The organism is Cytobacillus citreus, from assembly GCF_018343665.1.
GTDB classification, from domain to species: Bacteria; Bacillota; Bacilli; order Bacillales; family Cytobacillaceae; genus Cytobacillus; species Cytobacillus citreus.
The window spans coordinates 179686-237356 of sequence record NZ_JAGYPM010000004.1 but is presented as its reverse complement, the minus strand read 5'-3'; the positions used below and the strand labels follow the sequence as shown (position 1 = coordinate 237356).

Here is a 57671-nt window from a genome sequence, read left to right as displayed (position 1 = left end):
CATAGCCATCCTCCACCTTTGGAATGATATAAGGAATAACCTTAACCTTTTTCGTTCCCTCTTTTAAAGGTGCATAAAGATAATCAAGATTTGCCTTTTCTATTCCGTTCTCTGTTTCACCATTTCCACTTGATCCAACGAAATCATACACATTTTCCTTTTCGTCTAAAATATAGAAATTTAACATATACGGATCAAAATCACTTTTTTCATCCACTGTAACATTGAACTTAAGATTTGTGCCTGCTGGACCAAGCTTTAAAGATGCCAGTTGTACTTCTGCTCCATCAATCATTTTTACATCCATTGGTCTGATGACAGTTACTTCATTCGACTGCTTCACCGGGAATTCAAACGCCCACTTTCCGGGAATGAGGCCGACAGCATCGATTCTCATTTTCATCTCAAACTCTTCTGGAAGCTCCTCAGTTGGAGTAATATCAATCGTTCCTTTATATTTTTGAGGGGTAATAAATTCTCCTGAATATCCTGAACTAAAGTTAATTTCCTTCCCGTTCACTTTTATCGTCGGCCGTTCGAGGTCTCCGATAGCGAAAAGTGATTCCTGCGTATACCCTAAGGTTAATCGTGTCCCATCATAAAAAACCTCATTTATCGTCAATGTGATGCCATTGTCCTTTGATGATTGATCAATGACCTGTGTCAATCCCTTTTTCCCGGCTATTCTTAGCCCTTCATCAGCAGAATCATTAAAAAATGTTCCTACTATCGGTATATGTGAAGCAACCTTCGCCATGGCTGGAGAAACAATTGCTGAGCCTAAAAACAGGCCAAACCCTACTACAGCAGCACTTAATGAATAGAAAACAATTTTCCTTTTTGATTTCTTAACCCTGTTTTCCCTAATTGTATCGGCAATAATTCGATCAAGCTTTTCTGCTGGTACCGATATCTTTTCCACTTCATTCTTAAACTCTGGGAATTGGCTATTCATTTACACAACCCTCCTTCATCTTTTCTCGCAATAGACTAATCCCTCGATGAATATTTGTTTTCACCGTTCCATCTGGACAATCTAGAAACTCAGCAATTTGTTTGACTGTAAAATCCTTATAAAAACGAAGAATTAAAACTGTCTTATATTTTTCATCTAATTCTGTAATCGCCTGCATCAAATCAGAATGATCTTCACTAGGCAAATAAGGAATGATTTTACTCTCCAACACTTCTCTTTCCATAGGAATGACTCTTTTTTTCTTGTTTAAAAGATCAAATGCCGTATTAATCAAGATTCGTGTTAGCCATGTAGAGAAATAACGTTCATCCTTCAAATTTTTAATAGAAATAAAGGCTTTATAAACGGTTTCTTGAAAAACCTCAAGCGTATCTTCCTCGTTTTTCATATAAACATAAGCTATTTTATAAAGTTTAATCTTTTCTTCCTCCATCAGCTCCTGAAAGGCTTTATGATTACCTTTCTTGGCACGTTGGACCTTCTTTATGTCTGCCAAAATGACTGCTCCTTCCTTCATCTTATCTAGCTTTTAGCATCTGCAATAAGCACAATTTCCAGGGAATACTCGGGATTATTACCAGCTTAATAAGGCGCCTTTCTAACTGTTAGACAAACGAGGTATGTAGAACGTTTCAATTTTTAATTTTTCTTTAATAATTCTGCTCCTTAGTATCATGATAAGAATATATATCTATAGGAAAGCACCATATTGGCGATACGGTACTACTCTTCATCAAGGAAGTGCCATGTTACAGTACGCAACATGGCTAACTTTAACAGCTGAAGGCATTGGAGCTACAGCACTAGAACCCAATTATTGATTAAGAAGTGAAACAAACTTGGGATATTCCAGGGGAATGGAGCCAGATGAACAACCGGGAGAAAGAACATTTTTACCTTTCGAAGATGTTCTTAAATTTCACTAATATTTATGTTTAGAACTATTCAATATAGAAATGTTCTTATTTTTTAATAGATGCTCGTGGAGTTATGTGCATGATGTAATACCCAATGATCAGAACCAAAATAACAAGTGAATAAAGCAAAGTATACAGCGGATTATCGTGATCAACAATAATTAGCCTTACCATCGCAGTAATGCCAATGTATATAAAGTATCGGAGTGGAAAATGATAATTTTCTTTAAAATACTTCACAATCATCGAGATAAATTCAAAATACAAAAAGAATATAAGAATATTGGTAAGGAAAAGCTTATAATCGTTGCTGTCACTTCCTATTAACATCTGAAAAAAAACAATTAACTCCTTTACTAATAAAACAGATAATATCCCTGCCAATACAACAAGGGAAACATTCAAAATGATCTGTAGAATCATAGGAATTATATTTATTATGTTTTCATAGTCTCTTTTCATTTTATTCATCATGTATTCCTCCTCACTTCTTGTCACTTTATTTTTAGAAGATTAAACGACAAAAAGATACCATCGTCTGGTAAAATTTATGTAAAAATATCTTAATTGCGGTGATAATGATGAATACCAGTGAAAAAGTGGACTTTATTCAGAAGGCTTTTCCTACTTTAAAAATGAATGAAATAATGGAAAATCATAGAGGCTGGGACAACGATATTATCATGATTAATCATTCGGACGTCTTCCGTTTCCCAAAAAACGAGAAAATCGCTTCTAAAATAGAAATAGAAAAACAATTGTTGGATCTTTTAAGCGAAAAAGAGCCTTTACTTAGCATCCCTGCCTACAAGCTTCTTAACGATAAAAACAAAAGACTTATTTGCACTCGTCATAAATACATTGAAGGTCTGCCGATGATCCAATGTCATGATCAAATAAATGAAAATGAAACAGCCATACTTCTTGGAGATTTTCTAACAAAATTACATAGCATCGAATATAAAAAGACAGGATTAACAACAATCCATACTAGCTCATATTGGAATGAGTTCTACTCATCTATTAAAAAAGAGGCCTTCCCTTTTTTAAACCAAGCTGAAAAGAACAATATTAATCATCTATTTAATCGTTTTTTCAAAACTTTTTCAAACATGGAAATAAACAAATGTGTGATCCATGGAGACCTTACAGGGGCTAATATGATCTATCACGCTGAACAAAATAAACTGACAGGAATTATAGATTTTACTGATGCTCAAATCAGTGATCCAGCATTTGATTTTGCAGGGATATATTGGGATTTTGGTGCTGCATTTACTAAAAAGGTTCTTTCCCATTATGAGGGACAAGAAAATATAGATTCTATTTTCCATCGAGTTAGTAGTTTCTATGGATTACAGCCCATTTTTCACGAATTGCTATACTCGATTAAAAATGGCGACAAGATTGACTTCCATGCTTCTCTAGCTAAATTGTTTAAGCTGCAGGAAACTCTTAATAATTGATTGAAAACAAAAAGTACTTGCAATGTAATAATAATAGAGGGGACGGCGATTTTAGCTGGTTGTTGGCTTCTTTAAGGCTCAATATGGACAGCTGCCGGTCTATTTGACTGGTTCGTGGCTTCTTTCGGGCCTCATTGTGGACAGCTTCCAAACTATTTGACTGGTTCGTGGCTTCTTCCGGGCTCAATGTGGACAGCTACCGGCCAATTTGACTGGTTCGTGGCTTCTTTCGGGCTCAATGTGGACAGCTACCGGCCAATTTGACTGGTTCGTGGCTTCTTCCCTAACTCAAATAAAATCATATTTTTAAAAAACGGTCATTATAGTCCACTATTAAGATTAGAAAATAACTAAAAAAAAAGAATTACCCGTCTCTCCAATAATATCAATACTACATTTGTTTATTTCACTCTGCGAAGCTCTAGTAATAATTCGTTCAATATGATTTTGTGATTGCCTACTCCATCCCCCCTTAATTTTTAAGGGGTATTTTTATAAAAAATAAAATAATTAAGACTTTTCTCTAACTTTCCATGTCTAACGAGTAGCAATAAATAAAGGGGGGTTCTTTTTTGGAAATAATAGAACTCATTAAAAATGCACAAAAAGGAGATGATCAGGCATTTTACGAATTAATGCAGATTCACAAAATTCGCTTGTTAAAAATAGCGATGTCTTATTTGAGAAATGAAGGAGAGGCATTAGAAGCCTTACAAGAGGTAACTTTCAGAGCATATCGCTCGATAAAAAAAGTACACCAAGCTGAATATTTTTCTACTTGGTTAATTCGAATTATGCTCAACTACTGCCATGATCAAATTCAAAAAAATAAGAGATATGGAGATAAAAGTTTAATAGAAAATATCGGAGAAACGGTGGATTACAGTAAAAGAATTGAAATTGAGGAAGCCTTAGAAAAAATAGATTCACACTCCCGTGAGGTCATTATTCTTAAGTATTATCATGACTTAAAGATTAAGGATATTGCTGATATTTTAGATAAGCCTGAAAGCACAATTAAAACATGGCTTTATAAAGGATTGCAAGCACTTCGAGAGCAACTTGAAGAAAGGAGCGAGTTGAATGTTTGATTTTGAAAAAGAAGAAAAGGAATTAGAAAAATCGCGAAATACTCTTCAGGATCTATCCATTTCAGATGATATTGCAAATCAGGCCATTTTAGAAGGAATGAAGCGTGCAAAAGCTATGAAGATGAGAAAGAAAAAATTTCTCCCCATAAAAGTATTTCTAGCTGCAAGTGTATTCATTATTAGCCTTATTACATCTGTAAAAGTTTCCGATACAATGGCGGATTACATTTCAAATGTACCAGGCATAGAAAAAATAGTGGAGTTTATCCGTCAAGATAAAGGTTTATTAGCTGCTGCTGAAAATAACTACTTTCAAAAAATTGAAACAACCGTTGAAAATGGCGAAGTAAAAGTAACGATAGATTCAATTGTTCGAGATGAAAAAGAACTATTAATATTCTTCAATTATAGAGCTAAAGGTGTAGTTGACCAAATCTTCCCAGAAGAAATATCATTACTTGATGGCAATAGAAATATTCTTCCTTATAGAGCATACTACTCAAACCTTAATCCTAATGGAGAAAAAAAATACGTTAATAAAGCGACAGCTAGAGTTCCCTTAGCTGATGGGGACATCTTACCCGAAGAGCTTATTTTATCCTTTGCATTTAGTGTAAATGATAAAATGCTTAATCAAAATATAGATATACCTCTTACATTAGATAAAGAAAAATTTGCAGCCAAAAAAGTTATAAACATGAACAAATCCGTTAAAGTTGAAGGTCAAGAGATAACAATAAAAAAAGTAACGATTTACCCTACTCAAACAACAATCGATATTATGGTTAATCCAGAAAACAGTAAAAAGATTTTTGGCTTTAATGATATTCATATAGAAGATGAAACAGGAGAAAAATGGGCGGAAATTGAACCTAATGATTTTACTTCATATGTTAATGAAAATGAAATGATCATTTACTTACAAAGTAACTATTTCTCTGACCCAAAAGAGCTTTACTTGGCTTTCAGCTCCATCCGTGCAGTCGATAAAGATGAGCTTTGGGTGGAAATTGATCCTGTTAAGGAAAAAATTATTAAAGCACCGAAAGATGGCAAATTATCAAGTGTATATAAAAGAAATGAAGAACTTGCCATTACATTAGAAACCAATCCGAATATTTTTGATAAACAAATTTTTATGTATGCAGAAGATTTTAATGGAAATATCATAGGTATGGGTAAACCAATTGGTGGGGGTGGTTTACCAAATAATAACTATGTGACCTATTATGTCCCTTATCCAGATGAAGAGGCTGTCGCTGGACCAATCAAGCTTAAATTATTAGATTACCCGGCCACTATCAATAAAAAAATCAAATTGAAAATAAAATAGCTATCATCATTTTTAAACTTCCAGAGAAGTATAATCAGCAGACCTTTTTACTCTCCAAAAAGGTCTGCTGATTTACTCATTAAAATATAATATTCATTTAAGATTCCACCAATCTCATACTCTTACAAACCTTCTTCCAACCTTCTCATTTCCTCTTCTAACAACTCTACATAATTTTCAATCATCTCTTCTCTCTTCAGCCCTTGCTTGTCTTCCTGAAATAATATTGGTTCCCCGAATACAACAATCGACTTTTCCTTAAAAATCCGCGAAAAGTTTGTCGGTCCTTTAAAGACTGCAGGCAATAATGGGGCGTTTGCCTTTATTGCAATCGTGACAGCACCTTTTTTTAATGGCACATCTTCACTAGTTCTTGTGCCGCTTGGAAAAATACCTACACATTTATTTTCCTTTAATAGTTTAAGAGGAATTTTCAAAGTGCTTGGTCCGGGATTTTCCCGATTAACCGGAAATGCATTAATCGATTGAAAAAATCGATTCTTCCATTTCCCTTCAAACAGCTGCTTCTTCGCCATATAGTGGACGGGGATGGGATATAATGCAACCGCCAGCATAATGACATCCACCCACCCTTTATGGGAACAAGTTACTACGTATCTTTGCCCAGCAGGGATATTTTCTTTTCCCTTAACTTCCAATCTATTAAACAGCTTTATGATAAAAAACAGAATACTGCTAAACAATTTATATAACATGTGTACCCTCCAGTTGAAAAACATATAATCCTAAAGTTAGTATCTGGTACTAATACTAAGTGTTGATAGTACAAAAGTCTATATTTTATTCGAAAAAAATATAGACTGTAAAAGTATTTCCCCCAATATCAAAGAAAAACAAGACCTTCAAAAAAGTCTTGTCTTCTTATTCTCTATTCAAATAAAATATCCTGATTTTTCTCCCGCCTCTTTTTCCAAATAAGCATGATAATAGGAGAAATAATGATCACGCAATACAAAACAGCCACTTTCAGCTGCGAACTGTAGATTAAAAAAGCCTCACTTAGCAGGGATCTATTAAAAATAAGCACGCATACGAGCACAAAGATGGGCAATTGAAAGCCGATGATGGCGATGTAGTTCTTGCAAATACTTGAAACATAAATCGCTACGAGAGATAAAGACAACGTTAGCACATAGGTTAACCCAATCGTTAAAATTATTAATTGCAGAAAAGTAAAGTCGTACCAATACACCGTGCCCATAAAGGAATTAATCCCACTAGCAAGAAACATCCCGATATCATTTGTAGCATAAATGCTGTAATATACAACCAAGAGAATCGTTGTAATCAAGAAGGCTGAAAGTGCCCCTGCAGCAACCTTTTTCTTAAATAAACTTCTTCCTGCCTTTGAGGTGTACTGTAAACCAATCATATTATTCTTATAGTCTCTAATAAAAATCGGTGAAATCATAAATAGAACACTTACTAGAATGGTGATTGTTATATTTTTACTAATTGAATGGAAGTTATCCTCCACAGGATAAGCAGGAAAAATAGAATTGACGGCACCAGTGTTGACCACTTCTTGAATCCTCCGCTCCTGGTCCTCTGTTGGTTGCTCAATATAACCATAGCCGTAGCGTTCTTTAACAAATTCAAAATCCTCAATTATGTCTTCTCTTGCAGGAATCTCCCAAAATAAATCAACACCTATATCAAATACTATTTTTGAATCTAGCTGACTAAAAACAGGATCCCTAACAACCTCATTTTTCATTTCCCGATATTCTTCATAAGTCGTAATGCCAAGCTCTGCAAATTCTTTGTCTGATTGAATGTATTCATCTGCTTTCTTGATTTCCTGCTGAAGCACCTCTTTAAAATCCTTAAATTCTTTTTCATCTAATTCATGACCATATTTTTCAACCATTTCAATGCCAATATGATAATGATCCGTCGCTGGTCTACCATTTGGAAAAACAGATATGTCAAAACCTATGAAAATATAATACATGAGCATATTTATTAAAACTAAAATCAGCAGCATGACCGGATTAAAAATTTTCTTCATTTCCTGCCATATGATCCTCAAAATATCCACTCCTCTACTTTAGATCACATTTACGAAAACTTCTTGCGCAAAAAAGAATGCCAAGTAGCAAAATTACAAACCAAACTCCAACTGTAATCACCTCAAAATATGGAGTAAACGTAACCGCTCTATGCATAAACCATACAAACGAATTTAGTACAAGATTAACTGGTGTAAAATATCCTAATAGGAAAGCTATATTACTACGTGGAATAATTCCTTGATTAGCAAAAATCACTCCAAAAAGACAGAGAAAAATAAAGAATACTAGATAGCTATTCCGTACATATCGAGCTAAAATAGCCGTCATCATAGTAAATAAAATGGTTAATACATAAGCTAACAAAATACAAGATGTTAAATACTCAATAAATGAGAGATTCCACCAAGACATAAACCATTCTTTTCCTGCATTGAAAAAACTGCTGATTGGTACATGCCAAAATTCCTTATAGGAAAACACGCTGAAGTAAGCTATCAGCCCGAGAACCAGTATGAAAGTGAATAGCAAAACATTGATGATTAGCGCAGCCCTTAGTTTATCTCCCCATAATCCTCTTCCTCTTTTTGAGCTATAAGCAATTAAATAAGTTCCTTTATCAAACTCAAAATTTATTATATAAGCCGTTACAAGGACTGTCAGAATTAGGCTTTCTATTAAGATTGCTTTAAACATCTTTTTAAATAGCAATAGATGTGTTTCAAACACTCTTTGCGATGGGAAAAGATGCTTATATTCCTTATTTTCAAGTACTTCCTGATAGCGTTCCGTAAATTTCCCATACTGACTTCTAATCAATTCTGCCGCCTGCCCACTAATTCCATACTGCTTTATCTCAAGTTCAGCGATTGCTATTGGATCAATGTTTTGAAAGCTTTCTTCTAAATGAAGACTAGTGAAATAGTAGTATTCAAGCAAAGCTATTTCATTAAAAAGCAAAAGCTCTTTTTCATTAAAATGATCAGCCGGATAAAAGGATTGATCAGAATAAAATTCGTCCATGCTTTCATAAGTCTTTGACAGAACTTCATTTGTTTTCTCATTTACCTTTTTCATCTGGGCTTCATAATCTTGCTTCATCTTGTCCAGCATTTCATCATTGATTTCCGTTCCATATTTATCAGCAAATTGATTTACCTTACGTAAATCATCCTTAATAAAGGAATTTTCATAGATTAAGAAAAAATTAAAGGCAATAAATACACCTAAAAGCCCGAGGATAATCGGCGAATGGAATGCTTTACGGATTTCATACAGCAGGACCCTCATACCTTTTGCTCAACCTCTTTATCCTGATATTGATAAAGAAAAACATCCTCCAGAGTAGGTTTCACACGCTTCCATTCTGGTCTTATGTTTTCTTCTGCAATGAATCGAATGTTCATCCTGCCATTGTCTTGCCTTTCAGAAAGAGATAAAAAATTCTTCCGAAAGGCCTTTACCTGATCAAAATCCATTTCTATTTCATACACTTTGCCATCAAGCTGCTGACAAATTGACTGGATGCTGTCTTTATAAAGAACACGCTTATCTTTTATCATAATTATTTCATTGGCAATGGACTCGACATCCGACACAATATGAGTGGATAAAATAACAATTCGATCTCGAGCTAAGTCAGATAAAAGATTTCGGAAACGAACACGTTCTTTTGGATCAAGACCTGCAGTCGGTTCATCTAGGATTAGGATTTTGGGATCATTCAGCATTGCCTGAGCAATTCCAACTCTTTGAATCATCCCTCCCGAAAACTTTCCCATCTTCTTTTTGATTGCATCCTCTAATGCAACAAGCTTGAGCAACTGAGGAATTTTTTCATTTGCAGCTTGCTTAGAAATCCCTTTAAGAGCGGCTAAATATTGTAAATACTGATTCGGATTGTAGTTCTTATAATAGCCAAAGTTTTGAGGAAGGTAGCCAATTAAATCACGATACCTCTCACCCATGCTAAAAATAGTTTGTCCCTCATATAGAATTTCTCCTTTTGTTGGAAACAGCAAAGTTGTCAGCATTTTGATTAAAGTTGTTTTCCCCGCTCCATTCGGGGCAAGCAAACCATATACTCCGTTCGAAAACTCAAGCTGGATATCCTGTAAAACTGGAAAATTCCCAAAATCCTTACTTACACTATTAACTGTTAACATAGCTGATTGCTCCTTCCCTTTGATTCTGAATAATGAACTCTTTTATCTTCTTCAAAAATAAATAGGCAGATAGACAAATGACAATTCCATATAAATACCATGGGACAGAAACAAGAAGTTGCTGGTAAACGACTGAATCAATAAAAACAAACAAAGCGTTAAGCCCTATCCAGCTCATGACCGCTGCCACCTTCGTAATCATCTTTTTTAAAACTGTAAACACATATAAAAACAATAAGGAGAAAATCAGCAAGGAAGTTGTCGAAATCATGAATGCCTGAACGAAATGCACAGTTGAAAATTTCATCGCCATAGCAAGTACCCATACCGTGTTTAATAGAAAACAAAACACGCTAAATATAAGCATTCGAAAAGCAGCTAGTTGATACAGGTTATATTTGCATGTCATCTCTACTTCAAATGTTCCGTTAATTTTACTGTGTAGAAATGGCAATAGTGAGAGCACACCATAAAGAATTGGTGAAACAAGCATGATAATACCGTAAAAACTAGAAGATGACTCATACCTCTCCTGACCACTCGTTAATACTGCAAACATCAAGATCACTGCCATCGTCACAGCAATTGAGATTTCCTTTCTATCCCGTATTAAAAAACGAACGCCAATTTGTCTGTACATACTGAGTAGTAGTCTAGGAAATGATTCTCTTTCAATCTTGCCTTTTTTAACAATCGCAGTTATTTCACGTTCAATAATTTTTTTATCAGGGTAAGAGAATTGCTTTTCATCATTCATCAGCATGAACCTCCTTCACTTCTTTCCGTACAAACCTCAAGCTTCGATAATACTTGGTTTTAACTGTCGATTCAGGGATTTGCAATGTTGCTGCAATTTCTTGAAAGGTATAATCCGCAAATAACTTAAGACGAAATATTTGCTGAAGAGAAGTTTCTAGTACATTGACAGCCTCCATAACAGTCCCTATCTCATCCTTCTGCAGCAGCATTTCCGTAAAGTCTTCATCCCCGCTGATTGCTATATCAGCAAGATCCTCCGAGAGATTGCGTATTTTATAATGCTTCGATCGAAAATAATCGACTATTTTATAAGTAGCAATCTTGTATAGCCATGTTCGAAATGAAGCCCTTTGCCCTTCAAACTGATTGAGTCCTTGGAGCATATTAATAAAGATTTCCTGCGTTAAATCGAGCGATTGCTCTTGATCAAGAGTCTGTTTGTAAACGTAATGGTATATTTCGCGGTAATAGATGGAAACAAGTTCATTCGCTGCCGCTTCACTTCCCTTTTTCTTTATTAATTTAATCAGCTTAAGCTCTTTGTCCATTTCTCACCACTCAATTTCTATAACATCATCTGTTTTATAAGCTTATACCTATTTATTCGTAAAACAATAATAAATAGTTTTGCCTTTTCGTACATTTTTCAAGAAAAGATTTTTGATCAAAAAAGACTTTATTACTTTTATTAAACGAATTTGCACAAACTATCCATCAGGAAACGAACGAATTCCTTATGGTATAATCAGACTAGTCATTCAGCAAGGAGGATTCACGTTTGATTACGGATTTATATAAAGATGCAGAAGAATTTATTCGAAACTGCTATTATGAGTTAAATAAGAGTGAACAAGAAATAGACAATCGTTTGCATCAAATTAAAAAGCAAATAAATAGAGTCGGATATTATGAGCACACTTCAGAAGAATTAGAGCATGGAGCTAAAATGGCTTGGCGCAATAGCAATCGGTGCATTGGAAGGTTATTTTGGGAAAGTCTAAAGGTGTTTGATAAGCGAGATTTAAGTACGGAAGAATCCATTCGAGATGCTTTATTTGAGCATATCGAATATGCTACAAACCAAGGGCGTATAAGGCCCACCATTACTATTTTCCGCCAAAAAAAGAACAAGGAATCAGTCAGGATATGGAATCATCAATTAATACGTTATGCCGGTTATAAAACAAAAGATGGCATTATAGGTGATCCTGATTCTATCGCATTTACCGAAATATGTACTGGACTTGGCTGGAAGGGGAATGAGACGCACTTTGATGTACTTCCTTTAGTTATTCAAATGAATGATAACAGCCCGCAAATGTTTGAAATACCTAATGAGCTTATCCTAGAGGTTCCTATACGTCATCCTCACTATGTGTGGTTTGAAGATATGCAGCTTAAATGGTATGCTGTTCCGATTATTTCGAGCATGAGTCTTGAAATAGGAGGAATTAATTATTCCGCCGCTCCTTTTAATGGTTGGTATATGGGTACTGAAATCGGAGCAAGAAGTCTAGCTGATGATTTTCGATATAATATGCTTCCGAAAATTGCCTCATTAATGGGATTAGATCAAAGCAGAAATAGTTCTCTCTGGAAGGACCGAGCATTAGTTGAGTTGAATGCTGCTATCATATATTCATACAAAGAGGCTGGAGTCAGTATCGTTGATCATCATACAGCAGCACAGCAATTTAAACGATTTGAGGAAAAAGAATCAGAGTGCGGACGATCTGTAACAGGAGACTGGACATGGCTCATTCCTCCAGTTTCTCCTGCTGCAACACATATTTTTCATAAGCCATATAATAATGAAACAAAATCACCGAATTATTTTATTCAGCCTTTACCTTATTAATTTTTTTGAAAAAGAAAAAGCCACATATTTTTGTTGGCTTTTTCTTTTTCTACTTGCAGATGCTCCATTCTTTTGCTAAAATCGTTTCATAGCTAACGATTGTGAAAACTTGAAGGATGATCAAATGAGTAACTTTAACAAAGATAGAGAATTACTTCCAAAGGAAATTGATACAAAAAATAGGTTAAGCAATATATCTTTACCATCATTAAATCTTAATGCCATTGCTGTCGCTACTAACATATATCGAAGTGCACAAGGGCTAAAGCTAAAGATGGAGCGAGAAGTTCTTGGACAATACGGATTATCGTGGACAGCCTTCTCCCTGCTATACGATCTTTGGATTTCAGGTTCTATGGAAACAAAAAAGCTATCTCAATCATTAGGAGTCACAAAAGCCACTGTAAGCAATATTACAAATACGTTAGAAAGAAAAGAATTCGTTACTAGAAAAGTCGATCACCATGATAGAAGAAATGTTTTTATTACCATTACACAAGCTGGTATAGAGGCAATGGAGGAATTATACCCAAAATTCCATCAAGGAGAAATTGACCTAGTCAGCCATCTATCCATTGATGAACAAGCATTATTAGCTACACTTTTAAGACGAATCATAAGAAGTAACAACTTTTAGATAACTAATTTTATAAAATGCAATGATAGGATAAAGTAGTTTATTATCTCCCTGTTTTAGAGAGCCGATGGCAGGTGCGAATCGGTACAAAGATAATAGCGAATTACCTCCTTGAGCTTTCTTTGTGAACCTAAGCTTTACTAGCAAAGAACGGACGAGCCGTTATTCGTATAAGTGGAAGAATTGAATTCTTCAACAAGGGTGGTACCGCGTGCAATCAACCACGTCCCTTTTTTAGGGATGTGGTTTTTTTATATATTTTTTTAATAAACTGGAGGCGGAATCATGGAGAATTTTATCGAGCAATTATCAAAAGAACAATTAGTCGAAGTTGAAAGACAAATGGCTATGTACTCTCTCGGTGTTCAGGAAATTATTCCAACAGAGGAGTTAAAAAATAAAATCGCAAAATCCGTATTGTTGAATAACCCGCTTAAAATTAAATTAGGATTAGATCCTTCTGCACCAGATGTTCACCTTGGCCATACGGTTGTTTTAAATAAGCTTCGGCAGTTTCAAGAGAATGGTCATATTATTCAATTAGTGATTGGAGATTTCACAGGAAAAATTGGTGACCCCACTGGCAAATCAGCTGCAAGAAAGCAACTAACAGATGAAGAAGTAAAATTCAATGCCAAAACATACTTCGAGCAATTCGGCAAAGTATTGGAAATGGAAAAGGTAGAGCTCCATTATAATTCGAAGTGGCTATCAAACTTAAGCTTTGAAGAAGTAATTAATTTAGCTGGGAAAATTACGGTTGCCAGATTGCTTGAACGAGATGATTTTGAAGAACGGATTGCTCTCGGAAAACCAATTTCCCTACATGAATTCTTCTACCCATTAATGCAAGGATATGATTCAGTTGTCTTGGAGAATGATATTGAATTAGGTGGAACAGATCAACATTTCAATATTTTAATGGGCAGACACTTTCAAGAAAAGTTTGGAAATGAAAAGCAGGTTGCCTTGTTAATGCCATTATTAGAAGGTCTTGATGGTGTTGAAAAAATGTCTAAATCGAAGAAAAACTACATTGGAATCGATGAAGCTCCCGAAGAAATGTTTGGAAAAGCGATGTCCATTCCTGATGAATTAATGAAAAAATATTTTGAGTTAGCAACGGATTTGCCACCAGAAGAAATTAAAATCATTATAAAGGAGCTTTTCAGTGGAGAATTACATCCACGAGACGCCAAAATGCTCCTAGGTACAACCATTGTCAGAATGTTTCATGGTGAAGAGGCAGCTGAGAAGGCGAAGCAGCAGTTTATTGCTGTGTTCCAGCAAGGTTCGATCCCTGATGATATTCCCATAGTGGAATGGCAAGGAGAAAAACAAGTTCCGATTGTGGAATTGCTTACAATCCTCGGTTTACAGAGTTCGAAAAGCGAAGCAAGAAGAATGATTCAAAACGGCGGAATCAAAATTAATGAAGAAAAGGTTCTTGATATTCAATTAGTCGTTTCAATGACAGACAACTTAATTGTGCAAGTTGGGAAGCGGAAGTTTGTAAAAATAAGATTAAACTAGTATCAAAGCTTTTTATTTGCAAAGGGTAATGATAAAGTGAAACTTACATCAGTGGGGTTTCTTTCATCCCCCACTGATGGTTAGTTGAACCAATCGGGCCTTTACGGGCAGTAGATCCCCCACTTAGGTTTCTTTGATTCTCTCGCAAACTTGAAGTGGGGGTCTTACTGCCCGTTAATCTGCGATAAACTAAATATTAATACGCATGGATGGTAAAAATCCATGCGTATTTTTGTGTTTTTTTCCGAAGAAGAAGGACTTTGTTCATAAATGCAGAATTCCTTTTTCAAAACCTTAAGCAAGGAGCGGAAAAAGATGCAAGATATAAAAATTCGAGATTATGATGAAGCCGTTCGGATTATAGAAGAAGCTGGGATTCTTCCTTTAGCGCCACTTATCCCTAATCACCCTTCCCTCAGTGGCATCACTGCTGCTGAACTTTGGCACACTGATACCGAATTGGATCCATGGAAATGGCGAGTTCGTTTTCCTGCAGACGGAACAGCTGCTTACGGGAAATTTATTAAGAAGAAAGCCGTATTTATTTCTAGTGATCTCTTTCCCTATATTCAAGCTATTGTTGGAAGTGAAAATTCGCTAGAAGAACGATATAACGATGGATTAATTTCAAAAGAAATGAAGGAATTGTTTTCAATCATCAAACAAGAAGAAGGAATTGAGACAAGGGCATTAAGAGCGATGGCGGGTATGAAGGATAAGGAATGGAAGAAGCCATTTGATAAGGCATTATTAGAGCTTCAAGGATCTTTTGATATTGTTATTGCAGGAGTAAAAGAAAAAACAAACGAAGCGGGTGAAATAAACGGTTGGAGCAGCACCTCTTATGAAACAGCTGAGTATTGGATGAACAATGCCAATATCAGCAAATGCAATTTAACAACCGAAAAAGCGAAGCGACATCTTTACGATCGCCTAGCCCAGACATCTAGTCCGGAAGCTATGGTTTTCTTCGGGAAAATATTTAAGTTTTGATAAAATACAGAAAAGGACGAACTACCTAAATTAAATTTCGAGCACTAATAAGTTATTATTAATATCGGGAGAGAGATGAATCAATAGGGAAACTAACGCTTTCACATAACCAGTATGGAAAAAGATACACACAAAATATTTTGAAAGGCCGCGCTTGGATTTACTGTCCTAGCGCGGCCTTTACCTGTTGAGACGATTAGAAAAACTTGGCGTTCGCCAAGTCTTTTTTGGCGAATGCCTTAGTTTTACTTATGCGATCTTATTAGCAGATATTTAATTGAACACACACTTTACTTTAGTCAATAAACTTAAAATTTCCTATTAGCCAAAAGTATTCGATTTTCAATAAGACACTTGCTCCATTTTTATTTCGTTATCCGATTGCTCCTTCTGTTTCTTTCGATAGATAATTTTTGACAAGTTAATACTAATTTCGTATAAAACTATAAGAGGTATTGTTACTAATATTTCTGATAGGAAATCAGGCGGTGTAATCATACAAGAAGTGACGACAATTATAAAGTAAGAAATCTTTCGAGCTTTCGAAAGAATCATAGGGTTAATGATGCCAATAGAAGTCAGGAACATAACCACTAGCGGAATTTCGAACAAAAATCCAAACGGCAGTGTCAAATTAATCATGAATTTGAAATACTTTTCAGATGTAAACATCGTTTCAAATTGCCCCTCAGACAAGGAAATTAAAAAGTTAAGAACCGTTGGATATACAACGAAATAACCGAAAGACAAACCAGCGATAAAAAGGATAAACAATCCGGGAATGTATGAAATCGTTGTTTTTCGTTCTTTATCAGAAAGCGCTGGTTTAACAAATCTCCATATTTGATAAGCGGCAATTGGAATGGTAAGAGCAATCGCGACTACAGCTGAAAGCATAAAGTATACCCAAATAATTTCACTTGGCCCCAATACAGCCAATTTATGGTTAAGATCACGAACAAGCCATGTATAAATATCCTGCACATAAATGAAGGAACCGATAAAAAAAATGATGAAAGCAATCAAAGTATAGATAATCCGTTTCCTAAGTTCCTCGAGATGACCTGTCAAAGGCAACTTTTGAATAGGCATACTATTTCTCCTTATTTAAAAAATAAGAAGATGTAAGCTTACTACTTACATCTTCGTTTCATTTACTTAACTTCCTCTTTTTCTTCTTTTTCTTCTTTTTCGTCTGACACTAATTCCTTAGTAGAGTGTTTAAATTCTCTAAGTGTGTTACCGAAAGCACGTCCAATTTCAGGCAACTTAGATGGACCGAATACGATTAAAGCAATGATCAGGATTAATATTAATCCTGGAATACCGATATTTTGAAGCATGGTGTCTCCTCCTTAATAAATTATTCTATTTTTATCAACAGCCAAAAGTTAGAGGAACTTCATTCATTTCTAGTTTTATTTACTGCCAACAGTGAATGTTGTTGATGCAACAGCATCATAACCGCTGCCATAGAAATAAACCAATTTATACGTTGAACCTTCCTTATATCTTCCTGGATACATATTATTCTTTGGATTATAAGTAAACTTACACGTTCCATTTGTTACTTGAGTGTACATCCACCATATTGAAGCGATTGGTCCCGGTTCATCATTTATTTCATATAAACCTATCCAATCACTTTTTGGAATTCTAGCATTTTCTACCGTAACCTCTACTGTATCTTCTACTCCATTTAAAACATTTTTGGATAAGCTAATGGTTACTTCTTCTACTACACCGTCCAACGTTTTTCCTAATACTTTTAAAGAATTATTACTTACATTTCCGTATGCATCAAGAGCGTGTACTTCAATCTCATATGTAGTGTTTGGCCTCAATTCGTCAATTGGCAATGTTAATGGATTTGGTACAGGATCTTTATAGAACTCTGAGAAAGCAAGAAATTCTTTCGCTACTTCATTTGTTTCTACATTTCTTGCAACTACTTTATAGTCATGTACAAGAAGATCGTCTTTAGCTTGAGTAAACATGATGGCTAAACTGGTAGCAGTCGTTTTTTCATTCACAATGGAAAGCATCGCATCTTTTGTAAAGAAAGGTGCCTTTTTGTCTCTATCTTCTGTGTATTTAAAATTATGCTTATCAGCAGGATAGCTGATTTCGAATGGTTCACCTGTCCAGTTATTGTTATGAATATCACGGCGTTTAATGATTACTTTGTTATTATAAACCTCTACAATTAAGGCTTGATTAAGGAAATCGGCCCCTTCAGGTACTTCCCCTTGGATTCTTCCGCTATCAATCCACAAATAGGCACCCGTTGAAGTCCCAATAGAAGTAAAATCTTTTTGGTGTATGATTCTAGGGTCATCTAATGGATAGTGGGTATGACCAGAAAAAGAGATTACTTGCGGATATTTTTTCAAAGTATTGTAAAAAAGATCTCTATTTCCAGAGAAGCCCCATTCGCTTCCATAAATGGTTCCTGTGATAGGCTGGTGATGGAAGACAAAAATTGGTTTTTTCGGATCATCAGCATTTGCTATCTTTAATTGTTCAGCCATCCATTCAATTTGCTTCACTGAAAAGGTCCCAGATGTGTTGCCATCTTCCGTACCAAGAACAATGAAATGGTAACCTTTGATTACCTTATGATAGAAAATCGATTCCATCCCTGTTTTCTCACTGAACCTTTTTTGAGAATCAGCTGCTGATAAACCATTCCAGTAGTCATGGTTTCCAATAGCAAACATAGAAACTGCTTGAGGTTGTTTTCGTGGATTATAAGCAGACATAAACTTATCATATTCTTCTACAAGTCCCAAATCCGTTAAATCTCCAACAACGGCAAAAGCATCTTGCTTAGGAGCAACTTTATTTAACTGTTCTAATGTAGTAATAAACTTATTTAAAAAATCATCGCTCTGACGTTGAATATGAACATCACTTATGACAGGAAAAACTAGATTTGGTATATTTCCATTTGAACCTATAACAGGAGTGTTAGATGCAGCACTCACAGATAAACTATTTAATGAGTTTACTAGAGAAAATCCTAAAGCAACTCCAGCAACTTTGGTTGCTCCCCCTAAAAAGGTCCGTCTATCCAACTCCTTTTTAAAAAGATCATCGTGTAACATTTTTTCATCTTCATGGTTCAATTTATCGTTTTTCATTATTATTACTCCTCTCAAATGATAGAATAGTTTATTTTAATTCCAAGGAAAAAGGTCACTTAACAATGTAGTATTAAATTGTAATAAAGTACCATCTTCACCTAACAAAGCACCTTTAATCCCATGAAAATTAAACCTTCTTTCCCACATTATCATGGGAATAAATAACAATTGATACCCACCTCCGAATAACACAAAATGAAACATTTTTGCACAAATTACTTCTTGCAAGAATTAATAATACTCAAAAATTATTGATATACTGTAAATCGAGTGTGAATTATTGTTGTTTTTTTGTTAATAACACAAAATGAAACATTTACACACATTTGCTCTTACGGTGAATTTTGAATGCTTTCAAAAATAGAAACAATCTATTTTTAAACTTTGCAACTACGCCTCTGTCTTCGCCTTTCCAAGGCTCGTCAATCGGCGAGTTTTCTTTATGCGATCTTATTAGCAGATATTTAAATGAACACACACTTTACTTTAGTACGTTAATAGACTCAAACTTTCTGTTAGCCAAAAAAAGAGGAAAAGTAGAAGGTTACTTTTCCTCAACAATTAACTTATTCACGATTTCAATACCTTCTTTATTATATTTCTGCAGTATTTTTTCAGATAGCTTTGAATCAGAAATAATACGTTCGATCTTTTCGAAATGACAGACTTTCAATAAAGATGAAACATCGAATTTGCTGCTATCCGCTAACACTATGCAGCTTTGAGAATTTTCAAGCATTTTCTTTTTCACTTGGTATTTATCTAACCCATAATCCGTCAGCCCTTCCCTCAAGGAAATACCGCTAATGCTCATAAAAAACGTATCAATGTGAAATCCTTCAAAAAATTCTTCCGCCATCGAACCTACAAGACATAACTCTTCATTTCTAATTACTCCACCAGGCATCATAATTGTGTAATGAGGCATTTCTGAAAGTTCATTGGCAATGATTAAGGAATTTGTTAAAATTGTTAGTCTTTGAAATCTGCTTTTTAATTCCTTCGCGAATTCGGTATTGGTTGTGCTGACATCTAAAGCAATGGATTGGCCTTCTGTAACAAATTGTGCAGCAATTTTCGCTATTTCCTTTTTTTCCTCAATATTCTTAGTTTCCCGTAATGAAAAATTGATTTCTTTACTGCTAACATTATCTAATACCGCGCCTCCCCGTATTCTTCTTAAATATCCTTCTTTCTCGAGATATTCTAAATCCCTGCGGACTGTTTCAGTAGATACTCCAAACATTTTTGTGATCGAAGATACCTTTACTATTTTATTTTTTCGCAAGTTTTCCATTATATTTTCATGACGCTCATGAGCTAACAATATTTTCACCCACTTTAGTAAATAAGCACTACTTGTTTTTACTAAAATAACACAAATTTGCATATTTTCACAACAAAACTCATTTTTTTTTGTTAATATATACAAATAAATCCCTTAATCGTAGATTCAAACATTCTTCAGAAAGATTAATTTTTTTATAAAAAAGAAATAGAAAGAGCGTGTTTTGATCAAGCTTTTTCAAAACAAACTCTTTCTATTTGTTCATTTATTTAATATTTGGTTAAAGCTTCATTTTAAAGTAACATCTAAACAATATAAGTTATCTACATAATTATCTGTGACTTATAATAAATGTCATGTAATCATAATTTCTTAGAAAAGGACATTTATGAAAAACGATACTTGATCTTATCACTTAGGAATTACACCTATCACAAAGGCTTCTCTATTCAAACCATCCTCCCATTCCCCATTCATATAAGCACTTATTGTTACATTATCTGCAGGTGGTAATCCTGTCGCATTATTACCATGAACAAACATGCGTACATTTTCATTATTAAATACCGGAGGATCAAACTGTAGATTTGTATCCAATACCTGCTTAATATTATTATTTTTTACATCAATTTCCACATCTGCTTGGAGCTTTATCCTGACCTTATCTCTTTGGATTTCTTTATATACTGTTTTCTGACTCTCTTCTCCAAATGACTCCCCGTATGTTACCAAGAGCTCATTCGAATCCTTATCTCTTATTGTCACAACGACAATGCCATCCTTTACTTTACGGTCAATGACAACCGTTTCTTTTCGTTCTGGGATCCAAACATACAAATTATCTAACGCAACCTGATGCTCTTTTAAAATAGAATCATAATATTCTCCTTTTTCACTAATGGCTATGCTTTCAGAATCTTTACTGTCCTTAATGACCTGTTGTGAGTTGGTAGAATTTCTCTCTAAGCTAGATTTATCTTGATAAAATTCTAATCCTATTAGGCTTAAAAAAATAATTGCTGCTCCCGTTACGAAACTAACAACTGTACGTTTCATGATCATACTCCACCATTTCTTTCGCTTATAAGTGAATTCAAACTGCTGAATTTCATTAAGAATTAGTTCCTGCACATGATGCTGAAGAACTGGCTTTGGAAGGGATTTTAATTCATTCATAATTTCAATTTGCTTATCTTCTTGCATTATAGGAACCTCTCTTTCTCTTTTTTTAGAGCTTTAATCGCTCGATGAAATGTCAGTCGAACCTTCTCTTCACTCCAATTTAAAACATTCGCTGTTTCACTTATTGACAGCTCCTTTATACCACGCAATATAATCACATCTCGATAATTGCTCTTTAATGTTTGGATAACCCTATGTAATTCTTGATTTGACTCATTCATATTGAATACTTTTTCAGGATTATTTAATGCTTCATCCTCATGAGGTCTCATCATCAGAATATCCTTCATTTTTCTTCTTTTCCTTTTTCGGATTTCATCAATGGCAACATGCCTCGCAATGCTGAATAACCAAGTTTTCGGGCTTGATTTACCTGCAAAATGGTCCACACTTTTTATTGCTCTAATAAAAACCTCCTGAACTAGATCCTCTACATCACTTGTGCCAAGATAATAGATAAGAAATTGATATATATCATTGCTATATTCATAAAACCATTCACTAATCTTGCTGTTAGACATTTTTATCCCCCGGTTCATTCACTTCAAACAATTAGTCGTGTATCCAAAACTTTTGTTTCACTTTTTGAAAAAAGAAAGGAAATTTTATGTAAAGTATAGAATCATATTAGGAATATTTTAAAGAGAACATTTTAGATGATGGCTACTTCAAAAAGGAATCTAATTAACATTATAAAGGAGCTCTCCAATGATACATCGAGTAAACATCCAAGCCTTCATTTATACAAAAATTCCTTATCCCTCATTTTTACTTTTGAAAAGAGCTGTAACTCGAGGAGGATTTTGGCAACCAGTAAGCGGAGGGATTGAGCATAATGAGCATCCTACGCAAACAGTAAGAAGAGAAATTTATGAAGAGGCTGGGATTATAAAAGTAGAGGCGATAATCGACTTACATCATTCTTTTATATTTCAAGCTATTAAAAATAATATTCCGATGAAAATGAAAGATATTTGCTTTGGGGTTGAGGTTAAAAATATTCCTTCAGTGAGGATATCCGATGAACTTGAAATATACAAATGGTGTTCAGAGGAAGAGGATTTAACATATTTAAAGTGGGAACCTAATCAAACTGCATTAAAAAAATTGTGTTCAATTATTTATTCATAGAAAACCCGCATGGCTACCTAAACCACACCATCTACCATGAAAAAAAACAGAGCAGAGTGATAAACTAATTCCCTGCTCTGTCTTTTATCCTTTGAGACAATTTTTCAATCTCATCCTAAATATTGATGCTGAAACATACACATTCTTATGGCATTATGATATTCGCCGTCCACAAAAAACTCATCAATCAATTCACCTTCAAAGTGGAATCCCAGTTTTTTATATATATGAATGGCTTTTTCATTGTTTTTATCGACGATTAAATAAAGTTTGTACATATTTAATACAGAGAATGCATAATCCATCGCTAGCCCAGTTGCAGACTTTGCATAGCCGTGGCCTTGATAATTCGGATCGATAATTATTTGGAATTCTGCCCTCCGATGAATATAATCAATCTCAACTAATTCAACTAGCCCAACCATTTCTCCGTTTTTCTCCACTATAAATCGCCGTTCACCTTGATCGTGAATATGCTTATCATATAAATCCTGCAATTCTACAAATGACTCATAAGGTTCTTCAAACCAATATGACATGATATTTCCATTGATGTTAAGTTTATGAACAAACCCTAAGTCAACTCTCTCTAGTGGTCTTAGCTTAACTTCATCACTCATGATGTTTTATCCTCCGAGTTAATTTCTTCTTATCATAACCATTATACAGAAATTATTGTATTTTTATCAAAGACAAAGCCTGACCGTTTATTAACAAGGATGTTCAGTTGGAGCTACAAACATAAATCCATCTAAAGTAATTTATTTTGTTTCACGGTGCAGAGTATACTTTTTCAACTTTGGTGAGTATTTCATTAACTCAATACGTTCTGGATTATTTCTTTTATTTTTTGTGGTAATGTAATTTCGTTCACCTGTTTCTGTACAAGCTAACGTAATTTTTACTCTCATGATAAACATCTCCTTCATTATTATTTAGAGGTAGCGTGTATATTTGTGAAACTAAGCTGATGCCGTAAATGGAGGAAGAGGATCTTTCAATTTCATCCAGTCTATTTGCATTTCCTCTTCTGTTAATAAGCATGCATCTAATGAAGCCTCAATTTCCTCTTGCTTCATTTCAACTCCAATGAAAACAAGTTCTGTCATTCGATCTCCAAACTCTTCATCCCATCTCTCAAGAAGCTCTGGAGTTTCCTTCAGAATCATTTCTCTTTCCTTTTCAGGATAAGCAGCAAGCCATTCACCTGCTCCTTGCAGAATGATAGATGGACCTGCTTGCGATAGCAGACCTGTCATATCATTCCGAGTTGCTAGCCAAAAGAAGCCTTTTGCACGAACAATATCGACTGGCCAATCTTCTAGCCAGTTCGTCCATCTCTCAGGATGAAAGGGTCTCCTCCTCCGATAGACAAAGGAAGAAATGCCAAATTCCTCCGTTTCTGGAGTATGCTCTTCATTTAATTCCTTCATCCATCCTGCTCCTTGACTTGCTTCTTCAAAATCAAATAAATGAGTATTCAAGATTTCATTACATTCAACTTTTCCATGGACACTTTCTATAATCTATGCATCAGGATTTAGCCTTTGCAGAACCGATGTAAGTTCTTTTACACTTTCGTTATCTACTAAATCAACCTTGTTCAAAATTAATACATTTGCAAATTCAATTTGATCTATTAGTAAGTCGACTACTTCACGAGTATCTAATTCATCCATTGCTTGTTTTCGATCCAGCAGGCTTTCACCTGATGCAAAATCGTGCCAAAATCGATTAGCGTCCACCACAGTTACCATTGTGTCAAGACGACAATACTCCGATAAATTTATTCCAAGACTATCATCTACATATGTAAATGTTTGGGCAACAGGAATTGGCTCTGAAATTCCGGTTGATTCAATCAAGATAAAGTCAATATTCCCTGCTTGAACAAGTCTTTCCACTTCGATCATTAAGTCTTCTCTTAATGTACAGCATATACAGCCATTTTGAAGCTCAACTAATTTCTCATCTGTTCGTGAAAAGCCTCCTTGCTTGATCATCGAGGCGTCGATATTTACTTCACTCATATCATTCACAATTACAGCAATCTTTTTATTCTCACGATTCGATAATATATGGTTTAATAATGTCGTTTTCCCCGATCCTAAGTAGCCACTTAGCACAGTAACTGGTATTTTCTTCACTATTCTTTCACCTCTTTGTTTTAATCAAAATCATTACGATTTAAAAGAGATCATTTACTCTTCTTTTTTCACTTACAGGTTCAAATCCATATGATTAAATTAACTCTAGGTTGTTTTTTTGAATTTGTATTTCATTTTTACCTTTTCAGGTAATAAAATAACCCTTTGTAAAACGTAATGATTCCGATTTAAATATTATAATATTGTTTTTATTAATGCAAGTTTTTTTAAAATATAAATTTTCCTATCAAAAAAGAATTAAATCTTTTTAGTTCGCTCAACCTGGAAAAGGACTCCTGTGTTTTGAGAAAGTAAATATTTTTTTATAGGCTAACAGCATCGAAATAGCCTTCAAAAAATGTTTATTCTACAACATACAAAATGAACGGCTTTGAGTGGTTTAATTAATGAATACTTTGGGAAAATTTTTATACACAACTACTATATGCAGACGGTTACTTTCTGTCTGTTTTCATCAAACATTTTTTAAAGGTTAAATTCGACAAAACACTGCGTATTTTCATATACTTTTTTGGTACCAATAAAAACATTTTAGTTTTATTGTTTTATAAAGGGGTAAATTTCCTTCAAAGTAAGGTTGCATCAGGCTGTCCTGGAATTGATCATTCAGAAAGGATTAAAGTTTACAATGAATGATCTAGCCGCAAATCTCGGAATTAGTAAGCGGACCATTTATGAGCATTGTGAGTCTAAGGAGCATTTGATTAGCGTTATCGTTGATGATGCAATCAATGAAGTAAAAGAAATAGAAAAATTGATCTATGAAAACGACGACTTGACTACCGTTGGCAAATTAAAAGAGATATTATTAATCATTCCAAGTGGACTACAGTTTGGAGATGCACGATTGTTAGCAGAAATGAAGCGTTATGCCCCAAAAGAATGGGTGAAAATTGACAAGCAGCTTCAAGAAGAATGAGGAACGGTAACCGCTGTTATTGAGCAAGGTATTGCAAATGGCGAGCTTCGCCCTGTCCATGTGCCAAGCATTATCCAAATGATGCGTGGGGCATCAACAGCCATTTTTGACCCACAGTTTTTGATGAGCTCACCAGAATCCCTCATTAATACTCTAGAATCAATGGTTGATGTCTTAATCAATGGATTGGCTACTCCACAAAAGGAAAATAAATATTTATAGAGGAAGTGATATTAGATGGCATGGGTTTTTTTAATGCTAGCGATTCTGCTTGAGGTAGCTGGCACTGTATCAATGAAGCTATCAAATGGTTTTACGAAGGTTTGGCCGTCAGTGTTAATGGTTGTTTTATATTTATTAGCCTTTACATGCTTAAATTTTTCATTAAAACAAGTACCTGTCAGTGTCGCATATGCTATTTGGTCAGGACTCGGTACGGCTGCTATCGCCATTATCGGGTATTATGCTTTTCATGAGTCGATGAATCTTATTAAAGCGGTTTCTATCCTATTAATTATATTAGGCGTAATTGGACTTAATATCGGTGATAGTGAAAAGAACACTGAACAGTCTCTTGCAAAAAGCCAACAGATGGAGACAGGCTCACAAGAATAATCTTTTATGTTGATCCCCCACTTAGGTTTCTTTGATTCTCTCGCAACCTTGAAGTGGGGGTCTTACTGCCCGTTAATCTGCGATAAAAATCCCATATTAATTGCATGGAATTAGTCACTCTATAAAAAATTGTTCAAACTCTACATAAAAATCTCCTTAATCATCTAGACTAATAAACACAAACCTTTTAGAAACTATTTACATCACTTTCACTTCACCTTAATACCATGGTAAATTGCAAAAATTAAATTGGTTTGACTATCTATTAAGTAGGAGGAAAAAGATTGTTTAAAAAGGGGCTTAAAAAGAAAATTTTACCTATTGCTGTCGTATCTTTATTTGTTGTTGGTGGTTTAGTGGGGTCTTTTTCAACTCCAATTGCAGAAGCGAAAGTAAGGAATCCTAGTAATGGAAAGGTAAAAAATATCATATTTATGATTCCTGATGGCTTTTCCTCTTCTTATGTAACAAACTATCGTTGGTATAAAGGGAGAGAATCGCTTATGGATTCCATGTTAGTCGGGATGGTTAAAACATATTCGGCTAGTTCAGAGGTAACTGATTCAGCAGCAGCTGGGACAGCAAAGGCAACAGGCGTAAAAACAAATAACGGGATGATTAGCACTTCACCTGATGGAAAAGAGTTGAAAACGATTTTAGAAGCAGCTGAAAAGGCAGGAAAAGCTACTGGACTAGTTGTGACCGCTTCCATCACTCATGCCACACCTGCCGTGTTTGCTTCACATGTTGCTTCTCGTGCCAATGAAGAGGATATCGCTCCACAATTAATAAATAATGATGTAGACGTATTACTCGGCGGCGGTAGAAAATATTTTACTGAACCTTTATTAAAAATCGCAAAAGATAAAGGGTATGAAATTATTAATAACCGTGAAAAGTTGGAAATGGCAGGGAAAACAGACAAGCTAATCGGTTTATTTGCTACTGTAGGCTTATCACCTGAGTTAGATCGGGACGAAACAAAGGAACCTAGCTTAGCTGAAATGAGCAAAAAAGCGCTTGATGTACTTAAAAAAGATAAAAATGGCTTCTTCTTAATGATTGAAGGAAGCCAAATTGACTGGGCTGGACATGCTAATGATGCGGCATGGGCGATGAAAGAGATTGAGGCCTTCGAAAATGCATTAAAAGAAGTTTTGGAATTTGCAAAAATGGATAAAAATACTTTAGTTGTTATTGCTGGAGATCATGACACGGGTGGGATGTCAGTCGGCGGGTACGGTAAGTATGATGCCAACCTAGAAATCCTCCGAAATGTAACAGCTACAGGTGATTTTATGGAAAGCAAATTGAATGCAGACCGCAGCAATATCAATGAAATAATAAAAGAGTATGCTAAAATTGATTTAACAGATAAGGAAGTTCAAAAAATAAAAACAGCATCAAAGCCGGCCATTGCCATTAATGAAGTCATTTCAAAACGTGCACTTGTTGGATGGACAAGCTTAGTCCATACTGGCACTGATGTACCTCTATATGCATTCGGACCTAGCTCTTATCTTTTTAGTGGGTTGCACAATAACACTGATTTACCTAAATTAATGGCAAAAGCAATGAATATTAATTTTTAAATACAAAAGGTTGACTTAAGACTAAGTCAACCTTTTGTCGTAAAGCTCCTGCTATTCACTTTCCTCTTCGCTACTTTTTCCATTTAAATAGTTCTTAATCTCATATTCTTTATGTTTTTCATCTAACCAAGTGGAATACTCTGATGATATTTTTGTTTCGAATATGGCAGCTTTTACTTCCTCTTTGGATTCCTCATAATTTGCTTCTTTAGCTTCCTTTTTATCCGTTACTTTAATTACATGGTAACCATATTCTGTCTTCACTGGGTCACTAATTTTACCGACTGGAAGAGAGAACGCAGCATTTGAAAATTCTTCAACCATATCTCCGCGTCCAAAATAGCCTAATTCTCCTCCGGATTCGCTATTTGATGCATCTGTTGAATATTCCTTTGCCAATTTAGCAAAATCTTCTCCAGCATTAATTTTCTTGATTACTTCATTTGCAGTCTTCTCATCTTTAACTAGAATATGACTTGCTTGTACTTGCTCCTCTTGAGCAAAGCTAGCTTTATTTTCTTCAAAATAGGTCTTCATTTCATCATCTGTAATTTTGATTCTAGGCTCTAGCAGCTTCTTTGTAGCCAAAAAGATTTCCATATCCTTTTCAAATTGCGAATATTCGACTCCGTTTGATTTAAGAATTTCCTTAAATGCCTCTTCTCCACCGAATTGTTCTGCATATTTTTCCATTTCTTTATCGATCTCTTTCTGGCTAATATCGATCTTTTCCTTCTTCGCTTCTTGTTTAATTATTTCATCCATAATAAGCTTATCTAACATTTCTGGACCATTTTGAGAGACAAGCTGGTCGTAAAGTTCATCCTTAGTAATTTTTTCTCCGTTTACACTTGCTACATTCTTATTTGGGAAGACGATTAATGTAATGACCAAGGCAATCATGATCATTAAAGCTGATATCCAAATTACTCTTTCTTTATTCTTCATTTTTTCTCCTTATCAATATGACAGTTGCTTACTTGTTAAAGTAACTTTTACTGACTTTAATTTTCCATCTCGGTAAAATTCAACTTCCACTTTATCTCCGATGGAATGATTATATAAATTTTTACGGAGGTCATTAGAATCGTTAATTTCTTTACCGCCGATTGACACAATGACATCCTGTACTTGAAGACCGGCTTTAGCACCAGCGGCATCTGGGTCTACTGTTGTTACAACTGCCCCTTTTGTCACAGAGCTAGGGAGATCTGGAAAATAGAATCTTGGAATTTCATTTAGATCTGCTAAGCTCACACCAAGATAAGGACGAACAATTTGTCCATTATCCATAATTTCCTTAATAATCTTTTGCACCTCATTGCTCGGTATGGCAAATCCTAATCCTTCTACACCGTTTTCGGCAATTTTCATGCTATTAATACCAATCATTTGGCCAGAAGTATTAATTAGAGCTCCTCCACTATTCCCTGGATTAATGGCAGCATCTGTCTGAATAACCTCTACATCCCAATTTCCTGCTGAAGTAGAAACCTCTACGGAGCGATTAACCGCACTGACAATCCCTTGAGTTACCGTTCTTGATAAATCAAGTCCAAGTGGGTTCCCGATAGCTAATACCTGATCACCAGCGCGGACCTTCGAGGAATCGCCAAAATCTAGAACAGCTGCGTCTTTAGCATCTGAAATTTTTAATACCGCAATATCAGTTAAAGCATCTGTTCCAATTAATTCAGCTGTTGTTTTATCACCATTCTCTAAAGTAACTTCAATCTTATTTGCATTTTCAATAACATGATTATTTGTCACAATGTAAGCAGTATTACCTGACTTTTTAAAAATGACTCCAGAACCTGATCCACTTTCAAATTCTCCACCTGTTTGATTTAAGAAGGGGTTATTTTGCTGCTGAATATTGGTTATACCAACAATAGCCTTTGATGCCTGCTCGATCATGTCAGCTAAGGAATTCGTTGAAACATTGTTTACTTCTGGAGATCCAGAAGATGGATTGGCTGATGCAGCTTGAGAAACTTCCTCCTGTGGTGCATCATTATTAAAATTAGGAAGATACGTTACAGCTGTTAATGTTAAAACTGATCCAATTACACCTGCTGATACAGTCATTAAGAGGCTTTTAACCTTAGAGTTTTTTACTTGCTTTGTTTCTAAACGACTCTGTTCAGTTTTCTGGAATTGTTCATTAAGTGAGCTGTCTTCGTTATGTGAGCCTTCCTCATTAAGTGAACTATCTTCATTAAATTGGTTTTCTTCATTAATTGGGCTTTCCTCATGAAGTTGGTTTTGTTCATTAAATGGGCCTTCCTCATTAAGTGAGCTGTCTTCAGTAAATTGGTTTTCTTCATTATTAAATTGACTGTCCTCTTTCATCTCAATCCCCGCTTTCCTAATTAATATATATATTCGATTTGTTCTTTTGATAAGTACTGGGTTGCTGCCTTACAAGTTATACTTTAAACGTTGAATGTGTCAGGAAGATGTCAAAGATTGTTTTTTTTAGGAAATAAAAAAGACTGTCCTATAAAAATAAGACAGTCCATTAAAGGTATTAAGTTATTTCTTTAATTCAATTATGATGTCTTCTAAAACAAATTCTTCTTGTCCTTTACCCGGTTTTTCAGGCAGTTTTACTTCCTTAGGACCATCTTTTGTCATTTCCATAGAGGTCTGATTTTCAGAGCTGTAGTTCGTTACATGAGGAGTGACGATTAGCTTCGTTGCATTTGGGTTTAATTTTTCAAAAGTTTTGCTCCAGCTCATATAATATCCATCTTTGCCTGATCCGCCATTTCCTTCACCAGTATATACATTTCCTAAGTCATCTTTTATTTCTAAATCTACATAAGTACCTTGCCACTTATTGCGAATTTCCTCGGAAACGACTTGATCATAGTACATAACAAAGGATACTGGAGTCACGGATATTTTCTCTATATTTACTTGTACACCCTTTTCTTTTACACTTTGGCCTATCAAGCTTGATTTACTTTCTGTTGCATCGATTGAAAAAGCAAAGTCCCAATCTCCTTTAATTTCCTTATCATTTTCTGGAATAGTTATACTGCCAATTTCCCAATTTACTTTGACATTGTCTAGATCAGCTTCACTAAATTCGCTGGACGTCATTAAACCGACATACTTGTTATACTGGGATCAAAGAAGAATTGCCTGCTCCTAATAGAGAGATCGGTTATGCTATTTCAAAGCATTATAGAAATAAAGGATATACCACAAAAGCAGCAAAAGGATTGATTAACTATTTGTTTGAGAATACGAATGTTGAGCTTTTGAATGCCGTTGCACGAATAGACAATGTAAGCTCAAATAAAGTTATCCAAAAGATCGGGTTCCATTTTATTGGTGATATTGAAATTAAAGAACAAAAGTATTACCACTATACCCTTCATAAAAATGAGTGGGAAAAAGAAAGTTAATTGAGCGAAAATATGTAGTGCTCACCCTTAAGTAGGAGGAGAGCTTTTCTTATTCAATCAAAGGCACAATAAATGAAAATAATTCAGGAGCTTGAAATGATCATTCAAGCTCCTTTTAAAAGCGAATAACACAGTGAAAAATTTTACTTTGGCAGAATAATTCTAAATGTCGTTCCTTCGGAGGAGCTTGAAATTAGCAGGAGATCGCCTCCTAATGATTGGGCAATCATCTTGCTAAATGGCAAGCCCAATCCAAGCCCCCTTACTTTATACTTCTTCCCTTCTCCTCTAAAAAACCGTTCAAAGATAAGGTCTTGTTCCTCTACTGGTATTCCAGTACCTGTATCCTTTATATCAATTGTTATTTGATCCGATTGTTCAGCAACATTCACCATAATACTTCCATGACCTTCAATCGCATGTTTTGCATTATTAAGGAGATTTGTCATGATCTGCTGAAGCCGAATTGGATCTACATGTATCTCCCTGCTTTCATTAAGCAGAGTTACAGATAAATCAATTAGATCGTCATCCTGAACAATCTCCCACTGATGGATAGATTCAGCTAATAGTTCATTAATGTTACGTTTTTCTATTGTTACTGGAACAGCATTTGCTGCAAAGGTATTAAAAGCTAACAGGTCTTCCACCATTTTTTTCATTTTAGTTGTTTCGATTAAAGACAGCGCCAAAAATTCTTTTGCCTCTTCTCCTGTTACAACTTCATCATTTAATGCCTGCAGCAGCCCGCTGATCGAAGTGACTGGTGTTTTTAATTCATGTGTTACGCCTGCTAATAATTCTGTTCGCAGTGTTTCTAGCTTTTGAAGACGTGTTGACATTTCCTTAAAAGAGTTAACGAGTTCATAAACTTCCTGCACTTTCATATCGTCAGGCAGATGTATATTATAATCACCCTCTTGAACCTGTTTGGCAGCTCTTGCCACATCTTTTATTGGATTCGATAATCGTCTTGATAAGTAATAGACCGCTGCCCAGCCAAGAAGAGCAAGACCGATAATCATAATTGCTAATTGCCGATATTCTTGATTCACGCTAGTTAAATTATCTTCGGATTCAATAATGATAACCCAGCCTAAAAATATTGATTGTGTTTCAATTTCTTCTTTTACTACATAGAAATTACGCTTTTCATCAAGCTTTAACTTTTGAACATTATCTTTATCTTCCAAAATAGCTTGTGGAAACTGCCGAAACATTCGGTCTGATGGCCTATTACTTGAGAGAATGGTTCCCATACTATCCACTATATATATTGAAGGGTCACTTTTATAATCCATAATCTGTCCTCGATCCAATAATAATCCAGAAAGCTCATCTCTTGGAATTGGTCGGCCTTCACTAATATCAACGATGCGATTCGCCATTTCCTCTGCTAATAATTTCGTCATGCTTAATCGATGCTGAAGTGTAGTATGCCTTATCCACATGGCAGAAATAATCGCTATGACAATAAGGCCAATACATAAGGTGAGTAAATAACGGCTCGTCCAAAATTTACTTAATGGTACTCTTTTATTATCTTTGGTATACACAAAATTGATACCCCAATCCCCTTAGTGTCTTTATTTCTCCTTCTGTCTCTGGCCATTTATGGAGTGACCTTCTTAATCTTTTTATTGCTAAATCAACCGCACGATCACTGCCTTCATATTCCCAACCCCATACATGCTCAATGAGTTGATCTCGAGTGAAGGTTTGATTGGGGTGCTCCGATAGAAACATCAGCAATGACAAATCACGTGGTGTAAGTTCAACTTCCTCTCCACCAATCGTAACACGATGAGCTTTAAGATCAATTTGCAATTGGCCAAAGCTTTTTTTCGGACCTTCGTTAATATCTGATCTTCTTAAAACAGCATTTACTCTTGCAACCACTTCATCGGCGATAAATGGTTTTGGTATATAATCATCTGCTCCGCCATTCAGGCCATTCAATCGATAATTCACATCACTGAGAGCAGTCAGCATAATAACAGGACATGTGCTCTTTTTACGAATTTCATTTAATATAGCCCAGCCATCCTTCCCCGGCAGCATGACATCCAGCAATACCAAAGCAGGATTATACATATCGAACTTTTCAAGCGCTTCATTTCCATTAAAAGCCTGTACTATATCGAAATTCGCCTTTTGCAAATAAACCTTTAACACTTGGCTAATAGGAATTTCATCTTCAACAATTAATATCTTCTTCATCGCTTATCTCCCTGAAAAAGTATATGAGTTACTTTACTAAACTCATCATACCTCTACACATTTATTCTTGTCTATTTCATTCACTTTAACAATTCACTACGTCAGAAAAATGTCAAATATTAATTTTGCGATAAAATATTAGAAAAACTTGGTGCTCACCAAGTCTTTTTGCGAATTCCTTTGTGATTGGGCTCCATTCATTGGCTTTGGTTACCGATTCGATGTCGGTTTTCTCTTCTCGGTCACATTGAGCTCTTCTTTGTGACCGAGTGGGTCGTGTTTGTACTTTGGTGACCGATTTTCATTTTCCCTTCACGATTGGTCACCTAGGCATCTAATCTATCCTCAGTTAATATTTTTTTAAATACAAATAGCCGAGAGAAGACTACTCCCTCGGCTGAGTGCTCACTTTACAAAACCTACAATGATAATTCAATAGCAATAGTCATTTTCATCATTACTTATAGTATGGTTCTCTTTGATGTATCTAAAGAGGATTTTAGAAAAACTTGGTGTTCGCCATGCCCTTCTTAATTTTTTCTAATCATCCATTTCCATGTAGTGATTTCTTTTGCCAATGTAAAAATCTATTGATTCGTCACGTACGTCTCTAATCATTTTATTTAACTGAATCCCAAAATCTACATAAGCATGGCCTTGGGCCGTTATGATATTTTTTTCTTTAACTAGCGGTTCATAACTAAACTTTTCTTCATCAAAACAATTTAAAAAGTTCCTTTGTTCCTTAGATAAAGTGACTGTATAGGGAATATCCTTTAAAACTCCTGATTTGGCTAAAACGTATACCCCACTGCAAATTGCTCCAATCACTTTTCCTAGCTTTGCAAAGTTTTTAACCCATTCAAATAATTCATTTGCATACGCTATTGGTCGTAAGTCTCCCCCAGGAATGATGAGAACATCATATTCTGAATGAAGGGTTTCTTTTATTGTCAAATCAGGAATTGTATTCAATCTTGCTTCAGATTTACAAGGACTCTTCTCTAAAGCCATTGTATATAAATCATGTGTATCCCCTTAGCATAGAGATCGCTGTCGCTATTTCAAATTCACAATAACCTTCAAACAATAATAATAATGCTTTTTTTCTATTCATTATAGAGGCTCCTTTTTTATTCAAAGGACGATTCTTTTAACTTATTTCGATCGGTAAAGTAAGCTGCCAAGAAACGCCGAACTTATCGTTAATCCAACCAAATTTCTTACTAAAGCCATAGTTATCTAATGCCATAAGAACACCGCCGCCTTCAGATAGACTTCCATATAGTCTATCGATTTCCTCTTCGTTATCACATGTGATAAACAAGGAAAATGAAGGTGTAAACGTAAATTCATGCTTAATATTACTATCGATGCACATAAATTCTTGGCCTTTTAATGAAAAGGTCGCCTTCATAACACTTCCCTCTTGGCCTCCTTGATTAGGACCATAACGTATGATGCTGGTTATTGATGAATCCTCAATTAAAGCAGTGTAATAATTCATCGCTTCTTCAGCATTTCCTTGGAACATCAAGAATGGTGTTATTTTTTCCATTGTGTATTACCTCCAAAATTTTTTCTTCTCTGTTTTTTCTATTAGTAGTTTCAATTCGATATTCTTGAAATATTTTCATTCAGCTACCACTTTTTCATTATAGCTTCTAAGGCATATTCCTTTAAATATAATACCCTTAAATTAATACTAGTTTCCCTTTTTTTAAAATAATCGTGGAAAAGTGGAAACAAAGCTTCGTTAGTTTCCAAATTTAAAGATATTCGCAAAAAAGGTGGAAACAAAAGACTAATAGTTTCCCATTTTTTAAAATAATCGTGGAAAAGTGGAAACAAAACTTCATTAGTTTCCAAATTTAAAGATATTCGCAAAAAAGGTGGAAACATAGAGGTGAATTCCAACATTTGCTGAATAACAATAGAATAACAATTTTTTGAAAGGAAGGGATTAGAATGGGACGAGTAATAGGATTCGAACTAAGCAGTCAGGAGCCTGAAAAAGCAGCTGAATTTTACTCGAAAGTTTTTGGTTGGGATGTTGCGGAGCCTCATTGGGATTATTGGGCTGTTACCACCGGGAAAGATGATAAACCCGGAATTAACGGCGGAATTGGAAAAGGGCCAAATGATTTCCCTTTTGGCACGCGTATTCAAATTGAAGTTGATTCAATGGATGAAGCGATCATGAAAGCCAAAGACAATGGTGCGATGATCGTACGAGATAAGATGGAGTTTGATGACTTTTATCTTGCATTCTTAGTAGACCCTGTAGGACTTGGAATCGGTCTTATCGAAATGAAAAAATAATCAAAAAGCCAAAAAGAGGCTGTCTTAAAACTTAAGATCGTATTTCTATATTTCATAAGCATAATAAGAAGCAATACAAAGTTGGAAAATCGACTTATGTAATGCTTTTTTGTTAAGAGAAAGGCTGATGAGATCACTTCATAGAATGACATTAGATTTAGCTACTTATACATTAGTAAAATTATTGAGGAATAAACGAGTAAAGTTTGCGGAAGGTCCTTCATACACTCGGATCAATGAGTACACTAGTCCCACATGCTACTTGAACCAATCGGGCTTTTACGGGTAGTTGATCCCCCACTTATCCTTTTCTAGTTCCCTAAAGTCTTGAAGTGGAGGTCTTACTGCCCGTTAATGCGGGATAAAGGTGATCCGCCTAAAAAAGGGGAGCAAATCGATTTGAAATCGAATCGAAAGTCAAATTTAAAAAAGCCGGGATTGGCAAATGGAAGCATCCATCAACCAATCACCGGCTATATTTGTTTTAGAGTCCTCATTTCACCTTACCCATTTAGGATATAAGTGAAAGGTGATTCTATGGTCTACTCTTCTATTTTATTCAAGCCATGATTTAGTTAGGTTTTACGTTGACATACACTTTACCAGCGGCTTTTTGACGAGATTCATTTCCGTAATCGTCTCTCATTACCACTTCAATCACAGCACCGTTGACCTTTCCTTTTGGTGCCTTCCATGTACCAACATAGTGACCTTCTCCTTGCTCTATTAACACTATTTCAGCAGTAGTGGCGGTTGCGGTTGCATAGGCTGAAGTTGCACGGACCGAGAAGAAACCACTAATTCCTGGCTCACTATCTAGTTCGATGGTCAATGTGTCACCATGTTTTATCACCACATTTTGAGCGGGTTGTAAGTTTTCAATCGCAGGTGGATTAAACTTGGTGTAAACAGTGACTTCTTTGCTAGTTTCATTTCCAGCGCGGTCCTTAGCAGTGACAGTAAATTTGTTTTCTCCATTATTGAGTAGTACATCTATGGAGTAGGAGCCATCTTCTGCAACATTCGCTTTTTGACCATTTGCGGTGACTTCTGCTAGATATGGATCAGTTGCTTTTCCTTCGATCGTAACCGATTTCTGATTGGTTTTGAAGCCTTCAGCAGGTTTGATGATAGTTAGTTCTGGTTTTTCTTGGTCAAGGATGATCTTCACTGGCTCAGACGGATACGTACTGCCTCGAACGGTAGAAGAGGTAGCAGTCAGTACGTTTTCTCCGTTTTGGAGAGTCACATCTACAGTGAAGGTGCCATCCTTTCTGGCTGGTGTGGTAGCCACTTCTTCGCCTTTATTGAACAGATGAACCTGGGTAGTAGGTGTAGCTTTTCCTTCTACCGTAATAGTAGATTGATTGGTGTAGGCTGCATCTTTAGGCGTTGTGATTACTGGAGTCATCGCTTCAAAGTCTACCCGTGCCCGAATCATCATATTTCCATCCTCTTTAGGGGATTGGGACCAACTTCCGTTATTCAGTTGCCAGCTATGACCTACGTTTCGACTGCTTTTATCAGCAGCGAGTGCTGGTGTATACGGGTAAGCGTTTTGTTGGATATAAACCATATAGAAGTCGCCGTTTACCACGACTCCTTCGCTTTTCAGATCAACAACTGTCCATTGCCCGTTCTTTAGTGCAGTCGCATTAAATGGCCCCGCTACTTTTTTACCAGGAGCACCATTCGGTCCACTAGCATCATAGATGGCAACCTGAAAAGCTGTTCCACCTGGAACCGGCCATGTGTCATCCCAGAGACGGAAGAGACCAGCGGTGATTAAGGCTCTATTTTTGCCTTCAGGTAGAGACATTTTTACAGCCCAACCATTTCCAGCAGTATTCCAAGCGCGAGCGTCTTCTTCGGTACCATCATCATAGCCAATCTCACCAGGATAGCCGATAAATGGTTGTAACGGAATGTTTTGTTCGATATTTCCGTTTGCTGGAATGGTAATCGTGATATCTTGGCGCTGATAGAAAGGCGCCGATACATGTAAGGTATAGGTTCCTTCATAGGCAGTGATGGAGAAGCGTCCGTTTTCATCTGTTTGTATAGGTTGAATGAGCGCGTCTTCGATCAGAGAGAGTGTTGCGTTAGCGAGCGGCTGACCGGTCTGCTTGTTTGTGACCGTTCCGCTAACCGTTCCTTGCGGCATCGGGTTTAAGGTAAAGTTGGCTTCAACTGTACCATCGGCAGGAATATTCACTCGTTGATCTGTAGAGTAATATCCATATGATTCAGCACGTAAGGTGACCTCACCAGCAGGATGAATCATACCATAGCTACCATCAGCTGGGTTGGTGATCACAGAACGTCCGGATTCAAGCACGCTCACTGTAGCTCCAAGCGGCAGGGACATGGGTTGGACTGCTGCCTGCGTGATCGTGGCGGTAGGTGCCATCACGTTTTGTATTTCTGTTGGTTTGATTGCTTCCGGGTTGACTGCTTTTTTATTGTTTTGTGGCTCATTTTCCAATTGTCTAGCTAGCAGCTTGTCTTGTTGTACATCTTCTAGTTCTATATTGGCTGTGGTAAGTGGTGTATTGCTTAAGGCGACATCATCGATATACCAACCTGCTTTCACGTTAGTAAAGTTTGTGATGATGTTAAAGGCGATATAGATTCGTTGACCAGCATAGGCGGATAGATCAATTTGGCGTTGAGTCCATGTCTGAGAATTACCAGTAAAGCGGGACAGCTGTTCCCAGTTTTGTTGGTCTGTCGATACAAGCACATGACCATAGTCGTAGCTTTCAATTTGATACCAGTCATTAAATTGCAGATAGGCGTTACCTTCAGGCAGGACGATGGGGGGCATCATCAAGCTCATATTGGCATTGTTGCCATAGTAACCTTTTAAATTGGTTCCGTACACTTTTTCACCAGAAGCGGCGTTTCCTGGTCCATTGGCAAAGGCAGGCACTCCCCACTCCCAAGTGTTTTGGGTACCGTAGGAGATCCAACCAGTTGGTTGAGATTCAAAATCTTGATAGTAACCGGTGCTTATTCCAGGGCTGACTGGTACTACGTAATCGTCAGAAGTAACCACGTTTTGCCCAAAGTCCTTGATGCGCCAATGATAGGTAAGGGTTGGGACCTGTACGGCATCAGCCGGAATCACGGCTTGGTACGTTCCGCTCTTATAGTCACCTACGGTACGAACTGCCGACACTGTTTGCCATTCGGCAGTTTCGCTTGCACGGTATTGCAGCTCTACACTGATTACACTGACATTGTCTTGTACTTGAACAGTAAGAGGTAATGTCATATTCGAATAAGTTTCCGTTAGAGCGGTATGCTGATAAGTTGGATTTTCAGTATCTTGACCTTCACGAACCACTTGTCCCTGAACTCGGCCTTTTCCGCTGACAATGGAGGAGACAGCGTCATAGGCGTTAACTAGACCATGACCATAACCAGTGTTTGGTGAAGTTGGATAGAGTGAGTCAGTTAATGGGATTGCCGTATCAAATAAAATTCGTTCAATTTGATCAACGGTAAGAGAAGCGTTCGCCTGTTTGATCAAGGCAACAACCCCAGAAACTTGTGGTGCAGCCATCGATGTTCCGTCCTTGGTTCCATAGCTGCTACCTGGTAATGCAGAACGAATGTTTGCACCCGGTGCGGAAATATCTGGCTTCACTTCTCCGTATGGCGAAGGACCGCGTGCGGAGAAAGAAGCAAGCTGATTATTACTATCCGTTGCGCCAGTAGCGAACGATTCTGGATAGGTGCCTGGGATGGAGATGCTTCCATTAGTCGGACCGGCATTTCCAGCAGAGAACGAAGGGAAAATTTCAGCTGCTCGCCAGTTTTGCACCATTGGGCGATACCAGTCATCTTTTCCTGCTCCACCACCCCAGGAGTTGTTCACTACGTCAGGTGCTTTTTCTGGATGCGGGTTGCCCTCAGCATCTTTTGGAGCTAAAATCCATTCTCCAGCTTCCAGCAGATCAACTTGGGTTCCACCAGTCGTGGTAAAGGCTTTTACAGCAATCCATTTTGCACCTGGAGCCACACCGATTTGGTTCGTGCCATTAGGCTCAGAGCCCACCATTGTTCCTGTGACGTGGGTACCATGGCCAACGGTATCATTAGGTGCAGCTTGTCCAGAAACAGCGTCAAACCAGTTGTAAGTGTTATCAGGTTGATCTGGATTGGCTGGATTGTAACCCCGATACTTTTCTTTTAAAGCAGGGTGATCCCACTGAACTCCTGTATCGATACTAGCGACTACAATTCCTGTACCATCAATACCTGTATTTTTCCAGACTTGTGGTGCCTCGATTCGTGCAATATTCCATTCGATTGAAGTGGTGTCTGCTTGGGTATCAGCTGTTGGTTGGATGGATGTTTCACTGCTTTCATTTGAGCTCAGCTGTACCGTTTCGTTGGGCAGGATTTTTTCGACTTCAGGGAAGGTAGCAAGCTTGTCCATCACTTGTTTGGTTCCTGTTACCGCCATGCCATTGACGATATAGAAGGATTGAAACTCTTCGACATTTCCCTTCTTTTTTTCTTGATCCAGATAGGTTTTGATCGAGTATTGAGTTTCGCTAGCTTTAGCGCGAAGGGAAGAAACGACAGCAGAGCGTTTCATCAATTCGGTTTTGGCAGCAGTTTGTTTTTGAGCTTTAGCTTTTTTAGCTGTTTCGGTGGCAACTTTGTTTGTATCCACTTGATCTTTTAATTTTAATAAAAATGTAACCGTTTCATTCTTATTAAACTGATCGTTCAGTTTTTTATCTATCTTTGTTTCCACATTGTCAGATACTGCCTTAGAACTTTCATGAAGAGAAATACTTGCATCGGAGTTGGAATTAGCCAAAGCGAACTGAGGTAAAAAAGTAGAGATCAACAATAATGCACATAAAATAAAACTAAATGCGACCTGGCCATGTCTTTTCCTTTTTATCAATTTGAATCCTCCCTAAATTTGCTGGCATTAAAAATTGCGTTACAGAGCTGTATTTTTTTATTGAAGATGGCCACCAACTGTTGTAGATGGCCACCAACTTGCTTTATTTTATAAATGTTTTTTACATTGAAACTATTAATCTATCAATCAAAGATTTATTTAGGTTTTACGTTGACATACACTTTACCAGTGGCTATTTGACGAGATTCGTTTCCGTAATCGTCTCTCATCACCACTTCAATCTCAGCACCATTGAACTTTTCTTTTGGTGCCGTCCAGGTACCAACATAATGACCTTCTCCTTGCTCTATTAACACTATTTCAGCAGAAGTGGCGGTGGCGGTTGCATAGGCTGAAGGTAAGCGGATCAAGAAGAAACCGCTAATTCCTGGCTCACTATCTAGTTCGACGGTTAACTTATCACCCGTTTTTATCACCACATTTTGAGCGGGTTTTAAATTTTTGATCGCAGGTGGATTAAACTTGGCGTAAACAGTGACTTCCTTGCTAGTTTCATTTCCAGCGCGGTCCTTAGCAGTGACGGTAAATTTGTTTTCTCCATTATTGAGTAGTACATCTATAGAGTAGGAGCCATCTTCTGCAACATTCGCTTTTTGACCATTTGCGGTGACTTCTGCTAGATATGGATCAGTTGCTTTTCCTTCGATCGTAACCGCTTTCTGATTCATCTTGAAGCCTTCAGTAGGTTTGGTGATGGTTAGTTCTGGTTTTGCCTGGTCAAGGATGATCTTCACTGGCTCAGACGGATCCGTGCTACCTCGATCGGTAGAAGAGGTAGCTGTCAGCACGTTTTTTCCGTTTTGGAGAGGCACATTTACGGAGAAGGTGCCATCCTCTCTGGTTGGTGCGGCAGCTATTTCTTCACCATTATTAAAGAGATGAACTAGGGCAGTAGGTGAAGCCTTTCCTTCTACTGTGAAAGTAGGTTGATTGGTGTAGGCTTCATCTTTAGGCGTTGTAATCACTGGAGTCATCGCTTCAAAGTCTACCCGCGCCCGAATCATAACGTTTCCGTATTTTTCAGGGGATTTGGACCAAACTCCGTTATACAGTTGCCAGCTATGACCTGCGTATGGACTGCTTGAATCAGAAGCAAGTGCTGGTGTATATGGGGAGGACTTTGGTTGGATATAGACCATATAGAAGTCGTCGTTTACTATGACTCCTTCGCCTTTCAGATCGACAACTGTCCATTCTCCAATCCTTTGTGCAGTCGCACTCAACGGACCTGCCAATTTTCTACCAGGTGCACCATTCGGTCCACTAGCATCATAGATGGCAACCTTAAAGGCCGGATATGAGTTATCCCCAAGGCGGAAGAGACCAGCGGTGATTAAGGCGCTATTTTTGCCTTCAGGTAGAGACATTTTCACACCCCAACCCCAACCATAATCATTTCCAACAGTATGCCAAATGAGAGCGTCTTCTTCGGTACCATCATCATAGCCAATCTCATTAGGATAGCCGACAAATGGTTGTAACGGAATGTTTTGTTCGATATTTCCGTTTGCTGGGATGGTGATCGTGATATCTTGGCCGTAATAGAGAGGATTGAATACATGTAAGGTATACGTTCCTTCATAGGCAGTGATGGAGAAGCGTCCGTTTTCATCTGTTTGTACAGGTTGAATGAGCGCGTCTTCGATCAGAGAGAGTGTTGCGTTAGCGAGCGGCTGACCTGTTTGCTTGTTTATGACCGTTCCGTTAATAGTTCCTTTCGGGATCGGTTTTAATGTAAAGTTGGCTTCTACTGTACCATCGGCAGGAATATTCACCCGTTGATCTGTAGAGTAATACCCATATGATGTTTCAGCACGTAAGGTGAACTCACCAGCAGGATGAATCATACCATAGCTGCCATCAACTGGGTTGGTGGTCACAGAACGTCCGGATTCGAGCACGCTCACTGTAGCTCCAAGTGGAAGAGACATTGGTTGGACTGCTGCCTGTGTGATCGTGGCGGTAGGTGCCATCACGTTTTGTATTTCTGTTGGTTTGATTGCTTCCGGGTTGACTGCTTTTTTATTGGTTTGTAGCTCATTTTCCAATTGTCTAGCTAGCAGCTTGTCTTGTTGTACATCTTCTAGTTCTACATTGGCTGTGGTAAGTGGTGTATTGCTTAAGGCGACATCATCGATATACCAACCTGCTTTTGTGCCAGTAGAATCTGTGGTGACGTTAAAGGCGATATAGATTCTTTGACCAGCATATGCTGATAAATCGATTCGGCGTTCAATCCATTTCTCAGAGCTACGAGTGATGCTGTACAGCTGTTGCCAGTTTTGTTTGTCTGTCGACACAAGCACCTGACCATAGTCGTAATTTAAAATGGCATACCAGTCTTTAAATTGCAGATAGGCGTTACCTTCAGGCAGGACGATGGGAGGCATCATCAAGCTCATATTGGCATTGTTGTCATAGTTGCCATCTAAATTGGTTCCATACACTTTTTCACCAGAAGCAGCTATTCCTGGTCCATTGGCAAAGGTAGGTACTCCCCACTCCCAAGTGTTTTGGGTACCGTAGGAGATCCAACCATTTGGTTGAGATTCAAAATCTTGATAGTAACCTGTGCTGATTCCAGGTTTGACTGGTACTACGTAATCGTCAGAAGTAACCACGTTTTGTCCATAGTCCGTGATGCGCCAATGATAGGTAAGGGTTGGGACCTGTACGGCATCATCCGGAATCACGGCTTGGTACGTTCCGCTCTTATAGTCACCTGCGGTACGAGTTGCCGCTACTGTTTGCCATTCGGCAGTTTCGCTTGCACGGTATTGTAGCTCTACACTGTCTATCCTGAAATTGTCTTGTACTTGAACAGTAAGAGGTAATACCACATTCGAATATGTTTCCGTTGGAGCGGTATGCAGATATGTTGGATTCTCAATATCTTGATCTTCACTAACCACTTGTCCCTGAACTTGGCCTAGTCCGCTGATTATGGAAGAGACAGCGTTATAGGCGTTCACTAGACCATGACCATAACCATTGTTTGGTGAAGTTGGATAGAGTGAGTCAGTTAATGGGATTGCCGTATCCAATAAAATTTGTTCCATTTCATCAACGGTAAGAGAGGCATTCGCCTGCTTCATCAAAGCAACAACTCCTGCAACTTGTGGTGCAGACATATAAGTTCCATTCCCATTGACTTCATAGCTGCTGCCTGGTACGGAAGAGCGGATGTTTGCACCTGGGGCGGAAATATCTGGCTTCACTTCTCCATATGTCGAAGGACCGCGTGAAGAGAAAGAAACAACTCGATTATTACTATCCGTTGCGCCAATAGCGAAGGATTCCGGATAATTGGCTGGGTTGGAGATGCTTCCAGCTTTTGGACCGTAATTTCCAGCAGCGAACGCAGGGAAAATCTCAGCTGCACGCCAGTTTTGCACCATTGGGCGGAACCATTCATCGGTTCCTGGTGGAAGACCCCAAGAGTTGACCACTACGTCAGGTGCTTTTTCTGGATGTGGATTGCCCTCAGCATCTTTTGGAGCTAAAACCCATTCTCCAGCTTCCAGTAGATCAACTTGGGTTCCACTAGTCGGGGTAAAGGCTTTTACAGCAATCCATTTTGCACCTGGAGCCACACCGATTTGGTTCGTGCCATTAGGCTCAGAACCCACCATTGTTCCTATGACGTGGGTACCACGGCCAACGTTATCACTAGGTGCAGCTTGTCCAGAAACAGCGTCAAACCAGTTGAAAGTGTTATCAGGTTGATCTGGATTGGCTGGGTTGTAACCCCGATACTTTTCTTTTAAAGCAGGGTGATTCCACTGGACTCCTGTATCGATACTAGCGACTACAGTTCCCGTACCATCAATGCCCATATTCCATGCTTGTGGTGCGTCGATTTTTGCAATATTCCATTCGATTGAAGTGGTGTCTGCTTGGGTATCAGCTGTTGGTTGGATGGATGTTTCACTGCTTTCATTTGAGCTCAGCTGTACCGTTTCGTTTGGCAGGATTTTTTCGACTTCAGGGAAGGTAGCAAGCTTCTCCATCACTTCTTTGGTTCCTGTTACCGCCATGCCATTGACGATATAGAAGGATTGAAACTCTTCGACATTTCCCTTCTTTTTTTCTTGATCCAGATAGGTTTTGATCGAGTATTGAGTTTCGCTAGCTTTAGCGCGAAGGGAAGAAACGACAGCAGAGCGTTTCATCAATTCGGTTTTGGCAGCAGTTTGTTTTTGAGCTTTTGCTTTTTTAGCTGTTTCGGTGGCAACATTTTTTGTATCCACTTGATCTTTTAATTTTAATAAAAATGTAACCGTTTCATCCTTACTAAACTGATCATTCAGTTTTTTATCTACCTTTGCTTTCACATTTTTAGATGCTACATCAGAATTTTCAAGCAGAGAAATACTTGCATCGGAGTTGGAATTAGCAAAGGTGAGTTGAGGTAAAAAAGTAGAGACGAGTAACAACATGCATAAAATTAAGTTAACTGCAACAAGACCATGTCTGTTCCTTTTCATCAATTCGACTCCTTTTTTGAAATTTTCTTACATTAAACTTGAGATTCAGTGTTATATTTTTTATTTTTTCAGATGAACACCAACCTTCTATGTATGGATAGATTTAATCTTTCTTTGACCTTTGCTCTCTTTTCCCCCTTGTATGATAATGAATACAATTCGAAGTGTACATTCCCCTTAAAAAATAGTAAATTGGGGGATTTCACTATGAAACAATTAATATTTTTTTTAATACTTTTATACCAAAAAACATCATTTTATCCATATTTAAAAAGAATTTTCGGCTATTTTTAGAAGGAATGTTGTAAATATTGTCTAAATATTTTCAGTCTTTCATTAAAAAGATTGTCATTTAAACAAAGTTAAAATAGAATTTCAAGTTATTATCAGGAAAAATATTTTTTATGATTTTGTCGAAATCAATATTTTTAGTGGTGTATTTTCTCTTAAAATGGGGGAAATAAATATAATTAATAGAATTTTACGAAAACAAGAAAAAACAATTGATTAAAATGTGTATATAGAACTAAAAACTATATGATATATTTGACATTTATTCATTATGTAGAAATATAATATTACGATTTGGTATAGTACTTTTGTTTTATGCAGGCATAGAACAAATAGCAACAAGAGTTACATCCTATGTTTAATTTTCAGAAAAGGAGAAATGTGGGATGATAAGGATAATTAGGATATATTTCTGAATATTGAATAAATATCGAATAAAATTATTAATGTATAACCGCAGGCTTGGCTAGAATTTTATTGTTATCGATATGAAATAGGGGGGCTTTGGTTATGTATGAGGGGAAAATCATTAAGTTTTATCGAGAAAAAAAAAACTCACCCAAGAACAATTAGGAAAAGATATATGTTCAACATCTCATATTAGTAAAATAGAGTGTGCCCAAACAACTTACGCTACAGAAATTACCAATTTATTATGTAAACGACTTGAGATTAATATGGAAGAAGAGTTAACTAAACTTACGAATATCAAACAAAAATTACTGTATTGGCAAGAAACGATTATTATGCAGCTTTATAATGAAATGGATCAAATTAATAGTGAGCTAGAGCATGATGAATTATTAGAAATTTCGAAATATGTATACATGTATCAATTACTCCGAGCTAGGTATTTGCTTATGTATCATAAGTCAAATGAGGCATTTAAAATCCTCAAAAATATTCAAAGAAAATTAAATAGACTCTCACCTTATGAAACCAATTTATTAATGCATACATTTGGTATTTATTATTTAGAAAAACAAGATTATATAAGTGCAATACAATCGTTTAAATCAATTCAAATTACTGTTTATAATAACCCGGAATATTATTATCATCTAGCAGTTGCTTATCACACGACACAATCACCTATGTTAGCATATTATTATGCCGAAAAGGCACATCAATATTTTAAGAACATAAATAACTATCTTAGAGTCATTGATGCAGAGATGCTAATGCTTATTCAAGTAAAAAATGACTTCAGTACAGATGATGAAATTATTAAACGATTAAAAAATTTAATTAAGAGTTGTGAATTATGTAATGCCCTTGATCGGAAAGCAAGAGTATTGCATAATCTTGCATTTGAATATTTACGAAGGTCTAACTATGAGCTAGCAAGTATTTATTATAAGGAATCTATGTCAATAAAAGATCAAGTATCGAATTCCTATTTACTTTCTTTAGAGGGGTATATTCGAAGTTCATTAGAAGGAGGACTTTTACCAAAAAATGAACTTATTCTACTTGCTGAAAATGGGTTTACGATTGCAAAAAATATGAATTCATTATTATATATTCATCTTTTTAAACTCCTTATCTATTTATTAAAATGTAAAGAGAAAGAATATCATCAATATTTAGTCGATAAAGCATTACCAATGTTCAGTAAAAATGGATTTTATTATTTAATTGAACGCTCGAATAAAGAATTATTTAATTATTATTCCACGATGAGATTAAATGATCAGGCAATGGAAATCGCTAAATTACTCATAAAAAAGTTAATATAAAGAACACTCGTCGACTGGCTAGCATTTTAAGGCCAAGATTTAAGGCATAGTTGCACTTATACTTAATAGACCACTTCACTTAGGAATTAAACGAAAAGTGGTCTCATGGATGACTTATGAAACCACTTCACTTAGGGATCAAGCAAAAAGTGGTCTCACGGTTACCTGATGAGACCACTTCTTAAACTATTTAATAGGTTATATGAACCCCACTGATTATACTTTATTTGAAATTATATATTTTATACCGTCGCTGGTACAGCCTTTAACATCGTTCCATTCTTAGCAAAATCCGTATGCCATGAAAGAGCTTTTTCCAAAACATGAGGAGTTTGTCCACCTCTTGTTAATGCTTCTTGATAATATTCACGAAGCTGGTCACGGTACATTGGATGAGCACAATTTTCAATAATTAGTTCTACGCGCTGTCTTGGTGCTAGTCCTCGCAGGTCTGCGTAGCCCTGCTCCGTAACAATCACGTCCACATCATGTTCAGTATGATCCACATGTGATACAAAAGGGACAATGCTTGAGATTTTACCGTCTTTAGCAATTGATTTCGTGACAAAAATCGCAAGACGTGCATTCCTTGCAAAATCACCCGAGCCACCGATGCCATTCATCATTTTCGTACCTAATACATGTGTAGAGTTCACATTTCCATAAATATCTAGCTCTAATGCTGTATTAATGGAAATCAAACCAAGACGACGAATGATTTCAGGATGATTCGATATTTCCTGTGGTCTCATAATTAGACGATCACGGTATTTATCAAAGTTCGAGAATACTTCCTTCATTTTATCATCGGATAAAGTGATGGAGCAGCATGAAGCAAAGCTAACTTTTCCTGCATCCATTAAATCAAACACTGCATCCTGCAATACTTCAGAATAAACCTCTAAATTTTCAAATTCTGAATCTAGCATTCCATGAAGAACAGCATTGGCAACTGATCCAATCCCTGACTGAAGTGGAGCAAGCTTTTCCGTCAGTCTTCCCGCTTCAATCTCTTTTCGCAAAAAGGACAATAAGTGCTGAGCCATAATCTTTGTTTCTTCATCAGGTGGAACAATCGTAGACGGTGAATCCACTTGATTCGTAAAAACAATCCCTTTAATTTTTTCTACGTCCACTTTTATTCCCTTCATACCGATTCGATCGTCTACTTTTGTAAGAGGAATAGGATCCCTTTCTCCCTGTTTTCCCGGTTCATACAAATCATGTAAGCCTTCTAATTCTGTAGATTGTGCAAGATTAATTTCCACAATAATGGCTTTTGCATGCTGTGCAAAGGTTAAGGAATTCCCAATTGAAGTGGACGGGATGATCATGCCATCCTCGGTTATAGAAACCGCTTCCAAAATTGCGAAATCAATTGGTTCCATCACATTGGCACGTACTAGCTCAGCCGTATGAGATAAATGCTGGTCGACAAATAAGAAGTCCCCTTGATTAATTCCTCTTCTCATCGTCGGATCTGCTTGGAAAGGTAGCCTTTTATTAATAATCCCCACTTCAGCAAATAATTTATCAACATCTGAACCTAAAGAAGCTCCTGTGTAGACATTCACTTTAAAGGCTTCTGTCTTCGCCCTTTCAACTAATGCAAATGGTACCGCTTTCACGTCCCCCGCACGTGTAAAGCCGCTTAGCCCCAAGGTCATGCCGTCTTGAATCCATGAACCAGCTTCTTCAGGTGAGACAACTCGATCAAGCAAACGTTGATTACTAATTCGTTCAAACCCCTTTTTCATTCCCCATCCCACTCCCATTTATGAAGTTATAATCATTTTACCTATGAAAAAATAGGAAATAGGAGTTTTGGGATTAAATTATAGAAAATTCGGATAAGCTACCACATTTTCTGTATAAAACAGAATATTTCTAAAATCCTAATAGTTTCCGAAAATAACTTGAATAAGATTGGCTTACTGTTAACTGAGCACCATTATCCATTACAAGTAAAAAAGTTGAATGTGTATCAGGATATATTTCCTTTATATGATTGACATTCACGATAAAGGATCGGTGGCAACGAATAAAAGAATCCTTTGGCAGCAAATACTCAAATTCCTGAAGCGAGAATTTATGTGTACCTGAGTACCCCACCGTATGGACAAAGGTTTTCTTATCCTTTGCCTCTAAATACACAACATTCGAAAAGGGAATCGGCCTCCAGCCATCATGGCTTCTCACGGTAACGACCGACTTTCCATCTGTTAATGCAGGATAAATTGCAGTGACACATCCTTCTAATAAGCCATTATGATGAAAAGGTACAGCCATGCCATGATAAGGAACCCCAAATACATCACGATTGATAAACTCAGATACCTTTAGTCCAGTGACGATCGCCTTAAATGCAATCGTTCCTTCCTTTATAGGATCACCAGCCTTAATTTTTAAATCGACACGTTTACTTGGCCGATAATAAACGTATTCCTTCGTATTAGAAACTGCAATTGAAATTTCATCTGAAAATAATTCACCGACAACATCTAAAATTGATATAACCGAAATACTTTCCATTTTCTAACTCCATTCAGATGTAGAAGATTATATTATTTTAATATTATAACATTATTAATAGAGAATTTATTTTATTAAGCCGTAATAATAAAAAGGAACTAAAAAAAGCCCTTATAGGCTCCTAAATGATCTTACAATATTATTTAGACTCTAAATGTTTTACATAGATTGCTTGAGTTGTATTAATTGTTTTGCAGCCTTCTAAATCTTCATCCTTTAAAAGTCCAAGATTCAATGCGGATTTTATTTTTGCTTCGTCTGGTTTCTTCTGAATAAGGTCCGTTAAATTCAATTCCTCTAATCTATGGACAGTAGCTTCCTGTTCATATTTTTCAGTGGTTCTTACTTGCCTTTGCAGCTTGTAATCATTAATAATCATTTCACCTTTAGCATTTTTCCCAATGGTTATGTCAAAATATTGATTGAAAACCTTCTTCAACTCATCTAATTGGGATTCAATCTCTTTTTTCTTAAAATTTAACTCATTGTAATGAACCAGCATTTCTCTTGTAATCAGCGAATTGCTCAATCCTTATCCTCCCCATTCCTCCCTTTCTACTAAATCATATTATGAAATGCCAAAAGATATTCCCTTCATTTCAATCACTATTACTCACAACTTCTTGATGAAGGCATATAGCGGTTGACGCTTTGGGAATAGAATTTGGCGATAACACTATGAGAAAAAGGAAAAGCACTTGAAGCCGGGCACTTCACTTATTTTCCCGGCTTTGAGTACTATAAGAAGAACGTGACATTTACCAAGTCCTTATGCTTAGTTTTTATCTTTATTTGACTTAAATAGGAAAAATGAAATGACTCCTGAAAGAATTGCTGCCCCAACTGAAATCAACACTCTCGTACCATATTCAATTTCCGAATAATCTCTCTTAAGCATCCACATCGCAAGAGCTCCTACAAAGAGCATAATTGGAATAATCAAAGTTAACTTCCGCATCTTCTAACTTCCTTTCTGCATAAAGTGAAACTTCCATCAGTGGGGGTTTTTTTCATCCCCCACTGATGGTTAGTTGCGGCCCACAGGAAGTGGGTCACGCAGACGTTGCCACACGATGTGGCGCTTTTAGTCTGTGTTCATTTTACGGGCTTTTACGGGCAGTTGTCCCCCACCTATCTTCCTCGCTTCTCTCTCAATCTTGAGGTAGGGGTCTTACTGCCCGTTAATGCGGGATAAACCATATAAGGAAAAACCCTATTTTAATAGGATAGCATATTTAATCTAAAGATAAGAATACCCCATATCCAATATAAAGTGAAACTTCCATCAGTGGGGGTTTTCCGACGTACAGGACGTGCTAGTGCCGACGTTGCCACAGGACGTGGCGTTCTTAGTCGGCTTTCATCCCCCACTGATGGTTAGTTGCGGCCCACAGGAAGTGGGTCACGCAGACGTTGCCACACGATGTGGCGCTTTTAGTCTGTGTTCATTTTATGGGCCTTTATGGGCAGTTGATCCCCCACTTAGGTTTCTTTCATTCTCTCGCAACCTTGAAGTGGGGGTCTTACTGCCCGTTAATCTGCGATAAATGGCTATCCCATATTGCGTCCATTACCCTCTCATGATAACTTGTTCTTATGAAATTATGGGTGGGGGGAGCAGATTGAACGCTAAGGCATTTTTATTAGCCTCATTTACAGTCATTATTTGGGGATCTACATTTGCTGCAATTCGAGCAAGTTTACATGGAGGCTATTCATCCGGCCATTTAATCCTTGTCCGTTATCTTATTGCTTCGGGTATCTTTGTCTTGTATGCACTTTGGCCAGGTGTTAAATTTCGGTTGCCAAAAAAGGAAGATCTTCTAAGAATATCAATACTAGCCTTCATTGGCATTAGTATCTATCACATTGGGGTAACTTTCGGTGAACAAACAGTATCTGCAGGTACTGCTGGTATGCTTATCGGTTCAACTCCTATCTTCTCAGCGGTCCTAGCTGTAATTGTATTAAAAGAACGGCTAGGTATACTCGGCTGGGTTGGCCTAGGAATTGGTTTTATAGGGATTGTGATCATCACTTTTGGATCTGGAGAATCTCTAAGAATTTCTCAAGGAGCCCTTTTAATACTGATGTCAGCAATTGCCACATCGGTATTTTTTGTTTTTCAAAAACCACTTTTAAATCGCTATCACCCGATAGAATTAACGGCCTATTTTACTTGGATTGGAACATTGCCTTTTCTTATATTTTCTCCAGGACTTTTTCAAGAATTACAGCATGCAACGATGGAAGCACACCTATCTGCCATTTTTGTTGGTGTATTTCCTGCGGCTATTGGCTATGTTACTTGGGCGCTTGCCCTTTCAATGGGAAAAGCTAGCTCTGTAACAAGCCTGCTGTATTTGGAACCAATCATTGCTATTATCGTTGCATGGATTTGGCTAGATGAGTGGCCAAGTACAATTTCTATCATTGGCGGCATCATTGCGATCTCTGGTGTCCTTTTCGTCAACCTTTTAGGGAAAAAGCGTAAATCAGCATCAGTAGAAGCAGCATAAGGAGATTCATCAGTGGGAGTTTTATTCGTACCCACTGATGGTTAATTGAATTACTCACACATAGCATGCCACCCCTCTGTAGGATTGAACTGCCCCCTTCTAAAAGAATGATTACAGACACAATTCCTGCTATTATATGAATCTCTTTTAATCCTACCCTCATGAATGCAAGGGGTCCGCGAAAAGAAGGAATATATAGAATTAAGCCTGTGACTGCTAAGAAAACCACCACCCAAGCATTCCAAAAATGAAGCTTTTTTAGCTTCTTTCCGTATGGTTTCCTAAACCACTTTTTCATTTGCCACTCTTCCTCATTTTTAAATATCTTTAGTATTTAAAACGATGAATTGTTTGTTTCGGTTTGATTCTTTTAGTTAAATTCATAAATTTTCAGAAGAATCCTACTAAAAAAAATATTTTTTTAATATCAAACCGTTCAAGCAAACAATCCGTTTACTTTAGTGTAGGCAATAAAAAATATATGTTAGGAGAATGTATGTATGAAACGATTTTCTTTTGCTATTGTGATGATTTTGATGACCCTTTCGCTGCTGGCTACTTCCGCATTTGCCGCAGCACCAGATTTTCAAACACTTGGTTTCCCAAATGTAGTCGCGGAGAAAATCATTGATCCCGGAAAAGCTGATTCGATTACATATGGCGATGTAAAAATTGATATCCCTGAAGGTACATTCAAAAATTCAGTAAAATTTCAAGTGTTAGAAGGTCCGTTAGCAGACTTCCAAAAGAATACACCTGATGGAGAAACTGCACTTATGAATTTTGCTTTCAAAGTGACAGACCTTTCTACAAATGAATTAGTCGGAATGTTTGAAAAAGCTGTCATGTTTAGCTATACAAACGACAAAATTAATGCAAACAGCAAATACTATGACACTTTAGAGGATGGAACATTTTCTTTAAATAAAGTTCCGGCAACAATCGAAGGAACTACACTATCTCATCCAATTAAAGGCGCTCCTGTTGGCTGGGCTGTGACTTCTCCTACAGAGGTGAAAAACCCGCCTTCAACAGTGCCAGATTTTCAAACGCTCGGTTTTCCAAATGTAGTTGCAGAGAAGACAATCGAACCTAACAAAGCTGCTTCCATTGAATATGGCGATGTGAAAATCGATATCCCTGAAGGTACATTCAAAAACACAGTGAAATTTCAAGTGTTAGAAGGTCCGTTAGCAGACTTCCAAAAGAATACACCTGATGGAGAAACTGCACTTATGAATTTTGCTTTCAAAGTGACAGACCTTTCTACAAATGAATTAGTCGGCAAGTTTGAAAAAGCTGTCATGTTCAGTTACACAAATGAAAAGATTAATGCAAACAGCAAATACTATGATACTTTAGTGGATGGCACATTTTCTTTAAATAAAGTGCCTGCAACGATCGAAGGAACGACACTGTCTCATCCAATTAAAGGCGCTCCTGTTGGTTGGGCTGTAACTTCTCCTACAGAGGTGAAAAATCCACCTTCAACAGTGCCAGATTTTCAAACGCTTGGTTTCCCAAATGTAGTCGCTGAGAAGACAATCGAGCCTAACAAAGCTTATTCCATTGAGTATGGCGATGTAAAAATCGATATCCCAGAAGGTACATTCAAAAACACAGTGAAATTCCAAGTGTTAGAAGGTCCTTTAGCAGACTTCCAAAAAAATACACCCAATGGAGAAACTGCACTTATGAATTTCGCTTTCAAAGTGACAGATCTTTCAACAAATGAATTAGTCGGCAAGTTTGAAAAAGCTGTCATGTTTAGCTATACAAACGACAAAATTAATGCAAACAGCAAATACTATGACACTTTAGTGGATGGCACATTTTCATTAAATAAAGTGCCTGCAAAGATCGAAGGAACAACACTGTCTCATCCAATTAAAGGAGCACCGGTTGGTTGGGTTGTTACTTCTCCTAATACACCAGTGAAGAACGCAACTTCTCCTGTTACAGGAATGAATGTGATGCCATGGGTTTTTGGAGGAGCTGCCCTTCTTCTTGCAGGGATCGCACTTCCAGTACTAGCTCGCCGCCGTATGAATTAATCGATGACTCGAAAAACTCTTAAGAAGGTATCTGGAGGATTGATTGCATTGGGCATATTTGTCCTCCTTTTCCCTTTTTTCATATTAGGCTATTCCAAAGCCATGTCCAATGCCTTACAGGAAGAAGCAGAGTCTAGTTTCAATGTAGAAAATTCTTCTGAAAATCCAGTACAAGAATTGACTGCAGATTTAATCTCAGAAAAAGATAAAACCTCCGATATGGATGAGACCAGCCCAACACATGAGGATTATCAAACTGGACTGTATCCTGAACCAGCTCCAGAGTTAATCGTTCAACCGAAAAATGGAGAGATCATCGGTATGCTTACCATTCCAAATCTCGGGATTCATGAAGCCATTTTAGAAGGAACCGGACAGAGGGAGTTAGCCAAAGCCCCAGGCCATCTGCCAGGCACTGTATTTCCAGGACAAATTGGAACAAGCATCATCGCAGCGCACAACTCATCAACCTTTCGTCATTTAGATCAGCTGGAAGAAGGAATGGAATTTTCCGTAACAACGGAACAAGGTGTGTTTACTTTTTCAGTTACTGGACAGCGCATTTTGAATGTAAACGATTCTTTGCCGGATATGGCTTACCCAGCCATTGCACTCGAGACATGCTACCCATTAGACGCCTTATATTTAACGGATAAACGATTGTTTGTCGAGGCAGCATTAATCAAAAGCGAATTAAAGCCTAAATAAATAGAAAGCCTGAATTGATGGCTTTCTTTTTGTTTATAAAAAACACCTAAGTGAAATAACTCACTTAGGTGATATATAAATACCGCAACTACAAGGTTCAGTTGATTCCATTATTCTTGCGATGACAAGACTTTCGCTCCTTTTTTACTCATCGAAAGGACAGCTGTTCCTAGAGCAAAAATAATAAATATACCTCCTACTGTCGGGTTTAGCGCCACAGATGCCTGCTCAATTACTACGCCTCCAATCAATGAACCGAAGGCGATCCCGATATGAACCGCAGAATTATTTAAGGTTTGCTGTATGTCTGAAGCTTCAGGCGATAATTCGATTAAATAGCTTTGCACGGCTGGCGTAATGGCCCAGCTTAGCATGCTATAGATGCCCAACAAGAATAAGAATATAGGTAAAGAATCAGTCGTGAAAGGAATTAAAAACATAGACAGCCCAAAGAGAATAGTGACTGATAAAATCGTAGACTTCGTACCGAAACGGTCAGCAAGCATGCCTCCTATTCCCCCACCAGCAACTGCCGCAATCCCGAAAACGAAATAAACGATACTCACCCACGTTCCATCTAATCCCATTTCTAATTTTAAAAACGGTGTCAAATATCCATAAAATGTCAAATGACCAGCTAAAAAGATCAAGGACGTTAATTGGACTAGTAATATTTTTCGATTTTTCAATGTGCGAAGCTGAATGCCAATGGGAATAGCAGGCTTAGGCGGTATGTTTCCTAAAAAGAAATGCACACCTGCCATCGAAACAAGGGTTAGGAATGAAATCATGACAAAAGGAGCTCGCCATCCAAAGGCATTTCCAAGCATTAATCCAATCGGAATCCCTAACACAAGCGATGCACTAACACCCATAAAAACAACTGCAATAGCCCGTGCGCGATATTTTTCTTCTACAATACTTGAAACCATCGTTAAACATAAAGCAATTAGTAATGAGCCGCTTGAAGCTGAAATGATACGGCCAATTAGCAATATACTATAATATGGACTGAATACAGCGACTACATTCCCAACAAAGAAGACGAATAGCGAAATCAAAGTCAGCCGCTTGCGTTCCACCTTTTGCGTTACGGTTAATAAAATAGGCGCAGCGATCGCAAATGCAATTGAGAATATGGTCATTAAAAAGCCTGCTTGACCTAGACTTACATTCAAGTCTTCCGCAACCAAATCCAATAAACCACCTATGATTAACTCAACCATCCCGACAACAAACGAGACGATTGCTAATAAATAAACTCGTTTATTCATTGTTAAAGACCTCCTAAAGTACCTTAACCATGTTAACGATTTATGAAAAATAATACAAGTGGTAAACCCATCAAATTTTCAACACGGAAGATTAACCAAATATTTTTATTTGAATATACTTTTTATACTTGATATATTTTTTATATTAATTATACTTTTTATTAGGATGGTGATTCTTATTAATATTTGCCCTTTCTTAGAATACTCTATGGAAATATTAGGTAAAAAATGGAATGGATTACTTATCCATTACCTGTCGCTTTGCCCAGATGGAATAGCTCGATTTTCTGATATAAAAAGGGACCTTTCAGACATTACACCTAGAGCACTCTCGTTAAAACTTTCTGAATTATCCGAGTACGGTCTAATAGAAAAAAAAGTGATTTCTGAACCTACTGTAACTATTTTTTATGAACTTACTAAAAAGGGCCGCTCATTAACGGCTGCACTCGAACCTATTCAAAAATGGGCACACCAATATAAAGATCTATAAGAAAAGAGGAGACAAAGATGAGTATGGATAAAATGGTCTGCGACTTAGAAACAGGCATTTGTGGGGAAGCTAGGGAAGATTCAATTGAAATGATTGACTTAAACCAGCCCTCAAAGAAAATTACACTGTATTATGTAACTGATCCAATCTGTTCTCATTGCTGGGCGCTAGAGCCAGTTCTTCGACGATTTGAGGAACAGTATGGCCATTATTTCAGCGTGCATACAGTAATGGGGGGATTACTAGCAAGCTGGGATGGCTTTGCAGATGTGAGTAATGGCATTAGGAGTCCAGCAGATGTAGCGGGTCACTGGAGAGAAGTCGGTGAGCACTCCCGCATGCCTATTGACGGTTCCTTATGGCTTGATAATCCGATCCAATCTTCCTATCCTCCTTCACGTGTTTTTAAAATCATTCAGCAAAAAGATGAAAAATTAGCTAAAGTTTTTTTACGCAGGGCTAGAGAAGCCGTTTTCGCCTTCAATCAAAATATTGGCGATGACAAAGTGTTAACGAATATTGTCAATCAAATAGGGCTAGACGGGGAGATAATAGTGAAGGAAGCAGGACTTGCATCAGGACAGCAGCTTTTAGAGCAAGACTTTGCTCTTGCAAGAAGCCTTGGTGTACGTGGATTCCCTACGATCATCATAGTAAATGAAGAGAAAAAAGGGGTAAAAATTGTTGGTGCAAAGCCTCTGGAGTACTATGTAAAAGGACTAGAACAAGCACTGTCCATTGGAAAGCTTCAATCCCAATCACTTCCCGCATTAAAGAACATGCTCGAAAAAGAAGAACTTCTGTTTTCAAAAGAAATTGAAGCATTATATGATCTTAAACAAAATGAGGTTAACACATTTATACAG

At 37.0% G+C, this 57671-nt stretch carries 49 protein-coding genes, 4 pseudogenes and 1 other annotated feature (2 of these 54 only partly in view); of the genes and pseudogenes, 20 read left to right on the top strand and 33 right to left on the bottom strand.

What is annotated here, in order from left to right; genetic code table 11:
• Positions 1 to 955 carry the 5' portion of a DUF4179 domain-containing protein gene (locus KHA94_RS17795; protein WP_213103478.1) on the bottom strand. 350 nt of this gene lie to the left of the window's left edge, so the window shows 955 of its 1305 coding nt (coding positions 1-955); its start codon is at positions 953 to 955; its stop codon lies off the left edge, out of view.
• On the bottom strand, positions 948 to 1472 hold the full coding sequence (locus tag KHA94_RS17790; protein WP_249365590.1) for a sigma-70 family RNA polymerase sigma factor: 525 nt from the start codon (positions 1470 to 1472) through the stop codon (positions 948 to 950). Before KHA94_RS17790 ends, KHA94_RS17795 begins: the two co-directional genes overlap by 8 nt.
• A 208-nt stretch (positions 1473 to 1680) precedes the next feature.
• On the opposite strand from KHA94_RS17790, the pseudogene KHA94_RS25995 reads away from it, so the two are divergent.
• Positions 1681 to 1902: pseudogene (locus tag KHA94_RS25995) on the top strand (nitroreductase family protein); the annotation flags it as partial.
• 36 nt (positions 1903 to 1938) lie between these two features.
• On the opposite strand, the gene psiE reads toward KHA94_RS25995, so the two are convergent.
• Positions 1939 to 2364, bottom strand: a complete 426-nt coding sequence (psiE, locus tag KHA94_RS17785; protein ID WP_213103913.1) for a phosphate-starvation-inducible protein PsiE — start codon at positions 2362 to 2364, stop codon at positions 1939 to 1941.
• Between the two features lie 107 nt (positions 2365 to 2471).
• Here psiE and KHA94_RS17780 point away from each other — a divergent pair, with 107 nt between their 5' ends.
• The 3 genes from KHA94_RS17780 (at position 2472) to KHA94_RS17770 (ending at position 5783) form a co-directional block, all read left to right on the top strand.
• Entirely contained in the window at positions 2472 to 3359 is an 888-nt protein-coding gene (locus tag KHA94_RS17780) for an aminoglycoside phosphotransferase family protein (RefSeq protein WP_213103476.1), read from the top strand.
• A 572-nt stretch (positions 3360 to 3931) separates the two neighbouring features.
• Complete coding sequence (locus KHA94_RS17775; RefSeq protein ID WP_213103475.1) at positions 3932 to 4450, top strand: sigma-70 family RNA polymerase sigma factor; 519 nt, start codon at positions 3932 to 3934, stop codon at positions 4448 to 4450.
• Positions 4443 to 5783, top strand: a complete 1341-nt coding sequence (locus KHA94_RS17770) for a DUF4179 domain-containing protein (protein WP_213103474.1) — start codon at positions 4443 to 4445, stop codon at positions 5781 to 5783. Before KHA94_RS17775 ends, KHA94_RS17770 begins: the two co-directional genes overlap by 8 nt.
• Positions 5784 to 5905: 122 nt before the next feature.
• On the opposite strand, the gene KHA94_RS17765 is transcribed toward KHA94_RS17770, so the two are convergent.
• The 6 genes from KHA94_RS17765 to KHA94_RS17740 all read right to left on the bottom strand — a co-directional run bounded on the left by KHA94_RS17765 (position 5906) and on the right by KHA94_RS17740 (position 11288).
• Complete coding sequence (locus tag KHA94_RS17765; protein ID WP_213103473.1) at positions 5906 to 6499, bottom strand: lysophospholipid acyltransferase family protein; 594 nt, start codon at positions 6497 to 6499, stop codon at positions 5906 to 5908.
• A gap of 173 nt (positions 6500 to 6672) precedes the next feature.
• Positions 6673 to 7836: a hypothetical protein gene (locus tag KHA94_RS17760; RefSeq protein ID WP_213103472.1), complete on the bottom strand. Its 1164-nt coding sequence runs from the start codon at positions 7834 to 7836 to the stop codon at positions 6673 to 6675.
• 13 nt (positions 7837 to 7849) lie between these two features.
• Positions 7850 to 9106, bottom strand: coding sequence for a hypothetical protein (locus KHA94_RS17755; protein WP_213103471.1), 1257 nt, complete (start codon positions 9104 to 9106; stop codon positions 7850 to 7852).
• Positions 9103 to 9981, bottom strand: coding sequence for an ABC transporter ATP-binding protein (locus KHA94_RS17750; protein ID WP_213103470.1), 879 nt, complete (start codon positions 9979 to 9981; stop codon positions 9103 to 9105). Before KHA94_RS17750 ends, KHA94_RS17755 begins: the two co-directional genes overlap by 4 nt.
• Positions 9968 to 10738: a hypothetical protein gene (locus KHA94_RS17745; RefSeq protein WP_213103469.1), complete on the bottom strand. Its 771-nt coding sequence runs from the start codon at positions 10736 to 10738 to the stop codon at positions 9968 to 9970. Before KHA94_RS17745 ends, KHA94_RS17750 begins: the two co-directional genes overlap by 14 nt.
• Positions 10731 to 11288, bottom strand: coding sequence for an RNA polymerase sigma factor (locus tag KHA94_RS17740; protein WP_213103468.1), 558 nt, complete (start codon positions 11286 to 11288; stop codon positions 10731 to 10733). Before KHA94_RS17740 ends, KHA94_RS17745 begins: the two co-directional genes overlap by 8 nt.
• Positions 11289 to 11521: 233 nt before the next feature.
• Here KHA94_RS17740 and KHA94_RS17735 point away from each other — a divergent pair, with 233 nt between their 5' ends.
• The 4 genes from KHA94_RS17735 (at position 11522) to KHA94_RS17720 (ending at position 15761) form a co-directional block, all read left to right on the top strand.
• Positions 11522 to 12598, top strand: coding sequence for a nitric oxide synthase oxygenase (locus KHA94_RS17735; RefSeq protein ID WP_420828180.1), 1077 nt, complete (start codon positions 11522 to 11524; stop codon positions 12596 to 12598).
• A gap of 124 nt (positions 12599 to 12722) precedes the next feature.
• A complete protein-coding gene (locus KHA94_RS17730) occupies positions 12723 to 13235 on the top strand; it encodes a MarR family winged helix-turn-helix transcriptional regulator (protein ID WP_213103466.1) in 513 nt (170 codons plus the stop codon).
• 13 nt (positions 13236 to 13248) lie between these two features.
• Positions 13249 to 13469: a binding site (T-box leader), on the top strand.
• Between the two features lie 51 nt (positions 13470 to 13520).
• Positions 13521 to 14768, top strand: a complete 1248-nt coding sequence (tyrS, locus tag KHA94_RS17725; RefSeq protein ID WP_213103465.1) for a tyrosine--tRNA ligase — start codon at positions 13521 to 13523, stop codon at positions 14766 to 14768.
• A gap of 315 nt (positions 14769 to 15083) precedes the next feature.
• Positions 15084 to 15761 carry an AlkZ-related protein gene (locus tag KHA94_RS17720; protein WP_213103464.1) on the top strand — a complete coding sequence of 226 codons (678 nt, stop codon included), beginning with the start codon at positions 15084 to 15086 and terminating at the stop codon, positions 15759 to 15761.
• Between the two features lie 342 nt (positions 15762 to 16103).
• Here KHA94_RS17720 and tatC read toward each other — a convergent pair whose 3' ends face one another.
• The 6 genes from tatC to KHA94_RS17690 all read right to left on the bottom strand — a co-directional run bounded on the left by tatC (position 16104) and on the right by KHA94_RS17690 (position 21898).
• On the bottom strand, positions 16104 to 16853 hold the full coding sequence (gene tatC / locus KHA94_RS17715) for a twin-arginine translocase subunit TatC (RefSeq protein WP_213103463.1): 750 nt from the start codon (positions 16851 to 16853) through the stop codon (positions 16104 to 16106).
• Between the two features lie 62 nt (positions 16854 to 16915).
• A complete protein-coding gene (gene tatA, locus KHA94_RS17710) occupies positions 16916 to 17104 on the bottom strand; it encodes a twin-arginine translocase TatA/TatE family subunit (RefSeq protein ID WP_213103462.1) in 189 nt (62 codons plus the stop codon).
• Positions 17105 to 17179: 75 nt separating this feature from the next.
• Complete coding sequence (locus KHA94_RS17705; RefSeq protein ID WP_249365589.1) at positions 17180 to 18904, bottom strand: metallophosphoesterase family protein; 1725 nt, start codon at positions 18902 to 18904, stop codon at positions 17180 to 17182.
• A gap of 547 nt (positions 18905 to 19451) precedes the next feature.
• Positions 19452 to 20234 carry a DeoR/GlpR family DNA-binding transcription regulator gene (locus KHA94_RS17700; RefSeq protein WP_213103460.1) on the bottom strand — a complete coding sequence of 261 codons (783 nt, stop codon included), beginning with the start codon at positions 20232 to 20234 and terminating at the stop codon, positions 19452 to 19454.
• A gap of 372 nt (positions 20235 to 20606) precedes the next feature.
• On the bottom strand, positions 20607 to 21398 hold the full coding sequence (locus KHA94_RS17695; protein ID WP_213103459.1) for a hypothetical protein: 792 nt from the start codon (positions 21396 to 21398) through the stop codon (positions 20607 to 20609).
• A complete protein-coding gene (locus KHA94_RS17690; protein ID WP_213103457.1) occupies positions 21398 to 21898 on the bottom strand; it encodes an RNA polymerase sigma factor in 501 nt (166 codons plus the stop codon). The genes KHA94_RS17695 and KHA94_RS17690 overlap by 1 nt, the downstream gene beginning before the upstream one ends.
• Positions 21899 to 22085: 187 nt before the next feature.
• On the opposite strand from KHA94_RS17690, the gene KHA94_RS17685 reads away from it, so the two are divergent.
• Positions 22086 to 22508 (top strand): NUDIX hydrolase, encoded by a 423-nt coding sequence (locus KHA94_RS17685; protein WP_213103455.1) that lies wholly within the window; start codon positions 22086 to 22088, stop codon positions 22506 to 22508.
• Between the two features lie 110 nt (positions 22509 to 22618).
• On the opposite strand, the gene speG is transcribed toward KHA94_RS17685, so the two are convergent.
• From speG to KHA94_RS17670, 3 genes and pseudogenes are all read right to left on the bottom strand, one after another.
• Positions 22619 to 23128 (bottom strand): spermidine N1-acetyltransferase, encoded by a 510-nt coding sequence (speG, locus tag KHA94_RS17680; protein WP_213103454.1) that lies wholly within the window; start codon positions 23126 to 23128, stop codon positions 22619 to 22621.
• A 141-nt stretch (positions 23129 to 23269) separates the two neighbouring features.
• Positions 23270 to 23419 carry a 50S ribosomal protein L33 gene (gene rpmG / locus KHA94_RS17675; RefSeq protein WP_213103453.1) on the bottom strand — a complete coding sequence of 50 codons (150 nt, stop codon included), beginning with the start codon at positions 23417 to 23419 and terminating at the stop codon, positions 23270 to 23272.
• Between the two features lie 51 nt (positions 23420 to 23470).
• A pseudogene (locus tag KHA94_RS17670) lies at positions 23471 to 24658 on the bottom strand (GTP-binding protein).
• Between the two features lie 616 nt (positions 24659 to 25274).
• Between KHA94_RS17670 and KHA94_RS25990 the strand changes: the two are divergent.
• Positions 25275 to 25595, top strand: coding sequence for a TetR/AcrR family transcriptional regulator (locus KHA94_RS25990; RefSeq protein ID WP_249365588.1), 321 nt, complete (start codon positions 25275 to 25277; stop codon positions 25593 to 25595).
• Here KHA94_RS25990 and KHA94_RS25985 read toward each other — a convergent pair.
• The gene (locus KHA94_RS25985) at positions 25583 to 25777 is read right to left on the bottom strand and encodes a hypothetical protein (protein WP_249365587.1); all 195 of its coding nucleotides are present in this window, start codon (positions 25775 to 25777) and stop codon (positions 25583 to 25585) included. The two genes, KHA94_RS25990 and KHA94_RS25985, sit on opposite strands and share 13 nt — an antisense overlap.
• A 55-nt stretch (positions 25778 to 25832) precedes the next feature.
• On the opposite strand from KHA94_RS25985, the gene KHA94_RS17660 reads away from it, so the two are divergent.
• Positions 25833 to 26210: a DMT family transporter gene (locus KHA94_RS17660; protein WP_213103452.1), complete on the top strand. Its 378-nt coding sequence runs from the start codon at positions 25833 to 25835 to the stop codon at positions 26208 to 26210.
• Positions 26211 to 26494: 284 nt separating this feature from the next.
• Entirely contained in the window at positions 26495 to 27802 is a 1308-nt protein-coding gene (locus KHA94_RS17655) for an alkaline phosphatase (protein WP_213103451.1), read from the top strand.
• Positions 27803 to 27853: 51 nt separating this feature from the next.
• On the opposite strand, the gene KHA94_RS17650 is transcribed toward KHA94_RS17655, so the two are convergent.
• The 3 genes from KHA94_RS17650 to KHA94_RS17640 all read right to left on the bottom strand — a co-directional run bounded on the left by KHA94_RS17650 (position 27854) and on the right by KHA94_RS17640 (position 30910).
• Positions 27854 to 28750, bottom strand: coding sequence for a peptidylprolyl isomerase (locus KHA94_RS17650; protein ID WP_213103450.1), 897 nt, complete (start codon positions 28748 to 28750; stop codon positions 27854 to 27856).
• Between the two features lie 12 nt (positions 28751 to 28762).
• On the bottom strand, positions 28763 to 30154 hold the full coding sequence (locus tag KHA94_RS17645) for a S1C family serine protease (protein WP_213103449.1): 1392 nt from the start codon (positions 30152 to 30154) through the stop codon (positions 28763 to 28765).
• 183 nt (positions 30155 to 30337) lie between these two features.
• Positions 30338 to 30910, bottom strand: coding sequence for a DUF5643 domain-containing protein (locus KHA94_RS17640; RefSeq protein WP_213103448.1), 573 nt, complete (start codon positions 30908 to 30910; stop codon positions 30338 to 30340).
• A 14-nt stretch (positions 30911 to 30924) separates the two neighbouring features.
• On the opposite strand from KHA94_RS17640, the pseudogene KHA94_RS17635 reads away from it, so the two are divergent.
• A pseudogene (locus KHA94_RS17635) lies at positions 30925 to 31218 on the top strand (GNAT family N-acetyltransferase); the annotation flags it as partial.
• A gap of 143 nt (positions 31219 to 31361) precedes the next feature.
• Here KHA94_RS17635 and KHA94_RS17630 read toward each other — a convergent pair.
• The 4 genes and pseudogenes from KHA94_RS17630 to KHA94_RS17615 form a co-directional block, all read right to left on the bottom strand.
• Complete coding sequence (locus KHA94_RS17630; RefSeq protein ID WP_213103447.1) at positions 31362 to 32774, bottom strand: HAMP domain-containing sensor histidine kinase; 1413 nt, start codon at positions 32772 to 32774, stop codon at positions 31362 to 31364.
• Positions 32758 to 33438, bottom strand: a complete 681-nt coding sequence (locus KHA94_RS17625) for a response regulator transcription factor (protein ID WP_213103446.1) — start codon at positions 33436 to 33438, stop codon at positions 32758 to 32760. The genes KHA94_RS17630 and KHA94_RS17625 overlap by 17 nt, the downstream gene beginning before the upstream one ends.
• Before the next feature lie 540 nt (positions 33439 to 33978).
• Positions 33979 to 34455 (bottom strand): annotated as a pseudogene (locus KHA94_RS17620) (DJ-1/PfpI family protein); the annotation flags it as partial.
• A 136-nt stretch (positions 34456 to 34591) separates the two neighbouring features.
• Complete coding sequence (locus tag KHA94_RS17615) at positions 34592 to 34996, bottom strand: VOC family protein (protein ID WP_213103444.1); 405 nt, start codon at positions 34994 to 34996, stop codon at positions 34592 to 34594.
• Positions 34997 to 35406: 410 nt separating this feature from the next.
• On the opposite strand from KHA94_RS17615, the gene KHA94_RS17610 reads away from it, so the two are divergent.
• Positions 35407 to 35760, top strand: a complete 354-nt coding sequence (locus tag KHA94_RS17610) for a VOC family protein (RefSeq protein WP_213103443.1) — start codon at positions 35407 to 35409, stop codon at positions 35758 to 35760.
• Between the two features lie 571 nt (positions 35761 to 36331).
• On the opposite strand, the gene KHA94_RS17605 is transcribed toward KHA94_RS17610, so the two are convergent.
• Positions 36332 to 40684: a S8 family serine peptidase gene (locus KHA94_RS17605; protein WP_213103910.1), complete on the bottom strand. Its 4353-nt coding sequence runs from the start codon at positions 40682 to 40684 to the stop codon at positions 36332 to 36334.
• Between the two features lie 158 nt (positions 40685 to 40842).
• Entirely contained in the window at positions 40843 to 45195 is a 4353-nt protein-coding gene (locus KHA94_RS17600) for a S8 family peptidase (RefSeq protein WP_213103442.1), read from the bottom strand.
• A gap of 968 nt (positions 45196 to 46163) precedes the next feature.
• Between KHA94_RS17600 and KHA94_RS17595 the strand changes: the two genes are divergently transcribed.
• Entirely contained in the window at positions 46164 to 47225 is a 1062-nt protein-coding gene (locus tag KHA94_RS17595; protein WP_213103441.1) for a tetratricopeptide repeat protein, read from the top strand.
• Between the two features lie 242 nt (positions 47226 to 47467).
• Here KHA94_RS17595 and KHA94_RS17590 read toward each other — a convergent pair whose 3' ends face one another.
• The 4 genes from KHA94_RS17590 to KHA94_RS17575 all read right to left on the bottom strand — a co-directional run bounded on the left by KHA94_RS17590 (position 47468) and on the right by KHA94_RS17575 (position 50715).
• Positions 47468 to 48982: an acetyl-CoA hydrolase/transferase family protein gene (locus KHA94_RS17590; RefSeq protein ID WP_213103440.1), complete on the bottom strand. Its 1515-nt coding sequence runs from the start codon at positions 48980 to 48982 to the stop codon at positions 47468 to 47470.
• 130 nt (positions 48983 to 49112) lie between these two features.
• Complete coding sequence (locus KHA94_RS17585; RefSeq protein WP_213103439.1) at positions 49113 to 49757, bottom strand: LytTR family DNA-binding domain-containing protein; 645 nt, start codon at positions 49755 to 49757, stop codon at positions 49113 to 49115.
• Positions 49758 to 49896: 139 nt separating this feature from the next.
• Positions 49897 to 50286 carry a hypothetical protein gene (locus tag KHA94_RS17580; RefSeq protein WP_249365585.1) on the bottom strand — a complete coding sequence of 130 codons (390 nt, stop codon included), beginning with the start codon at positions 50284 to 50286 and terminating at the stop codon, positions 49897 to 49899.
• Between the two features lie 246 nt (positions 50287 to 50532).
• Positions 50533 to 50715: a histidine kinase gene (locus KHA94_RS17575; protein WP_213103438.1), complete on the bottom strand. Its 183-nt coding sequence runs from the start codon at positions 50713 to 50715 to the stop codon at positions 50533 to 50535.
• A gap of 664 nt (positions 50716 to 51379) precedes the next feature.
• Between KHA94_RS17575 and KHA94_RS17570 the strand changes: the two genes are divergently transcribed.
• The 3 genes from KHA94_RS17570 (at position 51380) to KHA94_RS17560 (ending at position 55038) form a co-directional block, all read left to right on the top strand.
• The gene (locus KHA94_RS17570; RefSeq protein WP_213103437.1) at positions 51380 to 52276 is read left to right on the top strand and encodes a DMT family transporter; all 897 of its coding nucleotides are present in this window, start codon (positions 51380 to 51382) and stop codon (positions 52274 to 52276) included.
• Between the two features lie 500 nt (positions 52277 to 52776).
• Positions 52777 to 54330, top strand: coding sequence for a hypothetical protein (locus KHA94_RS17565; RefSeq protein ID WP_213103436.1), 1554 nt, complete (start codon positions 52777 to 52779; stop codon positions 54328 to 54330).
• A gap of 48 nt (positions 54331 to 54378) precedes the next feature.
• The gene (locus tag KHA94_RS17560; RefSeq protein ID WP_213103434.1) at positions 54379 to 55038 is read left to right on the top strand and encodes a class D sortase; all 660 of its coding nucleotides are present in this window, start codon (positions 54379 to 54381) and stop codon (positions 55036 to 55038) included.
• A 110-nt stretch (positions 55039 to 55148) separates the two neighbouring features.
• On the opposite strand, the gene KHA94_RS17555 is transcribed toward KHA94_RS17560, so the two are convergent.
• A complete protein-coding gene (locus KHA94_RS17555; RefSeq protein WP_213103433.1) occupies positions 55149 to 56312 on the bottom strand; it encodes an MFS transporter in 1164 nt (387 codons plus the stop codon).
• Positions 56313 to 56490: 178 nt separating this feature from the next.
• Between KHA94_RS17555 and KHA94_RS17550 the strand changes: the two genes are divergently transcribed.
• A complete protein-coding gene (locus KHA94_RS17550) occupies positions 56491 to 56805 on the top strand; it encodes a winged helix-turn-helix transcriptional regulator (RefSeq protein WP_213103908.1) in 315 nt (104 codons plus the stop codon).
• Positions 56806 to 56822: 17 nt separating this feature from the next.
• Positions 56823 to 57671: the 5' portion of a DsbA family oxidoreductase gene (locus tag KHA94_RS17545; RefSeq protein WP_213103432.1), read on the top strand. 69 nt of this gene lie beyond the right edge of the window; the window shows 849 of its 918 coding nt (coding positions 1-849); the start codon lies at positions 56823 to 56825; its stop codon lies beyond the right edge, outside the window.

Excerpts from the sequence above, each read along its gene's own strand:
- psiE (WP_213103913.1), bottom strand. The coding sequence starts at position 2,364 with ATGAATAAAATGAAAAGAGACTATGAAAACATAATAAATATAATTCCT.
- KHA94_RS17780 (WP_213103476.1), top strand. The coding sequence starts at position 2,472 with ATGATGAATACCAGTGAAAAAGTGGACTTTATTCAGAAGGCTTTTCCT.
- KHA94_RS17770 (WP_213103474.1), top strand. The coding sequence starts at position 4,443 with ATGTTTGATTTTGAAAAAGAAGAAAAGGAATTAGAAAAATCGCGAAAT.
- KHA94_RS17765 (WP_213103473.1), bottom strand. The coding sequence starts at position 6,499 with ATGTTATATAAATTGTTTAGCAGTATTCTGTTTTTTATCATAAAGCTG.
- KHA94_RS17755 (WP_213103471.1), bottom strand. The coding sequence starts at position 9,106 with ATGAGGGTCCTGCTGTATGAAATCCGTAAAGCATTCCATTCGCCGATT.
- KHA94_RS17750 (WP_213103470.1), bottom strand. The coding sequence starts at position 9,981 with ATGTTAACAGTTAATAGTGTAAGTAAGGATTTTGGGAATTTTCCAGTT.
- KHA94_RS17745 (WP_213103469.1), bottom strand. The coding sequence starts at position 10,738 with ATGAATGATGAAAAGCAATTCTCTTACCCTGATAAAAAAATTATTGAA.
- KHA94_RS17740 (WP_213103468.1), bottom strand. The coding sequence starts at position 11,288 with ATGGACAAAGAGCTTAAGCTGATTAAATTAATAAAGAAAAAGGGAAGT.
- KHA94_RS17730 (WP_213103466.1), top strand. The coding sequence starts at position 12,723 with ATGAGTAACTTTAACAAAGATAGAGAATTACTTCCAAAGGAAATTGAT.
- tyrS (WP_213103465.1), top strand. The coding sequence starts at position 13,521 with ATGGAGAATTTTATCGAGCAATTATCAAAAGAACAATTAGTCGAAGTT.
- KHA94_RS17720 (WP_213103464.1), top strand. The coding sequence starts at position 15,084 with ATGCAAGATATAAAAATTCGAGATTATGATGAAGCCGTTCGGATTATA.
- tatC (WP_213103463.1), bottom strand. The coding sequence starts at position 16,853 with ATGCCTATTCAAAAGTTGCCTTTGACAGGTCATCTCGAGGAACTTAGG.
- tatA (WP_213103462.1), bottom strand. The coding sequence starts at position 17,104 with ATGCTTCAAAATATCGGTATTCCAGGATTAATATTAATCCTGATCATT.
- KHA94_RS17705 (WP_249365589.1), bottom strand. The coding sequence starts at position 18,904 with ATGAAAAACGATAAATTGAACCATGAAGATGAAAAAATGTTACACGAT.
- KHA94_RS17695 (WP_213103459.1), bottom strand. The coding sequence starts at position 21,398 with ATGCAAGAAGATAAGCAAATTGAAATTATGAATGAATTAAAATCCCTT.
- KHA94_RS17690 (WP_213103457.1), bottom strand. The coding sequence starts at position 21,898 with ATGTCTAACAGCAAGATTAGTGAATGGTTTTATGAATATAGCAATGAT.
- KHA94_RS17685 (WP_213103455.1), top strand. The coding sequence starts at position 22,086 with ATGATACATCGAGTAAACATCCAAGCCTTCATTTATACAAAAATTCCT.
- speG (WP_213103454.1), bottom strand. The coding sequence starts at position 23,128 with ATGAGTGATGAAGTTAAGCTAAGACCACTAGAGAGAGTTGACTTAGGG.
- rpmG (WP_213103453.1), bottom strand. The coding sequence starts at position 23,419 with ATGAGAGTAAAAATTACGTTAGCTTGTACAGAAACAGGTGAACGAAAT.
- KHA94_RS17660 (WP_213103452.1), top strand. The coding sequence starts at position 25,833 with ATGGCATGGGTTTTTTTAATGCTAGCGATTCTGCTTGAGGTAGCTGGC.
- KHA94_RS17650 (WP_213103450.1), bottom strand. The coding sequence starts at position 28,750 with ATGAAGAATAAAGAAAGAGTAATTTGGATATCAGCTTTAATGATCATG.
- KHA94_RS17645 (WP_213103449.1), bottom strand. The coding sequence starts at position 30,154 with ATGAAAGAGGACAGTCAATTTAATAATGAAGAAAACCAATTTACTGAA.
- KHA94_RS17640 (WP_213103448.1), bottom strand. The coding sequence starts at position 30,910 with ATGACGTCCAGCGAATTTAGTGAAGCTGATCTAGACAATGTCAAAGTA.
- KHA94_RS17625 (WP_213103446.1), bottom strand. The coding sequence starts at position 33,438 with ATGAAGAAGATATTAATTGTTGAAGATGAAATTCCTATTAGCCAAGTG.
- KHA94_RS17615 (WP_213103444.1), bottom strand. The coding sequence starts at position 34,996 with ATGGAAAAAATAACACCATTCTTGATGTTCCAAGGAAATGCTGAAGAA.
- KHA94_RS17610 (WP_213103443.1), top strand. The coding sequence starts at position 35,407 with ATGGGACGAGTAATAGGATTCGAACTAAGCAGTCAGGAGCCTGAAAAA.
- KHA94_RS17600 (WP_213103442.1), bottom strand. The coding sequence starts at position 45,195 with ATGAAAAGGAACAGACATGGTCTTGTTGCAGTTAACTTAATTTTATGC.
- KHA94_RS17595 (WP_213103441.1), top strand. The coding sequence starts at position 46,164 with ATGGAAGAAGAGTTAACTAAACTTACGAATATCAAACAAAAATTACTG.
- KHA94_RS17590 (WP_213103440.1), bottom strand. The coding sequence starts at position 48,982 with ATGAAAAAGGGGTTTGAACGAATTAGTAATCAACGTTTGCTTGATCGA.
- KHA94_RS17585 (WP_213103439.1), bottom strand. The coding sequence starts at position 49,757 with ATGGAAAGTATTTCGGTTATATCAATTTTAGATGTTGTCGGTGAATTA.
- KHA94_RS17575 (WP_213103438.1), bottom strand. The coding sequence starts at position 50,715 with ATGCGGAAGTTAACTTTGATTATTCCAATTATGCTCTTTGTAGGAGCT.
- KHA94_RS17565 (WP_213103436.1), top strand. The coding sequence starts at position 52,777 with ATGAAACGATTTTCTTTTGCTATTGTGATGATTTTGATGACCCTTTCG.
- KHA94_RS17555 (WP_213103433.1), bottom strand. The coding sequence starts at position 56,312 with ATGAATAAACGAGTTTATTTATTAGCAATCGTCTCGTTTGTTGTCGGG.